Below are 56,516 nucleotides of genomic sequence, written 5' to 3' on the forward strand. Positions count from 1 at the left end.
ATCTCATCAATGCGCGCATTGAGCACGAACTCGCGCTGCCACTGGACGGCACAGATGCCGCAGAGACCAAGGACGATGAAGGCGAGCAGGGTAAACAGAAAGGCCTTCATTGTTTATTGCTGGGGGGCGGGAGAGGGAGCAGGTGCGGGTGCTGGCGCAGAGGAGGCGGCCGGAGCCGGGGCGGGGCCTGCACCCCCGGCGGTGGGCTTGACGTTGAAGGCGACTTTATTGAAGCCCATGCGGCGGACGGCATCCAGGGCCTTGACCATTTCCGAAAACGGGGTGGCGGAATCGCCGCTGATGTAAACAGGGGTGTCCGGGTCTTTTTTGAAGCGCTCGCTGAGCCGGGCCTCCAGGTCTGGCAGGGAGACGGGCGCGGTGTCCAGGAAGACGTCACCGGCAGCATTGACGCCTATGTTGACCATGTCCGGCTTGAAGTCGGGCTGGCTGGCGGCAGCGACGGGCAAGTTGACCTTGATGGTCTGCTGCTTGGTCATGGTGAGGCTGACCATCATGAAGGAGGCCAGCAGGAAGAACATGACGTCAATGAGCGGGATGATCTCCAGCCGGGTCTTCTTGTGGGCGATGGGGGAATGGATTTTCACAGGCCGTGAGGAGGTGGTCTAACCATCAATGCTTTTTGGCGCTCACCTGGTCAAAGCCGTGCTGGGCGGCCAGGATGAGGACGTTGTTCGCAGCGGCTTCGAGGTCGAACTGGAGCTTGGCCAGACGGCTGTGGAAGTAGTTCATGGGCACCAGGGTGGCGATGGCGATGAGCAGGCCGGCAGCGGTGGCGATGAGCGCCTCGCCGATGCCGCCGGTGACCTTTTCCACGGCGAGCTCGGAATCCCCGATGGAGGAGAAGGAGCCCATGATGCCGGTGACGGTGCCGAGAAGGCCGAGGAGCGGGCCGAGGGTGACGATGGTATCCATGGCCCCGAGGAAGCGGCCTGCATTCTGCAGCTCATGCCCGGCGGCCACCTCCAGCGCGCCCTGCATGGAGCTGTGCTGGTGCTTGAGGCCGTGATGGATCATGCGCACGACAGGATCGGTGGTTTTTTCAGAGAGGGAGATGGCCTTGGCCTGGTCCCCGGCCTCCAGCGCGGCATACACCTGCTCTCGCTGGCGGGCGCTGCAACGGGCGCTGAAACGCAGCCACCAGAACACACGCTCCACCAGGACGCAGACGGCAAAGGCTGCCACCACCAGGATGGGATACATGATGGGGCCGCCATCGTGGATGAGTTTGATGACGGCGTTGGCGAGGGGGAGCGGGGGCATGGGGGAGGAGTTATCAGTATCCGGTAATCAGTTTTCAGTCGTCAGTATTCGGTATTCAGTCTGGCTGGCCGGCTTGGGGCGGCAACTGAATGAGAACCGGGTCAGCGCAGTTTAAAGGCAATGGGCAGGCGGAAGCTGCGGACGGTGCCGGTGGGGAAGCGCCAGTTGTTGCGCACCCAGGAGGCGGCGTAGTTGTCCAGCTCCGAAAAGCCGGTGCCGCTGGAGACGCTGACGCTGTCCACCGATCCGGAGGGGCTGACGCGGATGGTGAGGGTGACTGAGCCTTTGATACCGCGCGAGCGGGCGAAGGAAGGATAGGGAGGTGCGGGGAATTTGCCTTTGCCACCGGAGCCCACGGCTCCATTGCCACCGCCGCCGCCACCGCTGCCCTGGGTGCCACCTGGGGCTGCGACCGTGCTGGTGGCCCTGCGGGGAGCGGCCTTGGCCACGGTGGGCTGGGGTTTAGGCTTGGGCTTCGCAGGATCCACCACCTTCAGCACCGTCTCGATAACTGGCGCGGCCTGGACGGTGAAAAGGTCCTCGGTGATGAGGGCTTCCGTCAGCTCCGGCAGGTCCAGCATCTCGGGCGTGACCTCGACGATCTCCGGCACCTCGAGGATCTCCGGGGTCTCCATTTCATTGCTGACCACTTCCGGTGCTTCTTCCATGGCCTGCAGCTCTGCCATCGTCGTGTCCTGGCTGGCCACCTCGCTGGCACCCATGCCGGCGGCACCGGAAAGGGTGATGACCATGGGCACTTCAAACCGCAGCATGCCAATGAGACCGATGAGCAAAAACGAACCCGCAATGGCAACGAGCCAGGCGACGCCGCAGAGGCTGTCTTCCCTGGGGCAGAATCTCCAGGTGGTGCTGGCACGGGCGGACACGGCACTGGTTTCCTGGCGGGGAAGGCTCAGAGCTGGAGATCCGATGAGGGCCATTTGTGACATAACGCTGGGGGGGAGATTGAGATACGTTTGCGATAATGACGATTGATCAGACAACGTCAAGGAGCTATTGCGACGCGATCTCACAGAATTTGCGTTATTTTAGGCCTTCCATGCTTTCTCCCTCCCCACCATCCCCTGATGAAATCAATGCTCAGGCCAAAAAATGGATGCAGCACGGCATTCAATTGCTGGAAAAGGGTGACCGCGATTCACTGCTGGAGGCGCAGGTGAGTTTTGAGGAGGCGATCGCTTTGCGGGAAACCCTGCCGCTGAATGAGGACCCCGTTTTCCGCTGGGGCCTGACTGCAGGCTGGATGAACCGGGGAGATGCGCTGACGAGGCTGGGCGGCCCGGAGCGGCTGGAGGAGGCACTGCGGTGCTATGACATCGCCATCGCCCATGTGCACCGGCTGCCACTGGACGGGCATCCGATGATCCGCTGGCGGCTGACGGTGGCGTGGATCAACCGGGGCATCACGGAGCAGGCGAAGGAGGATGAGACGGCGGCGGAAAAAGCGCTGCGCTGCTTTGACACCGCGCTGCAAGTCATGAAAGGGCAGGCGGAGAATCCGCGCCAGGACTATCAGCAGGTGCAGGCGGCAGCCTGGATGAACCGGGCGAACGCGCTGCTGCGCCTCTCCCCTGCCCCGTGGCGGGAGGCGGCGGAGGCGGCACGCCAAGCAGTCAAACACAGCCGCAGCGAGGAGGCAGCGGGCGGCATCGCGGCAGAGACAGGGATCAAGGCCCGTTATGTGCTGTGCCAGGCCCTGGCCCACCTGCTGGAGACACCGCCGGTGAATGCGGACGAGGCGGAGGCCTGGATCCTGGAGGCGACGGATGCGGTGGAGGAGGTGATGAGCCTAACCGGGAATGCTGAAAAGCACCGGGCGCTGCGGGAAGCGGTTTTTCACTTTGGCTGCCGCATTTACCGGGCCTTCCAGCCGCATTTCCTGGCGGAGTTTATGCATGACAGTGCGGCAGAGGGAGAAATGTCTGACCGCATGCGGCAGGCGGCCCAGGAAGCACTGGCCCAGGCTGCCGCGCAGATCCGGCAGGAAAATCTGGCAGGTTACACACCAGGCCGCCTGGACCGGCTCATCCAGACACTACAATCCCTGAGTGAGGCAGGGAAAAAGATCAGCGGTCCGGCCGTGGGTTGAACCTGCTACCCACCGGATGAAACCACCTTTGGCTGACGCACCCGCTGAATGATGACGGGGGCCGTGCTGCCGTGAACGATGATGGAGACGAGCACGATGAAAGCGGTGAGCGCCCAGAGTTGCGGCGCGTTTTCAAACTCGGCTTCTTTGAGGCCAAAGGAAAGGTAGAAGAATGAGCCGACCCCGCGGATGCCGAAAAAACTGACGGCGAATTTGTGTGGGAGATTCATGCCTGTGCCGATAAGCGAAATGAAGCCGGAGAGCGGGCGCAAGACAAACACAAAACCCAGGCCAAGCAGCGCCATTTCCCAGGTCAGCGGAGCCAGGATGCCGGTGGCGAGGCTGCCACCGAAAAGGACAAGGATGACCGAGAGCAGGATTCTTTCGACCTGATCAATGAAGGTGTGCAGGGTCGAGTGATATTGATGTTTCAGCTCGTGATTACGAATGGTGATCGCGGCAATAAATACGGCGATGAATCCATAACCCTGAGCCAGTTCGGTGAGGCCATACACCAGCAAAGTGGCGGATACGGCGACCATGCCTTCCCGCACTTTCAAAAGCTTGTGATGCGCCGGCAAATGGAAGAACAGATAAATCACCGCCTTGCCCGTCCCATAGCCCATCGCGACTCCTGCCGCGACACGGTATAACAAATCATACACCAACCATTTGCCAAACCATGGATCACCGGTCTGTGCGGCGGCAGCCATGGCCACCGCCATCCAGACGAAAGGGAATGCCATGCCATCATTGAGCCCGGCCTCTGCTGTTAAGGAAAAACGCGTTGGGTCTTCCGTTCCTTTGTTCGGCTCATCCACTTGTACATCGGCGGCAAGGACGGGATCTGTAGGAGCCAGTGAGGCTGCAAGCAGGAGGGCCGAAGCCAAAGGCAGGCCAGCCCACCAGTAACCCAAAAAGGCAAGGCTGCCGATGCTCAGCAGCATGGCAACGGAGATGAGCCGGAAGGGCACATTCCAGTTACGAAAGTTAAACCCCCGGTCAATTTTCAAACCCGTGCCCATCAGGGCGATAATGACGATCAGCTCGGAGAGATGAACCGTGAAGCTTTCATTACGAAGCGGGCTGGGCCACGGAAAGATGTCCGTCAGGCTGTAAACCACGACGCCGAAAAGCAAAAAAACGATAGAATAGGATATCTTCAAAAACTGCGCCAGCGTCGGCACCCATGACACGGCCAGGCCGATGAACCCGATGATGGCAAGGCTTAAGATGTAAGTATCCATTGACTCCAAGATACATCAAGATCGTCCGAAGAGGGATGATCGTGTGTGTCTAATTAATCTCAAGCCACTCCCGAGGAGCCATGCCATCCTTTGGCATGGTTTTATAATATGAGCCTGATCCTACATCTGGTACTCGAAGAGGCGGCAGAAGGCGCCCTGGAACCAGCGGCCTAACGACAAGTTCAGATCCGGCCGGTGCAGGCGTTTGCTCTGTTCGCGGTCACGTCGGATCATATCGAGCTGGCGGGCGCTGAAGGCATCGTCCAGGACATTGAGGTTGTTCTCGTCATTGATGAAAAAGGAGCGCTGGTCCAGGTTGGTGGACCCGGCGATGCTGAGGTGGCCGTCCACCACGACGAGCTTGCCATGGGTCATGGTGGGCTGGAATTCATACAGCTCCGCACCGGCCGCCACCAGGGTGCGCAGGTAGCGGGTATTGACGGAGCGTGAGGCGGGAAAATCAATGTGCTTCCCTGGAATGATGATCTGCACTTTGACGCCGCGTTTCATGGCCTCCAGCAGCGCCACCCGCAGCGGGCGGTTGGGGATGAAGTAGGCATGAGCGATGATGATGGAATCCTGCGCGGCGCGGAAGGCCAGGAGGTAGCTGCTGCCGAGGGTATCGCCCAGTTTTTCAGGGGAACCCATGGCCATCTGGGCTTTCAGTTTTCCGGCGGTGGGGAGCGGCGGATAATAGTCCGGGCCGGTCAGCCTGTGGCCGGTGAGCTCCTGCCAGTTGTCATTAAAATGATCCTGAAGCTGGGCCACGACGGGGCCGCGCAGCTCATACTGGGTATCCCGCCAGCGGTGGACGTTTTCGGCATGGCCATCCCAGCAATAGGCCCAGCCCGCGCCGCCCATGAAACCAATTTTTCCATCGGCCACCAGCACACGGCGATGCGTGCGATGGAGGAAGCGCCAGGGCATGAAGAGGTTCATGGGCCGGTAAAGATGAAGCTGCACGCCGGCATCGCGCATGGCCTGCAGATGCGCATCGCCATACTTGGAGCAGCCAAAGGCATCCAGGATGACATGCACCTGCACACCGGCACGGGCACGCTCCACAAACATCTGGGTGAACTTCTGCGTAGGCTCGCTGTCCACGCAGACATAGGATTCAAAAGTGATGGTCTTCTGCGCCTGGCCCATGGCCCGGAGCATGGCGGGAAAGTAGTTACCACCATTTTCCAATGTGCGGATGGCATTGCCGTCCGTCCACGGAGTTTTGACCACCTGGGCGAGCTCCGCCGCAAAGGCAGGCGTGCGCACCGGCGGCGGTGATTTGGAGACGCTCTGAAAACCGACCGCCACACAGGAACTGAGCAGCGGCAGGCAGAAGAGGGTTAAAAGGAACAGTCTGGGCACGATGGGGGCCGACTATGCACTGCCCGGGGACTGAGACGAATTGATTTAGCTGACCGTGCACATTTCAATGCCAGGGCACGCGGGCACTGCGACGGCGCAACCCCAGCCCCATGAAGCCTGCCAGCAGGAGGACGGCACGCCCTGGTTCTGGAATGACCGCCGCGCCGAGCACCAGGAATCCATCCCGTTGAAACACATACATGCCTGGCAGGTCTGAGACGACCTCAAAGAGGCTGGCGACGTCCCCGGTGATGTCGCCACCGACTTCCAAAAAGGCCCAGTCGTAAAGCTCAGGGTCGGTGATGGCCGCAGCATTGCCGACATGGATGGTGATTTTCTCTGTCTCTCCGGCCACCAATGAGAGGTTGTTTTCAAGGGTAAACACCAGGTCTGAGGAGCCGCCGGAGGGATGGGCATCAAAGGCCAGGGCGCTGCCGGCTTCCAGCGTGAGGCCTTGCAGGGTGATGGGGGCCAGTGAACCGGCCACTTCAAGGACGCCGTTGTTTTTCACCACCACAGGGCCGCTGCCCAAAGCGCCCTCGTGATTGATGATGAGACGTGCTTCGGTACCGGTATAACCGCCAATGCTGCTGCCCCCGGTGAAGGTATTGCCAGCGACAAGGGTGGTGGTTCCGGCCAGGGCATTCAATGCCAAGCCACCGGCCAAAGCCACGTGGGCACCGGCGGCGGCCCCGGTTTTAGTCAGGTAATAACCGCCACTGACATCCGAGTGAAAAAGTGTGAGCGCACGGCCGGCAGCGGTGCTGGTGAGGGTGGCCGCAGAGATGATGCCGGGTGCGGCAGGCACGGCATCTGCCAGCAGTGGATCCGCACCGATGTTCACCGCGCCGCCAGCGCCCAGGGTGATGGTGCCTGCTCCGGCAGCCCCCACCTGCATGAGACCGGCGGTGGCCACGTTCAACGTGCCGGTGCTGCCACCCGTGCCGATGGACAGAGCTCCGGTGCTGCGCCATGCGCCGCCCGTCTCAATGGTGGCCGTACCGGTGCCATAAATCGGCGCGGGGGATGCCCCCTCAGCGCCGTTATAAAAACCGATGTATGCCGTGCTGCTGTTTTCCACCACGCCGGAATCGTTGACGACCAGGCTGCCCACGCCGGAATGACCGACATAAAAGCTCGTCGCCGTCCACTTGCTGCCCGTGCCGGTGACGGTGACATTGGCAGTGCCTGCGTTGCGATTAAGATCCTGGCCGTAACCGGCGACGTAGGCGCCCGCAGTCTTCACGAGACCGCCGTTTTCCACCAGTACCGTCGCGGCCCCCTGATAGCCCATGAGCAGGGTCCCGACGGCCATCTCGCCGCCGCTTTTCACATTGAGCAGGCCGTTTGAGCCGGCATACCGGCCGACGTGGGTGGTGATGGTGGTGGTGAATTTGCCCCCGTTGCTGACGGTCAGGCTGCCATTCCCCCGGGCAGCGATCATGGTCTGGCCGCTGGTGGTTTTATTGATCACGCTGCCAGCGCCGTCCAGCAGGACGGAGCCGGTTGAGCCTGCAGCGTCAGCGATGTAAAAGGTGCCGGTAACTGTGAGCATACCGCCGGAGGAGGCTTTGGTGACTTCCAGCGTACCACTGTTGATGCTGAAGGCAGCGGCAGACTGGGAGGTGTCCTGCACCGTGATGGTACCGCCGTTATTCAATAATACCGGTGTCGTTGTCGTGGGGAGGGATGGGTAAGGGGTCGCCCCGCTCCAGGTCCAGTTGGTGGGCTCCTGCCAGGCCCCGGTGCCGGTGTTATTCCAGGTGGCAGTCTGGCATTGAGCCACTTGTCCCAGACCTGTGGCGATAAGGAGACCCAAGAGGCATTTGAGGGAAAAGGGAATCAACTTCATGAGCAATGTTTCCCCCCCTTTGGTATTGCAACACCATGCAGGAGCCCAACCAGCAGGCGGGACTTCGTGATAACATTGTCGGGGGGGGCAAGATTGGATAAGCACCGGCCATGCCATTTGTTTCCCTGTGAACCCCACCATATCACAGAAGTACCGACATTCCTCTTCTCCGTGTGCAGTGGTGTGTGCGATGGCCTCTGCATCCGCCTGCGGCCTAACCATCATCGGCGGCGACGAGACCCCAAACCCATCAGGCCGCCAAGCAAGAGGACGGCACGCCCTGGTTCTGGTATGACAGCCATGCCGAGAACCAGAAACCCGTCGCGCTCAAAGACATAGAAATCAGGCACGTCGGAGATCACTTCGAAGAGGTCCGGGTCATAACCGGTGATGCCACCGGTGGTCTTGAGGAAGGCCCAGTCATACAATTCCGGGTCAGTGATAGCAGCGGCATTGTTTAGGTAAATGGTGATCTTTTCCTCAGGATTGGTGACAAGGGACAGCATGGTGCTGATCTCAAATTTTGGCGCGTCCGTTCCACCGACAGGATGGGCATCAAAAGCCAGGGCGCTGCCGCCTTGCAGGGTGAGGCTGCTGAGGGTGGTGGTGGCCACGCCCGCAGCGACCTCCAGCGTGCCATTGTTCTGGACAAGCACAGGCCCGCTGCCGAGCGCGGTGGCATGACTGAGAATGAGGCGGGCCTCAGTGCCGGTATAACCGCCGATGCTGCTGCCACCGGTCAAGGTATTTGCCCCAATGAGAGTCGTCGTGCCGGCCAGGGCATTCAATTTCATGCTGCCAGCCAAAGTAACGTGAGCCCCGGCAGCGGCACCCGTTTTAGTGAGGTGGTAGGCACCGGTCATGTCCGTGTGAAACAGCGTCACCGCACGGTCCGTGGCCCCGGTGATGGTGGCGGCATTCACTATTCCCGGCGCGGCAGGAAAGGCTTCGGGCAGAAGCGGATCCGCGCCGATGTTGAGGCTGCCTTGGTCCCCCAGGGTGATGGTGCCATTGCCGGAATTGACCAGGACACTGCCCGCGCTGGCAAGGTTCATCGTACCTGTGCCGCCGTTGCCGCCGATGGTGATGCTGGCCGTGCTCTGCCACAGACCGCCGGTGCGAATATTCACCGTTCCCGTGCCATAGATGGGCGGTGTGGGAACAGTGCCCACTGGAGCGGAAGAGGAGACTCCGCCATTAAAATGGCCGATGGCTGCCGTGCTGGTGCTGGCCACAACGCCAGAGTTCTCAATGTTCATGGTGCCGGTGCCGGAATGGCCCACATAGAGAACGGTCGCCTCCCACCGGCTGCCCTCTCCCGTCACATTCACTGTTCCCGTCCCGCCACGCCGGTTGGCATCCTGGCCGAAGCCACCAATGTAGCTGCTCCCGGTCTTGACATACCCTGCGGATTCCACATTCAGCGTGCCATTGCCGCGATAACCCAAGATGAAAGTGCTGGAGGAGACGTAGCGACCGGCCGTATTGACGGTCAGGGTGCCCACGCCTGTGGCACCGCTGCTGGAGCCCAGCCCCACATGCGTGGTGCCGACGACATTGACCCGGCCCTCATTGCTGACGACCATGCTGCCCGTGCCTGCGCTGCCAATGTGCATCTGGGCATTGCCTGTCTTGTTGAGGATGCTGCCCAGGCCATCCACCAGGACGGACCCGGTGCGCGCTGCCAGGCTGCCAATGTGAAACGTGCCCGATACTCCAAGCACACCGCCCGTGCTGCCTTTGGTGATTTCTATCCGGGCGGTGTTCATGGTCAGAACGCCTGCCGACTGGGTAGTGTCCTGCACCACCGCCGTGCCAGCGTTGATGAGCACCGTCGTTGCCGTATCCGGCAGGGAGGTCGGCGGAATGGTGCCCGTCCAGCTCCAGTTAGCCGGTTCCTCCCAGTTTCCAGGAGCCGCGTCCTGCCAGGTGGCCGTCTGGGCTGTCAACAAAGTGCTGCTGGCCAGGATCAGGCAACTGGCGGAATAAAACTGGCGGAGGAAGGGACTTTTCATGCACAAGACTCCCCCCAAGGATTTGGGCGTGGACTCTCAGCGACGGCGCAAGGCTATCCTGATGAAAGGCTTCGGGGGGATGTTTCTTGATCAAGCATCCGACATGCCATCACGCCCGCCTTCAGCGACACTCAGCACAGAAGTATCGGGAAGAAGCCGTTCAGCACGCAGCCGCGCAATCAGGGCCAGACGTGGCAGCGCCGAGTGAAGCGGTCGCAAGGGCTGCTGATCAAAATTTGTCCTGCCGAGACAAAATCTCAAAATCCCATTTGACGATGATGCTCATGAGACTTAATCGCAGACCGCTCTATTGCGACTGATACTCACTTCCGTTTCCACCCGAGAGACGACTCTGACTCCATGAAATTCAACACCTCATCAATCCGATCCCTCCCCAAAGGATTTGCCTGGACATCCACCCTCGGCTTCGTGGGCACCCTGGCTGCCCAGACCGCCGCCCCTGCTCCTGGACCCGCAACACCCGCAGCGAATGCCTCCACAGACGAAGCCACCGAACTGCCTGAAGTGGTCGTCTCCGCCGAAACAGAAAAGGTTTACAAGCCCGAGCGCCTGCAGTCTCCGAAAATCACCGAGCCTCTGCGTGATGTGCCCCAGACCATCACGGTGATCCCGAAAGCGGTGATCGAAGACCGCGGAGCTTTCAGCCTGCGTGATGTGCTGCGCAACACGCCTGGCATCTCCATGCAGGCGGGTGAAGGCGGCGGCGGCCTGCCGGGTGATAACCTGACCATCCGCGGCTTTGGTTCCCGCAATGACATTTATCAGGATGGCGTCCGCGATCTCGGCTCCTACAACCGCGATCCCTTCAACACGGAACAGGTGGAAGTGACCAAAGGCCCGGCCTCCGCCAACAACGGACGCGGCTCCACCGGCGGCTCCATCAACATTGCCACCAAGATGGCCAACCTGGAGCAGGGCGGTGTGGTCTCGCAGTCCTTTGGCTCTGACAATCTCTACCGCAGCACGGCGGACTATAACATGCCCCTGTCTGAGCATTCCGCCCTGCGTGTGAATGCCCTTTACCACTCCGCCGATACTCCCGGCCGTGACATCGCCAACCAGGAGCGCTACGGCATCGCCGCCTCCCTGGCCTTTGGTCTGGGCACCGACACGCGCGTGTTCCTGAACTATCAGCACCTGACGGAAAACAACATCCCGGACTATGGCATTCCCTGGGTGCCTAACAATGGCACTTTTGTCGGCAGCGGAGCCGGTCTCGGCAGGTATGCTGACGGACCGCCACCCGTCAGCTTTGACAGCTTTTACGGCCGCGAGAACACCGACTTCGAAGATGTGCAGAGCGATATCATCACGGGCATCATTGAGCACGACTTTTCAGACAATCTGAAACTGCGCAATGTGCTGCGCTACGGCCGCACCCACCGCGAATCCGTCATCACAGCTCCGCGTTTCTTTGATACGGATGGCGGCACTCCGGGCAACCAGTACACGAGCCGCATCAACCGCCAGATGCAGGCCCGCGAGCAGACCCAGGAGATCTTCTCCAACCAGACCAACCTGAATGCCAACTTCGAAACTGGCATCCTGAAGCACGCCCTGGTGGCCGGGATGGAGATCTCCATGGAACGGCAGGTCAATGCCAATGCTGCCCGTGGCGACGCCGGATCCCGTGGCGACGTGCTGGACCCGAACTTCAATGATGACGCCTACACTGGCCGCCCCACCTTGCCGACGCCTGCGGAATCCCACCTGGACACCATTGCGTTCTATCTCTTCGATACGATCAACATCACCCGTTTTGTGGAATTGAACGGCGGTCTGCGCTTTGATCACATTGAGGCGGATGTGCGGGGCGTGGGTGCAAACCGCGACCAGTCCCGCCGGGATGACATGCTGAGCTGGAAGGCTGGCATCGTGGTGAAGCCCGTGGAATACGGCAGCATCTACTTCGGCTATGGAACATCCTTCAACCCGTCCATTGACACCAACACCGGTCTTGGCCTGAACGCCGCCCAGGTAAGCCTGGAGCCTGAGGAAAACCGCAACATGGAGCTCGGCACCAAGTGGGACTTCCTGGACGAGCGACTGTCCTTCAATGCCGCCATCTTCCGCTCTGAGAAGACCAATGCCCGCACCACGGATGTGGCAGGCAATACCGTCCTGGCAGGCAACCAGGTGGTGGAAGGTGTGGAATTCGGCCTGGCCGGGAACATCACCAAAAACTGGAGCGTCTTCGGCGGCTATGCCTACATGCGCAGCGAGGTGGAAGAGTCCGGCAACGCGGCTGAAATCGGTCAGTCCCTGGGGAACACCCCGGATCATTCCTTTAATATCTGGACCACCTACAACCTGCCTTACAATGTGCAGGTGGGCTTTGGTGCCCAGTATGTGGGTGACCGCCAGAATGGCAATTCCGCCACCTCCCGCACCGCCCCCGGCTACTGGACTTGCGACGCCATGCTCAACTACCAGGTCAATGACAAGTTCAACATCCGGCTGAATGTCTATAACATCGCGGACGAGCGCTACATTGACCGGGTCGGCGGCGGCCACTTTGTCCCCGGTCCGGGCCGCTCGGCCGCGATCACGGCCAGCTATAAGTTCTAAGCCCTTTCTGCCGTGCAAACCTGCCGGGGGCGATGATGTGCCAGTGCGCGCATCGCCTCCGGCGTTTTCCCTTTTTAAATTTCATGCTCATCACCATTCCAAACGTCCTCACCCCTGAACAAGTCGCCCATGGCCGCCGGCTGCTGGATGCGGCCGACTGGGTGGATGGCAAAGTCACCGCCGGCTACCAGTCCGCCAAGGCCAAGGACAACATGCAGCTCCCGGAAAACAGCCCTGCGGCCAGGGAACTGGGGGAAATGATCCTGGGGGCCCTTTCGCAAAACCCCCTCTTCATGGCAGCGGCGCTGCCCCTGCGCATCTTTCCCCCGCTCTTCAATCGCTACGCCGGCGGGCAGTCCTTTGGCACCCATGTGGACAATGCCATCCGCCAGTTTCCCAATGCCCCCGTGCGCATCCGCACCGACCTCAGCGCCACCCTTTTCTTTGCCGCGCCGGAGGAATACGACGGCGGCGAGCTGTGCATCGAGGACACCTATGGTGTGAAAAGCGTGAAGCTGCCGCCCGGCCACATGGTCCTGTATCCGGCCACCAGCCTGCACCACGTCACCCCCGTCACGCGCGGAGCACGCATCTGCTCCTTCTTCTGGCTGCAAAGCATGATCCGCGATGACGGCCAGCGCTCCCTGCTCTTTGACCTGGACCTGGCCATCCAGCGCCTGGGCCATGAACTGGCCGGCAATGAAACGGCAGACAAAACCACCGTCCAGCTCACCGGCGTGTATCACAATCTGCTGCGCCAGTGGGCCGAGATGTGAAACCCGCTTGAATGACGAATGACGAATGACGAATGACGAATGCAGGATGACGAAAATGCCGCCATTGGCCAGACTGTCACCGAGTCTCCTCATCTACGCTCTTATTCATTAGCCCGCGACTCCCCATCCTTCGTTTACCCCGCGCGAAATCATTCGTCATTCGTCATTTTCCTCCCCATGCATCTCACTTTTCACCGCAGCATCTTCTGGGCTCACCTGATAAGCGGCCTCCTCGCGGGTCTCGTCATCCTTTCCATGTCCGTCAGCGGGCTGATGATCGCTTATGAGGTCCAGTTGATGGACTGGATCAACCGCGACCTGCGCGTCACCCCGCCATCCGCGGAGGCAGTGCATCTGGACGTCGAAACCCTGGTGGCCAGGGTGCAGGAAGGCAAGCCCGGGCTGAGCCCGACCGGCTTCACCTGGAAGGCGGATCCCGGAGCACCGGTCACACTTTCGGTTGGGCGTGAAGGGCATTTTTATGCCAACCCCTATACCGGCGAGTTTCTGGGAGAGGGCAACCACACCTGGCACGATTTTTTTCACGATGTCACCTCCTGGCACCGGTTTCTCACCGGCACCGGCCTGTCCAAGGAAGCGGGCAAGCTCATCACCGGCAGCGGCACGCTCATCTTTGGCATCCTTTTGGTTAGCGGAATCTACCTCTGGTGGCCCCGGCACTGGCGCTGGGTGAATGTGCGGGCCGTGCTCCTCTTCAACCGCAAGCTCAAAGGCCGCGCCCGCGACTGGAACTGGCACAACGTCTTCGGGTTCTGGAGCGCCTTCCCCATGCTGTTCATCATCCTGACCGGGCTGATCATGTCTTTCTCCTGGGCCAATACCCTGCTCTTCCGCGCCACAGGCAACGAACCGCCGCCGCCCCGCACCCGTGGTCCTGGAGGGCCGGGCGGACCGCCCCCAGGAGGAAGCATGGCCCAAGCGGGACCTCGCAATGAAAGCGGAGCGCGGACGCCTCCGTCCGCCTCCCTGGCCGGCCTCTCCCCCCTGCTCACCGAAGCCCGTGCCCAAGTCCCCGGCTGGGCCAGCCTGAGCCTGCGCCTGCCCCCAAAACCTGGTGACCCCTTCCCCGTCATGGTGGACCGGGGCGGTCGCGGCCAGGTGCACCTGCGCACCATGCTGCTGCTGGACACGGCCCAACAAAAAGTGCTGCCAAACCCCGACGACCTTAGCCAGCAAAACCTGGGCCGCCGCCTGCGCATGTACTCCCGCTACCTGCATACCGGAGAGCTCTTCGGTTTCCTGGGCCAGACCGTCGCCGCCCTCTGTACCTTCGCCGCCGCCCTCCTCACCTGGACCGGCTTCGCCCTGGCCTGGCGCAGGTTCTTTGGGAAAAAAGGAAAGGTTTCCGCCACCTAAAGTGAGGCGGGCACTCCTGCCAGCCCCTCAATATTTGAGGTGGACACCCTCCTTCGGCCAGGTTGGATGGCAGTATATCCATGATGATCCAAGTCCGTTTCAAACCGCTTCTCTTCGGTTTGCACCGTCACACTTACCCCGCAGCACTTCCTGCGACCAGTTTCCATGGCGGCGGGGGCGGGTTTGCGGGACTGAACAGCGGACGGGTGAGAGGGCGGGGCATTTTGGGAGCCAGTTCTTCCACCGAGCCCTGCGGCAGGGTGAGGGTAAAAGTGGTTCCTTTGCCAAGCTGGCTCTGGCATTCCACATTGCCATTCATGGACTGGGCCATGCGGTGGACGATCCATAAACCGAGACCGTTGGAGCTTTCCCCGCCGGTGGGACGCGGGGTGAGCTTGGAGAATTTTTTGAAGAGGTTGGCCTGATCCGCCTCGCTGAGACCGGGGCCCTGATCGGCGACAGAGATGGCGACGGTGCCGCCATCCAGCGCGAGGCCGCAGTCCACCGTGGTCCCAGGGGGGGAGTATTTGATGGCGTTGGAGATGAGGTTGTCCAGGATCTGCTCCACGGCGTGCTCATCCGCCAGGGCGACGACGCGGGCCGCCCTGACAAGGAGGTTCAGGCGGATGTTTTTGGCCTCGGCACGCAACTGGTAGCTGGAGGTCATTTTGACCATCAGCGGCTCCACCGGGCAGTTGATGATCTTCATCTGGATGGAGCCTTCCTCGATGCGCTGCACGTCCAGGAGGTTGGCGATGATGTCGAGCATCCGTTTGCACTGTTTCTGGATGACGGTGGAGGTCTCGCTGATCTGGGCCGGGGTGGGGCTGGCGTAGAAGCCGAGAAGCTCGGCATAACCGCTGATGCCGCAAAGGGGGTTTTTCAGGTCGTGCGCGGCGATGTTGAGAAACTCATCCTTCTCCTGATGCAGCCGTACCAGGCGCTCATTGGCGCTGGAGAGCTGGGCCAGGGCAGCCTCCATCTGCTGAAAAGCGCGGCGGCGGGTGCGCTCGAAGATGCAGCCCAGGAGGGTCATGAAGCAGATGAGCCCGCAATACCCGGCGAAGCTGATGGTGGCCTCCCACTCGGGACTGTAGGTATGCGGCACATGGACGCCCGCGACTTCCAGCAGGCCAAACACGGTGGCAGAGACAAAACAGAGGGCGGACCAGATGAGGGCGTCCTTGATCTCAAGCAAAAGCAGCACGCACAGCGGGATGGAGGCCAGCCAGGCGATGGCATGGCCGTAAAGGCCGCCTTCAATGGCACACAGGCCGGTGAAACCGCAGAACAGGACCAGCGCGAAGAGATGCCCGGCCAGCCGGAGGTCACGGGTGCGGCGCAGGATGGACGGGATGAGGGCGAAGGCGAGGCTGCAAACCAGAATGATGGCCACTCCCCACCAATGGCTGGCAAAGGCGTAAAACAGGGAATAAGCCAGGCCAAACAGGCCGCCCATCCAGCCGAAGCGGATCTGCAGCCGGCTGCGACGGAGCAACTCCGGCGTCTCGCTCAGCTCCTTCGGTATATAGGAATCCCAACGCCCAAACAGCCTTTCCAAAAGACTGGCAAAGCTGGATGGAGGCGCGGCCGGTGTCATGATCAAAAGGCGATCTTGGTGGTCAGGCCGATCCAGTGGGACTGCAGTTTCACACGGCTGCCCTTATACTCACCGCCACGGATGGAGGTGGCGCTGGAGCGCTGGAAGGCGGGCAGGTCATACTGATAGGCCAGGTCCACGGCATACCGCCCGCTCTTATACCCCAGACCCACTCCGAGGGTATGCTCGGAGATGGCTGCGGTCATGGGTAGCAGGGTTTCTGTCGGGATGGGATTGCTGCCGTAGGCATAGCCCATGCGCAGAAAGAGGGAGTCGGTCAGTTCGTATTCAAAACCCAGCCGGAGGACGATGCTGTCCTTCCATTTGAGCTGGATGTTGTCCTCCAGGGACCTGGAGCCGGTGGTGGCATTCACCGCCGCATTGGAGCCTTTGTCCAGCCGCACCTCCAGCACATCGTAGGCGCTGCTCCAGTCCACCCACTCGGCCTGGGCGCCGACATTGAGTTTCTTCATCGCCTGCCAGGAAAATCCGATGGCGGCTTTTTGGGGCAGGCGGGTGGCCACTTTGGCGTCGTATTCAAATCCGCCCGGCACACCAGTCAGTCCCGCATCCGCCAGCTGGCGGGTCACGTCTCCACGGGCGGTGCCACGGGTGTGGATGTGCGTGGCAGTCCGATAGCTGAAGGCCATGGCAAAAGTCTCCATGGGCTTCCATTGCAGAGACAGATCCCCATTGGCCCCAAAGCCTTCCGTCTCCAGATCCAGCAGTGTTTTAAATCCCGCCAGAGCGGGGTTTGACTGGAAGGTGTATGGGGTGGTCAGCTCATTGCGGTTATAAACCAGGCCCACATTGGCACCCACGGACCAATGATCCGTCAGCCTCCAGCCCAGGCCCAGCGCGGCGCGCATGTTCAGGATGGAGGAGCGGTGGTGACGCATGCCATAGCTGGTGGCCCCGGTGGCGCCGCCGGGCGGATCACGGAAATACCAGTCCGCCAGGCGGGTGGAATCCGTCAGCAGGCTGAGGCTCATGCCCAGCCGGTCCGCCAGTGACTGACGCCAGACCAGCTCCGGCAGCAGCCCCCAGGTATCGGTCAGCCTGCCGTCGTCCCCCCAGGCATTGTCATAACTTCCGTGAGCCCAAGCCCCGGCGATGCCTACCGAAAAATCCGACTCCGTCAAAAACCCAAGCCCGGCCGGATTCATGGCCGCCGTCGTGACGGCATCCGTTTCATCCGCCAGCGTGGCCCCGGCCATGCCCATGCTACGGGCACCGAGCCCATTGCGGTCAATACCGCTGGCCAGAGCAATGGATGGTAAAAGGAAGACAATCCAAGCTCCCAGAAAACAAAAAGGTGAATTGATTCGAAACCACACTCTCAACATATGAAAAATATGGTTTATATAAATTTTCAAGCATCTTATTTTACCAAAAATCATCATAAAAGCCTCATTTTGAGGCGTTTTGCATGATTTACAGGTAATCTGGCGGAGGGTGCATTCGTCGTTTCGCACTGTCTATCCCCGCTGCTTTTTGCAATTCAGTCTGGAAAAAAGATCGGTCATCATCCGAAGAATTGAATGCCCCATGTCAGACATTCGGAAAATCAGACTGTCTTGGCCAGCCTCCTGCCATCGGCTTCAGCCGTTTGTCTCTTCAGCCTGGAGTCCTGAGCCCATGTGATGGAGCATCCTGCTATGGGGCGCTGACTACGTCCGGTAGAAACGAAAAATGCTGCAAGGTCGCTCCTGCCCTCATCGTTTCGGCGAACGTAATCTCTAAAAACCCCCTGCCCTCAATGAATCCTACCTCCACCTCTTTTGGCCGCCGCCAGTTCGTCGCAGGCGCGGCACAGACTTTTCTCGGCGTCTCGGCGCTCAGCCAACTGGGTTCAAAAGCCCTGGGGGCGGGAGCAAATGCCAGCCCGCAGAAGCAGGTGCCGACAGCGCGCAATGTCATCTATTTGTACATGAACGGCGGGATGAGCCATCTGGACACCTTTGATCCCAAGCCGGACAGCGATGTCATGGGCCTGACCAAGACCATCAAGACCAGAGTGGACGGCATCCGCCTGAGCGAGAACGTGCCTCTGCTGGCACGGCACGCGAACAAGCTGGCCATCCTGCGCGGGATGAACTCCACCCAGGGAGCGCATGAGCAGGGCAATTACTTCATGCACACCAGCTACACGCCACGGAGCAGCATCCGCCACCCTTCCATGGGCGCGTGGTTGCAGAAATTCCAGGACCGTGGCAACCCCACGCTGCCAGGCAGTGTGATGATCGGCAATGAAAGCCGCCATCCGGGCGCGGGCTTTTTTGAATCCCGCTTTACCCCGCTGATGATCAATGACCCTGAGAGCGGCATCAACAATGTGCGGCCGCTGGACTGGTTCACGGAGGACCGCTTCGCCAGCCGGCTGAGCCTGGCCAAGAAGCTGGACCAGAAATTTGCCTCCACCTACGATGTCAAAAACGTGCGTGCCTACAGCGACATGTATGATGACGCGGTGAAGATGATGAAGAGCGAGGAGCTGAAAGCCTTTGACCTGGATGCGGAGCCGGATGCCGTGCGTGAGAAGTATGGCCGTGACCGCTTCGGCCAGGGCTGTCTGCTGGCACGCCGCCTTGTCGAGCATGGCGTGCGCCATGTGGAAGTGAGCCTGGGCGGCTGGGACACCCACAATGCCAACTTTACCCGCGTGCCTGAGCTCTGCGACCAGCTGGACTCCGCCATGAGCGCGCTGCTGGGCGACCTGGAGGCGCGGGGCATGCTGAATGAGACGCTGATTGTGCTGGCGACGGAATTCGGCCGCACGCCAGACATTAACAGCAACGACGGCCGCGACCACCACCCGGCAGGCTTCAGCTGCGTGATGGCGGGCGGTGGCATCCGCGGCGGCCAGGTTTACGGCGCTACGGATGAGCGGGGTGACAAGGTCATCGAAGGCTCCACCGGCATCCCGGACCTGAACGCCACCATCGGCTATGCCCTGGGTCTGCCACTGGATGCGGTGCTGTATTCCCCCACGAAGCGCCCCTTTACCATCGCGGACAAAGGCAAGCCGCTCACGCAGCTCTTCGGCTGATATCGTTTTTAACAGGATTCCCCCTCAGCCCCCGCTGCCGCCAGGTGCCGGGGGCTTTTTTTGGGGTCCCTGTTACCGGTCGCCCCAGGAGACGAGGGTGACCTCGCGGCGGTTGGAGGAGAGCTGGCGGACGTAAACGGGGCCGGGGGCCCACTGGCGCACCCTTTGGATGATGGCCGGCATCTCCGCCTCCACTTTGGCGGAATTGATCTTCAAGGTGAGGATCATTCCCAAGGGGGGCAGCCGGGTGGCAAACTTTTCCACATACTGGCAGATGATGCGCGGCTCCAGATTGATGTCGGAAACCAGCACGTCCACCTGGTCGGGCAGCATGTCGGGCTGGAGATCCCCGGCGGAAACACGCAGGTGATGAAACTGCGGATGAGCCAGCACCCGCTCATCCATGGCCACGGTATCCACGCCATAGACCGTGGCTCCATGAGACAGCAGGGAATGAGATGCCCCGCCTGGAGCTGAACCCAGCTCCAGGACGACCAGGCCCTTCAACTCCTTTTCCACGCCCAGCCAGGACAGGGACTGCTCCATCTTCAGCCAGGCGCGGGAGGGGGCTTCCGGCGGCAGGCTGGCGCGGGAGAGACCGCCTGGGGTTTTAAATTCACCCGGCTGATACTGGTGCAGGCCCACGAGCATGGGTTCTCCCTCCGCCCCGATGATGACATCCAGGACGTAATCCGCCGGGCGGAGAGGTTTTTGATCATTCAGCGGCAGCAGTGCCTGGATCTCCGCAGCGGCGGCATCCACACGGGCCCAGGTTTCCTCTGGCACCCCCTCCTCCGGCACCTCACGGGGAAAAATGTGCAGGTGGGCCGCCCCGGTGCCGGCGGCTAGGGCTACGACTTCCGCCACTGTCTCCGCCATTCCCAGCGACCGGCCGGATACCTGGGCGAACAGACCGCCAAACCGGAAATCGGCCGGCAGCTCCCCCTGCACCTTCCAGGTGATGAGCTGCGGACGCATGAATGCCGGGGTCAAAAGCCCGCCATGCCGCATGGCCACCTCCCGTTTTAATGCAGGTTCAGAGCCGAAACGGCAGGTGGCAAAAAGGAAGGAAGGGGGCATCACAACCTCCTCTCTGCCACAGTCTGCCCCCTTGTGCGAGCCGTAACCGCACCCCGGCCACGCCCGCACCACCCCTGCCCCGGCCTAAAATCACCGCACACCCGGTTAGGATTGCGGCTTGCCAGCCAGCCGCTGGCCTGCTAAATCCTCTCACGCTATGGCAAAAATTCAGTACACAACCCCCGAAGGCACCACTGGCGAAGTCGAACTCACCGCAGAGCGCATGTCGCTCGGCCGCAGCGATGACAACATGATTGTCATCGCGCACGACTCCGTGTCCAGCCATCATGGCGAAGTGGCCATCGAGGGAGACGCCTGGGTCTTCACCGACCTCGGCTCCACCAACGGCACGAAAATCGGCGGCGAGCGTGTCGAAAAACTGGAACTGGGCCACGGCGGCACCTTTACCCTGGGTCATGTGGACTGCGTCTTCATTGGTGACTTTGAAGAAGCCCCCGCCTACAGCGCCCCCACCCGCACCATGTCCTCCAGCGGTTATGGTGCCACCCCGGTGGACCGCAGCCGCCGCAGCGGATTCGGAGCCAAGGCCAAAGGCAAAAGCCACGGTTACGCCCCCCTCATCGGCCTGGGCATCCTGGCCCTGCTGGTCTGCGGTTACGCCGTTTTCAGTTTCAGCCAGATGAGTGCATAAAATAACGGGTCTGGCGGTCGCGTCATAGATGAGATCCTCCAGCGGCTCCCCCGCCGCCGGCCAGACCCCTGTCAAAAAAACCAAACAAGGAAGCGGCCTCCATGCGCCGCAAGAAGCTCAAGTAAATGTCCAATACCATTGTTGTCGGTGCCCAGTGGGGCGATGAAGGAAAAGGTAAGATTGTTGATTACCTCACAGAACACACAGACGTCGTCGTGCGTGCCGCAGGCGGCAACAACGCCGGCCACACCGTCATCAACAACGGCACCAAATACATCCTGCATCTCATCCCCAGCGGCATCCTCTGGGAGGACAAGATGTGCGTCATCGGCAATGGCGTGGTCATGGACATCCTGGGATTGCTTGAGGAGATGGCCAAGCTGCGCGGCCAGGGCGTGAAGATCACCCCGGAAAATCTTAAAATCAGCGAGACCGCCCACCTGGTGCTGCCTTATCACAAAGGCCTGGACCAGGCCCGCGAGGCCCGGCTGGGTGACAAGAAGATCGGCACCACCGGCCGTGGCATCGGCCCGGCGTATGCAGACAAAGTGGAGCGCAGCGGTCTGCGCGCCATCCTTTTAACGCGCCCGGAGCAGCTTGAGAAAGAGCTGCGCAGCCGCCTCCTCCAGCACAATGAGACCTTCCGCAGCGTCGGCGTGGCCGAGGTGCCCGTGGAAGAAACCATCGCCCAGGTGCTGGAAGCCGCCAAGGTCCTGGCCCCCCACATCACCAATACCGCCGTCTATTGCCACGAGGCCATCCGCGCCGGCAAAAGCCTTCTCTTTGAAGGAGCCCAGGGCACGTATCTGGACATTGACCACGGCACCTACCCCTTCGTCACCAGCTCCAACACCACCTCCGGCGGCGCTTGCACCGGCTCCGGTGTGCCTCCGCGCATGATCGACAAAGTGGTGGCCGTGGCCAAGGCCTACACCACCCGCGTCGGCTCCGGTCCCTTCATCACGGAGAACGAAGATATCGGCGACATGCTGCACAACATGGGCCGCGAATACGGCGCCACCACCGGCCGCGCCCGCCGCTGCGGCTGGCTGGATGCCGTGCTGGTCCGCTATGCCGTCATGATCAACGGGGCCGATGAACTGGCCATCACCAACCTGGACGGCCTGGACGGACTGGACACCATTCAAATTTGCACCGCCTACACCCTGCGCGGTGAGACCATCCACTATCCGCCGAGCACGATTGAGGACATTGAGCAGTGCGTGCCTGTTTACGAAACCCACCAGGGCTGGAAACAGGACCTCAGCCAGATCAAAAACTTCGCCGACCTGCCGGATCTGGCCAAGGCCTACCTGAAGCGTCTCGAAGAACTGACCGGTGCCCGAATCAGCCTCCTCGGCGTCGGACCTGACCGCAATCAGACCCTCGTGGCCTAACAGCACGTTCTTCATGAACTTCCTGCGCCCCGTCTGCCTCCTGGCATTCGGGGCGCTTTCATGTTCCGCCGTCGCTGAGGAGCGCTTTGACTTCAGCGGCCCAGGCATGGCCACCACTTTCCGCATCTCTTGTTATGCTGATGACAAGGCCCAGGCTGAAAAAGCCGCCGATGCCTGCTTCGCCCGCATTGCCGAACTGAACCAGATCTTTACCGATTACGATCCCACCAGCGAGCTGATGCGCCTGTGCGCACCGGATGCGGTTTATCCCGTCACCGTCAGTGTACCGATGATGGATGTGCTGACCCGGGCCGTGGAGCTGGCGCGGCTGACGGAGGGCGCGTTTGATCCCACCTGCGGCCACCTTTCCCAGCTCTGGCGGCGCACCCGGCGACAAGGAAAGCTGCCTCCGCCAGACCGCCTCCAGTCCGCCATCGCCGCCACCGGCTGGCAGCGCATCACCCTGGAGCCGGCCACGCGTCAGGTCACCCTCCAGCCCGGCACCTTGCTGGATCTCGGCGGCATCGCCAAAGGCTACGCAGCGGATGAATGCCTGCGCCTGCTGCGCCAGCAAGGTCTGCCCCGCGCGGTCGTCCAGGCCGGAGGCGATACGGCGGTGGGCGATCCGCCTCCTGGGCAAAAAGGCTGGGAGATCAAGATTCGCACTTTCACCCGGCAGGGCGATGAAGACGAGCTGACCACCCTTATCCTGGCCAACCGCGCTGTGTCCACCTCCGGGGATCTGTATCAGCACGTGGAAATTGAGGGGAGGCGTTACTCGCACATCCTTTCTTTGAAGACGGGCCTTGGTCTAACCAATAACATTGCTTGCAGCGTCATCGCCCCGGATTGCACTGCCAGCGATGCGCTGGCTACCGCCATGTGCGTGCTGGGACGGAAAACGGGGGCGCGGCTGGCGGCGGCCGTGCCGGAGATTGAGGTGCGGTTTGCGGAAGTGGAGAAGCCTTGATGGCAGGTGGCTTCACCTTAATGCGGAGACCCGAGAACTGCCAGCTTCAGTGAAAAGCGGTGATGCGCTCTGCGCTTTCACCGCACTCCGAGACGCTTCGCGAGCCAAGGCCGACTCCAGCCATCTACGAACTTCTCAGCGCCAGGAACGCACATTGTCTTCCCAGGTCTTGGGATCGCGATCCGGACCGGCGGAGTAGATGATGACTGAGGCGTTAACTGCCGCCGGGATCTTATCGCTCAGATTCCCCGGTTTGGCCTCGGGGTTGGCGATGCGGTTGTCCATGTTCACATCCAGGGCCATGTAGTACATCTCGCCCCAGGGGTCCACCATACGCCATTGGCCATCCTCCTTGATAAAACTCTGCCTGCCATCACGAGCCGGTGAGGGATCCAGAAATCTAATCATGCGGATGTTCACCGTTGAATCCTCCCCAATCAAAGCAGCCAGCAACGGCCCCTCTGACCGCAGTTCGACATCCTTGCCTTTATACGGACCGCTTATCGGAAATGAACCATACTCGATACGGAAGTGGCCCAAAGCCACCTGGACATCCTTCATTGCGACCTTCACTTTAAAAGCAGGGGGATGATGCAGGAAAAGACCGTTGGCAGAAGGCCTGAGAAACAGAGCCAGTAAAATGACGACCCCAATGGCCGCTACCACATAGATTACCCAGCCTTTCTTTCGCGGCCCATCGGCAGGCGAGTTTGATTCTCCCTCCTGCCCCATTCCCATAGCGTCCTGAAATGCACTCATGGACGCGTTATACCAACAGCCTAAGCGAACGTCGAGAAAATCCTGCAAACCTAACTTTATTTGCTCAAAATCCGCCCTTCATGTAGCGGGAGATGGCGATCAGGGCCAGGATGACCAGGGCGGCATACACCAGCCACTTGCCCAGGCGCGCGCAGCCGGCCATGCGGTTGATCTGCATTTCCTGGCTTTCATCCAGGGTTTCTTCGGGCTCGGGTACGGGTTGATTGTCATCCGGGATTTCTTCCTCAGCCATAGGTTGGTTTCGTTAAAGGGTGGTTGTTGCCAAAGTATTCGTTAGACGGCGGTCATCTGCGTGGCAGAAAATGCAGGAGAGCGGCCAAAAAGGATGCAGGAAACCGGGTCCTGGGGACGATTGTTTCATTGCCAAAGAGCCACTTTTCCTGCCACTATCTCTCCTTATCCCCATGCGCAAAAGCCTTCTATTGACCCTTATGCTACTGACCGGCGAAGACTGGGCGGAAGCCCAAAAAAGCAAAGCCAACTACGACGAAACAAAAATTGCGCCCTACACGCTGCCGGAGCTGATGGTCACGGCGGACGGCACGAAGGTGTCCACGGTCGAGGACTGGAAGAGCAAGCGCCGGCCGGAAGTGCTGGAGCTTTTCAAAGACCATGTCTATGGCCGCACCCCGGCGGACTGGGGCCAGGTAAAATTTGAGACCCTGGCGGTCAAAAAAGACGCCCTGGGCGGCAAGGCCACGCGCAAGCTGATCCAGATCACCCTGGCGGACCACCCCGGCTGGAAAGGCATGGAGGTCATGCTGTACGTGCCGAACGGACTTGGCCACCCTGCCCCCTGTTTTGTGGGGCCGAGCTTTGGCGGCAACCATGCGGTGAGCACGGAAAAGGATGTGCCCCTTTCCACCCGCTGGATGCGGCCTAACAAAGAGAAGTTCATCGTGGACAACCGCGCCACCGAAAAGAGCCGGGGTAATGAAAGCAGCCGCTGGCCGCTGGAGATGATCATTGGCCAGGGCTTCGCCGTGGCGACCTATTACTACGGCGACATTGAGCCGGACCAGGCCGAAGGCTGGAAGGACGGGCTGCGCGCAGTGCTGAGCAAGGACGGCGCAAACACCGAATGGAAAGACGGCGACTGGGGCGCGATCGGTGCCTGGGCCTGGGGCCTGAGCCGCATCGCTGACTACCTGGAAACGGAAGGTGACATTGATGCGAAAAAGCTGGCCGTGATCGGCCACTCACGCCTGGGCAAAACGTCCCTTTGGGCAGGCGCGCAGGACATCCGCTTCGGCATCGTCATCTCCAACAACTCTGGCGAGGGCGGAGCGGCCACCATGCGCCGGAACTTTGGTGAAACGACGGCCATCATCACCAAGTCCTTCCCGCACTGGTTCACCAAAACCTACTCCAGTTACAGCGACAACGCTGCCGCCTGCCCGGTGGACCAGCACATGCTCATCGCGCTGGCCGCCCCGCGCCCGGTGTACATCGCCAGTGCGGTGGGGGACGAGTGGGCGGATCCGAAGGGGGAGTTCCTTTCCGGGCTGAATGCGGAGCCTGTGTATGAGCTGTACGGCAAACAAGGTTATGGGGTCAGCGCCCAGCCTGCGATTGACACGCCGGTGGGCGATGCCATCGGCTATCACGTGCGCACGGGCAAGCATGACGTGACGGATTACGACTGGGAGCAGTACCTGAAGTTTGCCAAGCGTCACTTTTCGAAGTGACGACTCCGTGGAAGCCGGGAAGGCCCCGGCTTGGGATCAAGGAATCTTCACCACCCCCACGGTGGTGTTGTCCTGGCGGTCGGAATTGATGCGCCGGATGGCAAAGAGGATCGCATCGGCGATTTTATCCGCCGTGGTGTTCTGGCCGAAGTGAAGCAGTTCCTTCAGGGCCTTGTCCGTGAGGGTGAAGATGCCGTCGCTGGCAGCAATGATGATGTCATCCCGCAGCAGCTTGACGGGATCGGCGGCGAAATCAATCAACGTCATGGGAAGGCCCATGACGGCGCTTTGCAGGGTGTGGCGGCCGGGGTGGTGGGCGGCTTCTTCAGCAGTCATGGTGCCGGCCGCCACCTGGGCGTCCAGCAGCGGGGTGAGGGAGTGGTCCGCATTCAGGCGGGTCAGGTTACCCCGCCGGTAGAGGAAGAGCGGAGAATCGCCGACGCTGATCCACTGCACCTCTTTCTGGCTGACCAGCACGGACAGCATGGTGGTGCCCATGGGCGGAGCCACGGAGGGCATGCGGTCCGTGATGTAGCCGAGGGTTTCATTGGCGGTATCCAGGGCGGTGCGCAGGCGCCAGCTGGCATCTCCGGGCTGCTCATGGAAAGCCCGCACAAAGGCATTCACCGCCAGATAGCTGGCCACGCTGCCGCCGGCATGGGCGCCGAGGCCGTCACCCACCACCAGGAGCAGCCTGCTCAAAGGCTCGTCACTGAGTTCGGAGGCATCCGCAAAGGCGTAATAGTCCTCCTGGTTGTCACGGCGGCCTTTGTACTGGCGGGCGGCGAAGTCCTGCTCCTGCACAAAAGCGAGGGGGGCGGCAGGACGGGACAGGATGGGCAATGGAACAGGGGCGGTCACTCAGCGGAAAACTTGAAGGTCGTGATATGCAGGTAAGGCTCCCCTGGACGCACGACGGCACTGGGAAACTGGGGCTTGTTGGGGCTGTCCGGATACTTTTGGGTCTCCAGGCAGAAGCCATGGCGGGATTCATAAACGTGGCCGGCTTTGCCTTTGACGCCTTTGACGTGGTTGGCCGTGTAGAGCTGCACGCCAGGGTCGGTGGTCAGGACTTCCATGACGCGGCCGCTTTTGGGGTCTTTGACCCGGGCTGCCAGCTTTTCGCCACTGCCGGCCAGCACGTAGTTGTGATCATAACCTTTTCCCTGAAGCAGGGGTTTGAAAGCAGCGGAGATGCGCGCGCCGATGAGCTGTGGGCGGGTGAAGTCCAGGGGCGTGTCCAGCACACTTTCGATCTCGCCCGTGGGGATCAGGGAATCGTCCGTCGGGGTGTAGTTTTCCGCCGGGATGGTCAGCTCATGGCCCAGGATGTCGCCACTGCCCTCCCCCGCCAGATTGAAATAGCTATGATTGGTGAGATTCACGACGGTGGGCTTGTCAGTGGTGGCACGGTATTCGATGCGCAGGGCATTGTCGGCCGTCAGGCTGTAAGTGACGGTGCAATCCAGCTTTCCAGGGAAGCCTTCCTCGCCATCGGCACTGGTGTAGGCCAGCTCCACGGCATTGCGCTCCTCAAGGGTGCGGGCCAGCCAGACTTTTTTATCAAAAGCCTCCCGCCCGCCATGGATGTGATTTTTTCCAGAATTGGCCGTCACTTCATAGGTTGTGCCGTCAATTTCGAAGGAGGCGCCGCCGATGCGGTTGGCATAACGGCCGGTGATGCAGCCGAAGTGCGGATGCTTGCCCAGATAGGGCTCCAGGCTGTCGAAACCGAGCACCACATCTGCCAGGGCTCCTGTTTTGTCAGGCACTTTCAATGAGACAAGAATGCCCCCGTAATTCATGATCCGGGCCTCCATGCCCTTTTCATTGGTCAGGGTGAAAAGCCGGACCTCCTGACCGGCGGCCGTTTTACCCCAGACTTCGGAAGTGACAGAAGCGGCGACGGGCAAAGATGAGTGCATAAATGCGAATGCGACAGCAAGCAGGACGCAGCGTGACATGGTGAAAAAGAGGCGGTTGGGTGGCGGCTTTTCAGTGTGGCGGCTGCCACCGTCCTGCGCAAGGCATGATTCCAATGCTGATTTCGACTGTGAAAAGCTTCTACGCGGATGGGATTTACGATAGTTTAAATGCACAAATTCGGCCTCAAACAGGCGTTATGCCTTTTCACTCCCGCTAATGTCATCTTCAATCCCTCTCAGTCCAGGAGTCTTGGAGTTCATTACCAAGGCTTTACAAGATCATCATCAGCCGTTATTCCCCCGTGCGGCTGGAGTTAACTGCCCTGCCCATACTCCCTGGAGGGCCGGTATCCCCGGCCTCACACGGCGTTTGTTCTTTGCCCCCAACTGCGAGTTTCCTCCTCTGCTTTGATCCCCCCCCCTCTCATCTCAGCCCTCCGGCTCCATTACCCTCCGCACCTGTTCTCAGACCGCGCAGGCATCAGACGGATGCTGCTGCTCATGTTCTTCCTGACTGGCAGCAGCCTGGCTCAGGGCCAGAGCATCGCTGAAAGCCTGGCGGATCTGAGCATTGAGCAGTTGCTCAGTGAACCGGTGAATTCGGTGACCAAAAGGACGACACGGCAGTTTGACTCACCGGCCGCCATCACCGTGCTGACCCACGATGACCTGCAGCGGTCCGGAGCGACGAGCGTGCCCGATGCGCTACGGCTCGTGCCCGGCATGAATGTCGGAGCGGTGAATGCGAGCCAGTACGCCGTCTCGGCCCGCGGATTTAATACGGTCTTTGCCAACAAGATGCTGGTGCTGGTGGACGGGCGCGCGGTTTACAACTCCATGTTTGCCGGGGTGTTTTGGGATCTCCAGCAGCCGGTGATGGAGGACCTGGAGCGCATTGAGGTCATCCGCGGACCAGGTGCGGCCATCTGGGGGGCCAATGCGATGAACGGCGTGATCAACATCGTCAGCCGCAGTGCGCGCGACACGCAGGGCGGTCTGGCCTACCTGGGAGGCGGCAATGTGCAGCGGACGATGGCTGGAGGCCGCTATGGGGGAGTGATCGGCGATGACCTCTACTACCGCATTTTCGCCACGGAACAGAGCCGCGATGACTACCTGCTGGCGGACGGCAAATCCGCCGAGGACGGCTGGCGCTCCTGGCACAGCGGCTTCCGGCTGGACAAATACGCCGATGCGGACACCCACCTGACCTGGCAGGCGGATGCCACGGTGCTGGACCTGGATAACGGCACCTCGGACGGCTACAACGTCAACAGCCTGGCCCGCTGGAACAAGGAGCTATCCTCCCGGTCCCGGCTGGAGCTTCAGGTCTATTATGACCGCATCCACCGCAATGACCCCCTGCGCGCGCTTTACAGCGGAGACACCTTTGACTTTGCCTTCCAGCACATCTTCGGCCTGGGTCTGCATCATGACATCACCTGGGGGGTGGGCTACCGTTTTGTGAGCAATTCTGTGGAGGACATTGCACCGAACGTGGCCATCCGGGAAAGCAGCTTTGACCGGAATCTGTACAGCCTGTTTGTGCAGGATGAGTGGCAGATGCTGCCGGACCGGCTCACCGCCACGATCGGGGCGCGGCTGGAACACAATGATTTCACGGGGCTGGAATTTCAGCCGAACCTGAGGCTGCTCTTCAAACCGACGGAGAAGCAGACGCTGTGGGCGGCCGTTTCCCGTGCCGTGCGCACGCCTTCAGCCCTGGAGGCCATGGATGTCTTTGTGGTGGACTTTGCCCCTCCCTTTGCCGGCCCAGGCGGGCTGTATGTGCCACGGGTGGTGGGCAATGAAGACCCCCGGGCGGAGGTCCTGTGGGCTTATGAGATGGGCTACCGCATCCAGCCCCATGAGCGCCTCATCATTGATGCCTCCGCCTTTTATAATGATTACTCCGAGCTCATCGGCCTTTATGGGGTGAACCGGCTCATTCCCGGCGTGCCTGTGGGCACGGCGGAACTGCCTTTTGACAATGTCATGAGCGCAGAAACCTACGGCGGGGAAATTTCTGTCACCGTCACTCCCACGGATGCCTGGCGCCTGAGCGCCAGTTACTCGCTGCTTTTTGCCAACTTTCATGGGGCGGCCGCTGCCAGGCCGGATGTGCAGGAGAGGTCCGTTCCCACGCAGCAGGCCGTCCTGCGCTCCTCCTATGATTTCTCCCCGCGTCTGAGCCTGGATGTACAGGTGCGGTATGTGGACCAGATTGAAACGGTGCCTGCCTATGCCACTGCAGATCTACGGCTGCTCTACCGGGTGACGGAACGGCTGGATGTCTCCATTGTCGGTCAGAATCTCTTCTCGGATCATCAGGTCGAGCAGCGGCCTCTGCCAGTGACCCTGACCTCCACGGTGCCCCGCGGGATCTATGGAAAGGTGACCTGGCGCTTTTAAGCTGACATGTCTTCCCCCCGCCAGATGCCATCCGTAAATGCTCCCGCCAACAGGCGGCGTGTGCTGGCGTGGCTGGCCCTGCTGGCGGTGCCGGCAGGTGTGGTGCCCGCAGCCGGGGCGGTCACGAAAGAGCATCAGATCAAGGCGGCTTTCCTGTATAACTTCACCAAGTTCATCACCTGGCCCGCCCAGCGTCCAGGCAGGCCGGAGCCGGTCTTTGTCATCGGCATTCTGGGCCGCAATCCCTTTGGCACGGAGCTGGAGAACATCGCACGGGGCCGCAAGGTGAGCGGCCTGCCGCTGCAGATCCGTTACCTGAAATCAGTCAACGAGGCTCCGGGGGTGGACCTGCTGTTTGTCGCCTCCGGGGAGGAGGCGCTCCTGGGGACATCTTTGTCCGCATTGCATGAGGCCTCCGTTCTCACGGTGGGAGAATCCGCCTCCTTTGCCAAACTGGGCGGCATCATCAATTTCCGCATGGTGGAGGACAAGATCCGCTTTGAGATCTACCGCGACGCAGGCGCACGCGCGCGGTTAAAGATCAGCCCGCAATTGCTTAAACTCGCCATCACCGCCCGCAAGGACAAGTCATGAAACCGGCCGTCCTTCCATTTTTGAATGATGTGCCGATCAAGCGGAAGCTGACGATCCTCATCATGGTCATCAGCTCGGCCGCGCTGCTGCTGGCCTGCGCGGCCATTCTGCTGCATGAGCGGCATGCCTTCAGGGAGACCATGGCCCGGGACCTGGAAATCATCGCGGACACCTTTGATGACAACGTCGCCTCCGGCCTGGCCTTCAATGATCCGGAATCCATTGCGCAGACACTGAAAACGCTAAAGGCCAACCCGACCATCATGGCAGCCTGCGTGTACGATGAAAACAGACAGCGCGTCGCCGAATACCTGCGCTCTGACATGCAAGGCCACTTCCCTTTTGATGAAAGCCAGCCCACCGGCCAGCACTTTCACGATGACCGGCTGGACACTCATCAGGACATCACCCTGGACGGGGAGACCATTGGCTCCGTTTACATCGCAGCGGATCTCACCGCCATCACCTACCGGCTGCAACGCTCAGCCACCATCATTTTCATCGTCATCTGCGGGGCACTGCTGCTGGCCTTTTTCCTTTCCACCTCCCTGCAAAAAATCATTTCCGGCCCCATCACGCATCTGGCCGAAGTGGCCAGCACTGTGGCCGCCGAAAAGGACTATTCCGTGCGGGCCGTGAAACAGAGCGAGGATGAACTCGGCAGTCTCATTGATGCCTTCAATGAAATGCTCAGCCAGATCCAGCAGCAGGACTCTGCCCTGCAAATGGCCCGCGACAACCTGGAGACCCGGGTGCAGGAGCGTACCCGCGAACTGGCGCGCTCCCTCTCCCTGCTGAACGCCACCCTGGATTCCACCGCAGACGGCATCATCGCCTTCCAGTTCACCGGTGAGATCGTCTGTTACAACAGCCAGTTTGCCGACATGTGGGAAGTCCCAAAAACGATTTTGGAAAAGCCTGCCATGGAGGAGTTGCAGACCTGTCTGGCGGACAAAACAACCGATCCAGAGGCCTTCATTCAGCGGGCACGCGTGCAGGATGAGAAGCAGGCTTTTGACATCATCCGCCTGAAATCCGGCCAGACCTTTGAGCGCTATGTGAAGCCTCAGCAGGTGGACGGGCGGCAGGTGGGACTGGTGGTCAATTTCCGCGACATCACCGCGCGTGAGCATTCGGAAGCCAGCCTCGCGGAGGCCAATGCGCGTCTCTTCGCCACCTCCCGCCAGGCAGGCATGGCGGAGGTGGCCACCAGCATCCTGCATAATGTCGGCAACGTGCTGAACAGCGTCAGCGTCTCGGCGGAGGTGGTCTCCACCCGGGTGCAGCAGTTCCGCATCGGCAGTCTGCGCAGCCTGGGGGAACTGCTGCGCAAGCATGAAGCGGACCTGCCCGCCTTTCTCACCCAGGACCCGCAGGGGCGTGAGGTGCCTGCCTTTCTGCTGAAGCTGGTGAACCACCTCGAAGAACCGCAGCAGGCCATCCTGGGAGAGCTGGAATCCCTGCGCAAAAACATTGAGCACATCAAGGAGATCGTCTCCATGCAGCAGAGCTACGCGCGTGGCTGCGGCGTGCTGGAGAGCCTCACCATGAGCGAACTCATCGAGGACGCCATCCGCATCAACGCCGCCGGTTTCACCCGCCACGAGCTGACCCTGATCCGCGACATCCAGGATGACAGGCCGGTGCTGACGGACCGCCACAAAGTCCTGCAAATCCTGGTGAACCTGCTGGGCAATGCCAAGTATGCCGTCTCCCATGCGCCCGGTGAGAAGCATGTCATCATCCGCGTGACCCGTGATGAAAAGGATGCCGTCCACATTGCCGTGACAGACAACGGCATCGGCATTGAGCCGGAAAACCTGACGCGCATTTTCCAGCACGGTTTCACCACCAAAAAAGACGGTCACGGCTTCGGCCTGCACAGCGGCGCCCTGGCCGCCCGTGAGCTGGGCGGCAGGCTTACTGCCACCAGCGCAGGCCCAGGTCAGGGTGCCACTTTTGTCCTTGAACTGCCCCCCTCGTCGAAAGACCTCCCTCTCTAACCCACCCCCATGTCCCACCCCCAGCTCGTCCATCACAACCGGCGCATCCTCGTCATTGATGACAACATGGCCATCCATGCCGACTTCCGCAAGATCCTCGGTGCCCCGGCGGCGGCGGATGCGGAGCTGGACGCCTTTGAATCCAGGCTCTTCGGCGCACGGGAAAGTGCCTGGTTTGAGATAGACTGCGCCAGCCAGGGGGATGAGGGGCTGGAAAAAGTGCGGCAGTCCCTGGCCGCCGGCCAGCCTTATGCCCTGGCCTTTGTGGATGTCCGCATGCCGCCCGGATGGGACGGCATTGAAACGACCCGCCGCATCTGGGAGGCCGATCCGCACCTGCAGATCGTCATCTGCACCGCGTACTCGGACTATTCCTGGGATGAGATGAACCAGCTGACCGCCCCCGGAGACCGCCTGCTCATCCTGAAAAAACCCTTCGATGCAATTGAGGTCCTGCAGCTTGCCAATGCCCTGACGGAGAAATGGCGGCTGGGCCAGGAGTCCCGAATGCTGCTGGGAAATCTGGACCGCCTCGTCCAGGAGCGCACGGCGGCCTTGCAGCAGGAAATGGAAGAGCGCCGTCGGCTGGAGGAGAAATTCCGCGACCAGGCCTCCCTGCTGGACAAAGCCCGTGATGCCATCCTGGTCCAGGATCTGGACCACCGCATCACCTACTGGAACCGCAGCGCGCAGCTCCTCTATGGATGGTCATCTGAGGAAGCCCTGGGGAAATCTGCCAGCGAGCTGCTCAAGCCCGCCGCACCTCGTTTTGCAGAAGCCACGGCAGCCGTTTTAAAAAATGGCGAATGGACGGGTGAGCTGGCCCAAAGCGCCCGCGATGGTAGCGACGTGCTGGTGGAAAGCCGGTGGACGCTGGTCCGCGATGCCGAAGGCCAGCCCCGGGCCGTGATGTGCATCAATACGGACATCCTGGAAAAGAAGCGGATGGAAAGCCATTTCCTGCGCTCACAGCGCATCGAAAGCATCGGCACCCTGGCTGGGGGCATTGCTCATGACCTTAACAACGTCCTGCTTCCCATCCTCCTCTCCATTGACCTGCTTCGCAGATCTGTGCAGGACCCCCACCTGCTTGGCATCCTTACCAGCATCGAGGGCAGCGCCAAACGCGGGGCCAGCATGGTGCAGCAGGTGCTCTCCTTTGCCCGCGGCATGGACGGGGAGCGCCACAAGCTGGATGCCCGCACCGTCATCCAGGACATCAGCCACTTCGTCCAGGAAGCTTTCCCCAAAAACATCGCCTTCCGCACGGAGATGGCGGGAGATCTGCCCGGATTCATGGGGGATGCCACCCAGGTGCATCAGGTGCTGCTGAACCTGTGCCTGAACGCGCGGGATGCCATGCCTGAAGGCGGCACACTGACGCTCCAGGCGCACACCGTCAGCCTGGAGGAAACCGCCGCGCTGGCAGGGGCCAGCATCAAGGGCGGCGCCTACCTGGTCTTCCAGATCACCGATACAGGCACGGGCATCTCCGAAGAGGTGAAAGACAAGATCTTCGACCCGTTTTTTACCACCAAGGATTTCGGGAAAGGCACCGGACTGGGCCTGTCCACAGTGATGGCCATTGTGAAAAGCCATGGCGGCTTCATCACCGTGTCCAGCAAACCGGGCGATGGTACTTCGTTTCATGCGCACTTCCCTGCGGAGCCGCTCTCCAAAAGCCAGCCTGCACCAGCCCTCTCCACCGACCGGCCCCGCGGCCAGGGCCAGCTCATTCTTTTGGCGGATGATGAGGACAGCGTGCGCTTCATCACCCAGCAGACCCTTCAGGCCTACGGGTACCGCGTCCTGGCCGCTGCGGACGGCAGCGAGGCGGTGGCCCACTACGCGGAGCACCAGCAGGAGATTGACCTGGTGCTCACCGATATGATGATGCCCGTGATGGACGGCACGGAGACCATCAAGATCCTGAAAAAGATCAATCCGGCGGTGAAAATCATCGCCGCCAGCGGCTTCACCACCGATGCCGCCAAAGTGAGCGCCCTGGGAGCCAATCATTACCTGCACAAGCCTTACAGCACCGCCACGCTGCTCAGTGTGCTTGAGCAGGTGCTCGCCAAACCGACGGCCTCATAGAAGAGCCGGGCACGCAGCCTATTCCGCATCCGCAGTGCCGGCTACGCCACCTGCGGCCTTTTCCAGCGCCTTCACGCGGGCGGAGAGCTGCGGCAGGCGGTTCACACTGGCCCAGCGGCGGCGTTCATCCATGACCGGCATGGCCGGAAAGCCCATGTAGGTGTCCTTCCCTGAAGGGATGTCTTTGGTCACGCCGCTGCGAGCGCCCAGGGTGACGAAGGAGCCGATGCTGACATGACCGGCCACACCGCACTGGGCCGCCATGACCACATAGTCTCCGATCACCGCGCTGCCTGCGATGGCACAGGCCGAGACGATGATGCAATGCTTGCCAATGATGGCGTTGTGGCCGATCTGTACCAGGTTGTCAATTTTTGTACCTTCGCCGATCCAGGTGCGGCCAAAGCGTGCGCGGTCCACCATGGTCCCGGCACCGATCTCCACATCGTTGTCAATCTGGACAATGCCCGCCTGGCGCACCTTGCGATGCCGGCCCTTGTCAAATTCGTAGCCAAATCCGTCGCCGCCGATGACCACGCCGGAATGCAGGATCACCCGCTCGCCCAGCTCACAGGCTTCCTGAACCGTCACATTGGCAAACAGCTTGGACCCGGCACCGATGACGGCCTCCCGGCCCACATAACAACCCGCGCCAATTTCCGCCCCGTCGCCAATTTCAGCGCCAGCTTCGATGACCGCGCAGGCCCCCACGGAGATCTTGGTGAGGTCGGCTTTGACGCTCTCCGCGATGACGGCGGACGGGTGAATACCAGGCTCAAAAGGCAGCGCCTGGTAGCCATACGTATCCACCACCTTTTCAAAAGCATGGGACGGATTTTTCACTGCAATGCAGGCCACCTTATCCGGGCACTTGTCCAGTCCCTCCGGCACCAGCACAGCGGTGGCTTTGGTGGCCATCAGCCTCTCCTTATAACGGGCATCGTAATAAAAGCTGAGGTCGCCTTCCTGAGCTTCGCGCAGGGAGGCAAAACCGGTGATGCGGGTCTCGGGGCTGCCGGACAGAAGCTGGCCTTCCAACAGTGCGGCCAATTCAGAAAGTGCGATGTTCATGAGGCCCGCCACCTGTCACAATTTCCGCTCAAAGGCGAGGGAAGAGTTTCAGGAAACGGGATTTGGATTCTCCTGGAGCGCCCGCGTCTCGCGGGCTGTTTTCTGCGTCCTCGCGGAAAACCGTTGTCCGGTGCACCTGACTCGATTGAATGGACGCAGTGAGAGCAAGCGACGCCTCAAGGAATGAGGCCATCCTGGCCTCAGCTGAGGGCGGGACGCCCTCACACCTTGTTCCGCCACTCACCTATTGAGAATCACACTCCGCACCCCACCTGGCACGCAGGAGCCAGCTCGCGGACTTCATCCGCCTCAGGTGCGCTCATGTCGGGATTGGGCTGCTGGGCGCTGAGGCCGAGTTCGGCGAGCAGGGCCAGGTCTTCATTGGCGCGAGGATTGGCGGCGGTGAGGAGCTTGTCGCCGTAGAAGATGGAATTGGCACCGGCGAAGAAGGCCAGGGCCTGGGCTTCGCGGCTGAGATTCGTGCGGCCGGCGCTAAGGCGCACCTTGGCGCGCGGGATGGCGATGCGGGTCACGGCGATCATGCGCACCAGGGAGAAGCTGTCCACCTGGACGTTTTCGCTCATCGGCGTGCCTTTCATTGGCATGAGGGCATTGATGGGCACGCTCTCCGGATGCGGGTTGAAGTTGCTCAGCACTTCCAGCATTTTCAGGCGGTCCTCGATGGTCTCGCCCAGGCCCAGGATGCCGCCGCAGCAGACGGACATGCCGGCATCCTGCGCGTGGCGGATGGTGCTCAGCCGGTCGTCATAGGTGTGGGTGCTGACGATGTTCGGGTAATGCTCCGGGCTGGTGTCAATGTTATGGTTATAGGCGGTGACGCCAGCTTCCTTTAAAATGGCGGCTTCTTCCGCGCCCAGCTGGCCCAGGGTCACGCAGACCTCCATGCCGAGCGTGGAGACGTCCTTCACGATGTCCACCACCTGGTCGAATTTCTGCGTGCCCACGCGCACGCCCTTCCAGGCGGCCCCCATGCAGAAGCGGGTGGAGCCATTGGCCCGGGCGGCCCGCGCGCGCTCCATGACCAGGTCCTTTTCCATCAGCTTTTCCGCCTGCACACCGGTGCTGTAGCGGGCGCTCTGGGCGCAGTAGCCGCAGTCCTCACTGCAGCCGCCGGTCTTGATGCTCAGCAGCGTGCAGAGCTGCACTTCGTTATTGGTCCAGTGCTCCTCATGGATGGCACGCGCCTGCTTGATGAGGTCAAAAAACGGCTGGTGGTAGATGCGGTGGAGATCGGCGTAGTTCATGCGCAGGTTGCTAAAAGCAGTCTTGCCACGAAACGGGGCAATGGGCAAAACGAATTTGGCTTTTCCCTCTTCACTGCATATCTGCCCGGTCGCTACTGCGTCCATCTCCCGCCCTGGCCCAGGGCCACCTTCCAGCCGCGCAGGTGCATGAAGGAGTAGTCCGTCTTGCCGATGGCGCCGATCATGGGCACACCGGTGGCTTTTTTCCAGGCGCGGCTCATGCTCTCCCCCGTGTGGCAGCCCCAGCTATGGCAGTAGGCCCCGCGGGCAAAGGCGCTGCGGCTCAGCTTGGACAGGTCGTTTTCATGCAGCCAGACGGTGGAGGCCGCATACACCTCGGAGCTGTAATCAAACAGGAAGCAATGCTTGTTCGAGTGCCCGTAAAACTCAAAACCGGAGATCTTGTTGCGCCCGCGCGAGACCTGCCCGCCGCCCCGGTTGATGTAGTTAATCAGCTCATCCTGGCTGCGAAACCAGACGAGGTTGATGCCATAGGTGCGCTGCACGGACTCCACATGGCTGGTCAGCGGATCCCGGTCCTCCCCTGCCCGGCGCAGGTAGCTGTCGCGATACACCAGCCAGGTGATGATCGTCCCCTTAGGCTGCGTGCGCTGCAGCTCCTGCATGCGCACCCGCGCCGGCCGGACGAAGTTTCCCCACCAGCGGTCATGCTGCTGGGAGGGCTGGCGCAGGTCCTCCCACTTCCGCAAGGCCGGGCCGCCGGAGCAGATGATGTACTCATTCTGAGCCTGGGCGGTGGTGGCGCTCAGGGCCAGCATCGTCAGGAGCAGCAGGACAGCTTTGACCAAAAAAGGACGGGGGGACATGGCGGAGAATAAAGGCAGCCAGCCGCGCAGGCAACGCCTACTTCAGCGGCACCAGGTTGAAATCTTTGAACTGGACGATCATCGGCGGGCCCTGGTGGATCTGCAGGCCCAGCAGCCCTTCCTTCGGCGCGTTGGCCACGTCCTCATCCGTCACGTCCACGGTCTGCATGCCATTGATGAAATGCTGCACATGGTTTCCCTTGGCGACGATTTTATACTCATTCCAGTCCTCGCTTTTGATCGCCGCCTGGATGGCATCGCTATCGCCCACCGTGCCTGCCTTTTCCACCACCGGCTTCGGCTTCTTGGCCCCTTCCGGAGCCGGTTTGATGATGGTTTTCTCCCCGCGCAGCGCCAGGATGCCCCGGCCCTTTTCCTCATAAAGAATGCCGCTGTACTTCGTCCCCGCTTCGAAGTCCGCCTGGTAACCGCTCAGCACCGGGCCGAAAGCGCCTGCCTCCAGCTCCTTGCTGCGATACTGCACCCCGGAATTGCCCTTCTCCAGGCGATATTTAAAGGTCAGCTCAAAGTCCCCCACCGTGCCGCCCTTCCACACCAGGAACGTGTTGTGCTTGATGATCCCCTTCGTCGGGTCCGCCGGGTCCGGCGGCGTGATGCCCGTGATGGCCCCATCCTTCACACTCCACAGGTCCATGTTCCCCTCCCAGCCCGTGAGATCTTGGCCATTGAAGACCTGGACAGGCTCAGCAGCAGAAGCAGAAACAGCGAAGGCCAGCGCGGCCAGTGCAGGAATGAGGAAACGTGTTTTCATGGTTGGGTCGGGTCGGTAACGGGCCGTTGTAACGTGTGGGAAGAGGTGTGTCTATCGGATTGAGGAGAGTCGAGGACGGTTGGGGCTGGGAGTCGCGCGGTCACCCACGCTCAGAGAGGTTTAACAAACCGGTTCCACAGTGCACTTGAAATGAAACTCAAATCTTGGTTGTGGATAGCAGCTGCTCATGGCGCTGGAACGGTAATGTCTCGGAGCTGAAGCTCTCCGCTCTGATCGAAACTGTAGTGGAAATGAAGCTCTCCCTCGAAGCCGCTCAAACCATGCTTCGAGTAGTCGAGATTCCAATCGGGGACATAGCCCCAAACGCGTTGCAAAAGGGTACCGTCCTGAGCGAAGGTGATCTCCGAGCCGGGGTTTGCCGATCTCTGAAGAACTTCCAAATTCTTGCCCTTTGGATGGGTTGTCGCGGCTGGCAGGGACAAGGGAGTGGCTCGCCGGTCTCGAATCCGGTAAATCTGTGATGAGCTCATCAGACGACCGGTGCGGAAGTTCACAATGAGTATCGCAGAGTCGGCAGACCAGACACAGTGAACGTTCTCGGTGGTGGTGCCCCACGTGCCTCCTGAAGAAGACACCTCCTCAAGCGGACCAATCCTGCGTCCTGTGGTCTGATCAATCAGGAGAACCGTGTCATCTGCCTCATCAATAAACTCGGTCTTCTGGGGAAACACCGCGACCGCAAGCTTCTTGTCAGGCGATAGACCGCCCTCCGTGACGACCCACTCACCGCCAAAGGCAAGACTGCTGAGCAGAGCTAGCGCTGTGAGGATGATTCGCATGGCTGCTGGTGCTTTTATTCGAACTCGTTTGTGGAATCAAGCCACCGCCTCAGGAGATCGCTCCCCACTCACCCTGAAAAGTTCCCTGCTTGCACTTCGGACACGTACGGGCCTCCAGCTTCTGAGTGTCCAACAGCTCGCTGCGCCGGCAGCCCGTGCACTTCATCGGGTCACGTTCCGGATCCCGCCGCGTCTGCCGTCCACAGTGCAGGCAGATGAGGCTCGACTCACAACCGCCTCGCTCGTTCCAGAAAGCCAGGTAGTCCTTTTCGTTCACCTCAAAACCACTCGTCTCCTGAAGATAAAACTCGCGGGCCGCTCCGTCACCTCCTGGATGATAAAAGAAGTGCCGCTCGCCCGATCCGTCCATCAGGTACGGATTGCCATCGCTCCAGGACTCGACCTTGAAGCCGCAGACGTTGCAGGAGAAGTCAGTGCATTCAGCCATGGAGTGTAAGGTTCGGTGAATGACTGTGTCACGAACAAGATGGACTTTGGTTCAAACATTCAAGTGACATAGTGGTAGAAATTTCCAGCGCGAACTCAATACCCAAACGCCACTTATCAGCCCCCCTCAATTCAAATCCAGGTCATTCACCTTCTTGCTGGTCTTCTTCACCTTGGCGGGGCCGTGGTCGGGGTGGAGGCCGAGGGTGCGGGGGGTGCCGGGGCGGAGGGGGCCGGCGTTGAGGGCGTAGGGGTTCGCGGCGATGACGGCGGTGATCTCCTCCCAGTTGGCTTTGACCTGGCGGGCGATGGCGGGGTCTTTCTTTTTCCAGTAGCCTGCCATGAGGCGGAGGTTTTCTGCCTGGAGGCGGGTGTAGGTGAGGCCGGCCTGGACAAAGGCGACGCGACGGGCGTGAATGGAATCCGCTGGCACGGCGGCGGCGGCGCGGGTGAGGCGGGCCTGGGAGGCGGCGAGCAGTTCCGGCGTGTAGAGGTCCTGGAGCTGGAAGACGGTGGCTTCGCCCTCCTGGGCGGTGAAGGCCATGCGGGCTTTTTCGAGCTCGTCGAAGTATTCGCGGACGGGCGCGGAGGCGGGGCCGAAGGCGCGGGTGTAGTAGTCATCCAGGAGGGCGGCGGCATCGGCCTGGGGATTCCAGACGAGCTGGGCCATGACGTAGAGCTGCGGTCCCTGGGTGGCCCAGTGCTCCCACACGCCGTCAATGAAAATGCCCACGCAGTTGGCGGCGGCCACGTCTTTGATGTCGCGGATGGTCTGCTGGGTGGACAGGTCCGGCAGGCCCTGCTGCCATCCGGCGGGGCTGCCGGTATTGGGCCGCCACATCATGGCGGGCACGATGCCGGCCCAGGCCTCGAACTGCTGGCGGTAGGTATCGCCACGGGTGGAGCCGCGATCCACCAGGCCGGTGCGGCCAAAGAAATTCGCCACGATGGACATGATGACATTGTCCGCCGGGCGGGCCTTGACGGGCGCGGGGCGGGAATGGCCATAGCTGAGCATGAGCACCCGGTAGTCCTTGCCCGGATACTTTTCCTTCAGCAGTGCGCCCAGCTTGTTGGCAAAGGTGACATCGCGGTCGCTGGTGGCGGGGCGCTCCTCGGCGTATTTTTTGAAATGGAACAGGCGCGGCTCGCCATCAGGATGATCCCAGGCGGTGCAGTTTTCACACACGCAGTGGCCGCTGGACCAGCCGTCATTGGGGGAGGCATTGAAGACGGTGAGGTGGGGATCCTGGGCGAGATCCGCCGCGACATCCTGCAGCCAGAGGTCCCACACCTTGGGATTGGTCATGCACAGCTTGGCATTGCGCGGCGTGGGGAAGCCGCTGCGGGTGCCGTCCGGCTGGAGGGCAAATATTTCCGGATGTTTTTCATGGTAGCGGTCCCACCAGTCGCCAAAGCCATGCCCGCCCTCCATGGAAAGGGAGCCGAGTTGCAGCCGCTGGCGCATCGTCCAGTCATGGGCGCGGCCATAGCCTTTGTTCCCCAGCGATGAAAAATTAAACACGCCTTCCCGCGAGCGGATCTGCGGATGGTAACGCTTCTCCATGGGCGCGATGACAATGGTCTCCCGCGCGACCACGTCCTCCCCCAGATCCCCCGGCCAAAACCAGCGCACGCCGAGCTGCTCCTGGAGAAAGGTATAGACCGCATTCAGCGTGCCATACTCCTGCTGCATGCCGGTGATCTTTCCCTCCTTCGTCACCACGTCCATCTTGGCCGGATCCCACCGGTCCCGCCCGGCGATGACCAGGTGGTTTTCATTGGCCGTGATGAGGATTTCCTCCGGATGCTGAAACTCGAAGTCCGTCTGCGGAAACAGCGTCTTCAGCACCGGTTGATAACCCACCCAGATGGCGCGCTCCGGCAAGGGCTGCGGGCTGCCATCCAGCACCGGTGGCAGCACACCGCTGATCTTTTGAACCGCCTCCGCCAGCTCCACCGCTGCCGCCCGCGTGCGTGGCGGCGCGTCCGCAAAAACAATGATCGGCGCCGGTGCGACGGTTTTGGAAACCAGCGTCAGATTTGCTGCCGCTATGCCAGGCACGATGCAGCCCACCGAAAATAGAACACCGAGAGGAAGGAACCGGAGCGCGTGTTTCATGCGCTGATATCAACGGGAGAGGATGGGCGGCCTATCAGAGAATGATGCAAGGAGGTGTGAGGAGGGTTTGCAAGGAGGATCTTCCGATTAAAATTCCGCAGCTGCCTGACCGCCGTTCCCTTGTTCGTGACCTTCACTGGCTGGGAAGATGAAGGTCCCGTACAAGGTGTGAGGCCGTCCCGGCCTCAGGTGGAGGGCAGGATGCCCACACTCCTTGGCGCCGCCAGATTCCCTTGCATGCCGGGCAGCGCAGTTCACAAATGGCGTTGATCTTTCCATGCGCGCGCTGATTCAACGTTCCAGGCAGGCCTCCGTGACCATCGCGGGGGAGGTGGTGGCCACGATTTCACACGGTCTGGTGGTGCTGCTGGGCGTGGAGCAGGAGGACACGGCGGAGGATGCGGAATGGCTGGCGGGAAAGATCGCCCAGATGCGCATCTTTGGCGATGCGGAGGGCAAGATGAACCTCAGTGTGAAGGACGTGGGCGGCGCGGTGCTGGTGGTGAGCCAGTTCACACTTCATTCGAGCACGAAAAAAGGCAACCGGCCCGGCTTTACGAAAGCGGCGCGGCCGGAGGTGGCCATCCCGCTGTATGAGCAGTTCCTTACCCTCATGCGGCAGGAGGTGCCGGTGCAGTGCGGCGTCTTCGGCGCGGACATGCAGGTGGCCCTCATCAATGACGGGCCGGTCACCATCTGGATGGATTCCAGGGCCAAGGAATAACCGAAAGTGAATAATAAAATCAAATTCGTCTTGCGCCGGAGGGGGTTAGGCTGAATTTCATCCCTTCCCCCCAACGATATTTTATCCTTCTCTATGCGACGCCGCTCCAATCCCCTTTCCGAACGCAACATCAAACGCATCGACACCCGTAACGATGCCTCCAAACAGACGCATGGTTTCCAGGTCTGCATCTCCCGCAACGGCTCCCTGCACACGAAGCACTTTTCCGACAGCCTGTATGGCGGCACCAAGGGCGCACTGAAAAAAGCCCGCGAATACCGCGACCAGCTCCTGGGCGAGATGCCGGAGATCGAAGCGAGCCGCATCGCCCACACGACGAATGCCAAAAACAAGAGCGGCCACGTAGGCATCTCCTACCGCAAATACAAGACCGCCAAGAACAAGGTCACGCGCCTCATCGCCGTGTCCGTCCGTGCGGAAAAGGGCAAGACCGTCTCCAAAGTGTATCGTTATACGAAGGAAACCCACGACGAAGTGCTGGCCGAGGCCATCGCCTTCCGTGAGGAGCTGCTGAATCAGCGCCTGTCCCGCGAAGGCGGCATCACCGGCATCATGAAGGCCAAGGCCCCGAAAGCCTCCAAAAAAGCCGCCCCCGTGAAAGCCGCCCCTGCCAAGAAAGCCGCTGCGAAAAAGGCTGCTCCTGCCAAAAAAGCAGCCCCGGCGAAGAAAGCCGCTCCCGCCAAAAAGGCCGCCCCGGTGAAGAAGGTGGCAGCGAAGAAAGCCGCCCCTGCTAAAAAGGCCGCCCCCGTGGCCAAGAAAGCTGCCCCGGCGGCCAAGAAGGCCGCTAAAAAAGCCGCCAAGAAGGCCAAGCGCTAATCCGCCGCAGCCGGTCTTTTGATCCACGAACGGGATGATGCCTCCGGGTGTCATCCCGTTTTTTTGGCGGGTTCAGAATTGTTAATGCTGCAAAACACCCTCTTCAGCAGCCACCTACAGGCGTCAGGAAAGAACTCCAAGCTCCGTCTGCCACAGTCGCTCAATTGGGCTCCAGCTGAGATCCCTGCCCGTCATGGAACTCCGAACTCAGTTCTCTCCTGGAGCCCGCAGGGCTGCCCTTCGGAATAACAGGAAGCTTGACATGAAGGGTGCATTATCCTTCCCACAGGCCTAGCGCCATCAGAGCCATGAGGCGCGCCTCCCGGCTTTCAAATTTAAAATGAGCATCAATCACGTAAGCAGCCTCGTCCGTATCGAAAAGCACATTGCCTTCGTGAATGTCCGTTACAGTCAGGTCGCCCGCTTCGCCACCATCCACCTTGAATTGATTGCTTCCTGAATCCCTGAGTCCCTTATCCTCCAACACCTTTACCAAGGCATCTTTTTGGATATGCCTGCCATCAATGAACGGCTGCGAAATGACAATGAACCAAGTCTCCTCTTCTTCGTAAAAACCTTCGAGATGAACATCGTCTCCAAACACAAAATTGGAGAGAAGATGATCCGTCAGATAGTCAAACAATGAGTCTGTCGGTTTATAAAATATATCCCCTGTGTGCGGATTAAAATCTCGAGGGTCGTAAGACTTCAGGACGAGACCTCGATCAATGAGCACTCCCACCCGATGCTCCATGCCGCTGTCGAGAAAGTTTTTCTCAATAAGGCCCGTCACGCCTTTGGCATCCAGAATTAGCCCTGTGTTCCTGGCGAACTCGCCGATTGCGCGAATTTCTTGCTCTCGCGGATCTCCAGAATCACCTGCATGGTTGGTTTGCGGCGAACCAAGTAATGAAGCCGCCGCGCTTCTGAGAAGCCCTTTCGGACCTCCGAAAGAGGCATGAGCGGCATAGATTCTGTCTTTTCCTGCGGCATAGAGCGGTTCCAGTTCTGGAATAAGAAAGTCGATTTCAGGCGTTGTTTCAAGGGAAAAGGGTGTCCTTGAGATCAGGTGGACCTCAGCTTCAACGGCTTCGATTTGAGAAGTATGTTCGCTCAAGCCAGAACTATCCTTCAAAAAGCGTTCAATGTCCGGGAAACTTGAACTTGAGCGAAAGTTTAATCCACGCCCCCTTGAGCAATGACCGGATAAGCCATGCCGGGGTGCATATGATGGCACCATTGCTGCCGTCACTCTTCCCTTTTGTCCTGCCTGATTTGCGTTAGGATGGACCGGCTTATGAGCCATTCCAGTACCGCTTCTGATCCCGCCACCATCATCGAAGCCCTGGCGGCCACCGGCACCGGCCGTCCTGCCGGGATGGTGGACTGGATGCACTATGGCTTTGCCCTTCGTTATGGGGAGGCCGGGCGGGGCGGTGAAGGGGCGGCGGAGCTCTGGCAGCTCGAAGAAGGTGCCGATGCGCTCACTCCCGCTCATCTGGCTGAAATCCTGCCCCTTTACGAGGCGCGGGCCTGGACCGCCGGGGCGCTGGGTCTGCGCCGCCTGCCGGACCTGCTGGGAGATGCCCTCACACCCGCCGCGCGCGGCTGCTATCTGGCGGGCCTGTCCGGCCGCCTGCAGAGCGGAGAGGGGATGTTCCCGGCGGAGCCTCATCCCTGCCTGCCGGAGGAGATCCTCCCCGCCTTGCAAGCGGCTGACCTGGATGCGCGGTGTGCCGCTGAAATAGGCGCCAATGCCATCCGCACGGACTGCACGGAGCTCCTGCTGGCGGTGCTGGACCATCCGCAGTTTCACGCAGACGGCTCGGTGCTGCGGGTCTGCGGTTTTCCGGACCAGGAGCGCTTCTCCAGGCAGATTTCCCAGCTTGCCACCCGCGTGCTGGATGTGCTGCTGGAGGCGGCCGTGCGCTGCCGCAGGCCTGCGGCAATGCGCGTCCTGCTGGAGCGTGGTGCCTGCCCGGACCTGCCCTGCTGGAACCTGGAGCGGAGCTACAATGAGTGGTTCAGCCTGCTGTCCTTCGCCGTCCATGAGCTGGGACAGGACAGCTCCCGGAGCCAGGGCCGGGAGATGACGGATCTGCTGCTCCAGCACGGTGCCAGCCCGCAGGGACTGGAATGTGAGGGCCTGAACAATCCCCTCATGCACGCCATGCGGTCCGGGCAATGGGAAGTGGCGGACAGGCTGCTGGAACTGGGCGCCCGCTTTGAAGGCGGCAGCTACTCAAAGCCCGATGATTGTAAAATCAACGGGCCGTTGATTCCGGGCGGGCATCCGCTCATCGGCTACCCGAAGAAGGATCTGGACTGGGTGGAGCGGGCCATCCGCCCGTTGCTGCCTTTGGCGGACTTGTGGCAGGTGCCGTTGTACTATAAAGGCAATGGCCAGGGCGGCCAGTCGGCCACCTTTTTACACTATGTGCTGGATGACACCCGGCTGCCGCTTTTGAAAAAGTATGAGGCGCTCGGCCTGTCCACCTGTCTGACTCCGGCCTTGTTCATAGACATCGTCAGGGGCGGACATTACCAGGCCTTGCTTTATCTCCTGCGGGACCATCCCCACCTGCCACGCCTTGTGTTTCGCATCCGCAGACGGCAGCCGGACTTCGGCACTTCCCAGCGCCAGCTTTGGCTGTGCCAGCCGGAGCCAGACGGGAAGAACGACATCCCGGACTTCCAGCCTGGGGACCAGACGCCGCTGCAACTGCCGGATGGCAGCCGCATCTATGCGCATCTGGCCTGCATCGCCCCGCCGCATCATCACCATGGCCCCGTCACAGGAGGCTGCTTTTGGCTGGAAAAAATCCAGGCCGTGCACCGCCGGCGTGGCAACTGCATCCTCACCCGCCAGGTGCGGCGCATGTGGAGGATGGAACCGGTGCCGGCCAATGAATACCAGGTCAAGAATCTGATCCCGCTGGTCAAGGAGGTGGATGGCCGCTTCATCTGGCTGGGGATTGATCTGAACTCCCTGTCCTATGGACTGAAGGTCCCGCCGGAATGGAAGCCTGTCATTCAGGCATGGGCGAATGGCGCGCCCGGCCAGCACCTGGTCCAGGCTTTCATCGAGCGAGGCAGACAGCAGCGGGAGTCAAATATTGAGCTGCCACTGCCCGTCCTCGACGAGGAGGAACTGAGCGCTTATCCCAGCGAGTTCTGGCCCTATCTCTGCCTCATGGATGACGGGACCATCGGGGTCACTGAAAAAAGCAGCCGGCAAAATCCAGACATGCTGGACCTTTACTGCGTGTGGGAATGGCAAAACAAACCGGACAGGGATTTTGTGCCGGATCCGCGTTTGCGGGAGTGGCCCTGGTGGGCGCATGTGCCCGTCAGGCTGCGCCCTTACTTTTACTTTGATGAACTGCTGGGCGTGCCGTCCGTGACCTATCAGGCCCGCAACGCCTATGAAAAGCAGATGATCCACCTGGCCGTGCAGTGGAAGAATGCGCGGATGGTGGAATCCCTCACGCAGGCAGGAATCATCTCCTCCTAAAGACGAAAAAGGCCAGGAGCACCAAGCACCGGAAGCTCACGCGAGCAGCACCTCAGCCAGGGCCGCGCAGGCCTTGCGGCGCAGGGCGGGGTCCAGCATCTTGGTGCGGTCGCCATCGTGGTCAATGAAGCCCAGCTCAATGAGGAAGCAGGGCTGGAAGGCCATGATGGCCAGCGTCCGGTGCTGGCTGGCGGCCTCCGTCTTGATGCCCCGGTCCCGCGTGCCGAGGGCGGCGCGCACGGCCTCATTCAGGCGGGTGGCCATGGGGGCATGTTCCTTGCCGCGAAAGAACGTCTCGGTGCCGTGGGCCTGCCCGGTGGCCGCATTGCAGTGCAGGCTGATCATGATGTCCCCACCATAGCGGCGGGCGATGGCGGCGCGCTGGCCCACCGGGGCCGGGTCCCTGCCATCCACACGGGTGCGGACCACTTTGTGCCCGGCGGCCAGCAGCAGCCCCCGCAGTTCATTGGCCCAGTCCAGGGCGATTCCCGCCTCGGTCTCCCCGGCTGCACAGGCACCCGGGTCATAGACCTTGGCGCGTTTATTGGCCATGCCGTGGCCGGGATCCAGGATAATCGTTTTCATCATTTGAAAAGGCCGTCTTTCCGGCTGTCACCCATTTTGCGGACCGCAGAGTTTGCAGCTATGAAGGCCCGACACTGCCCCCGCAAATTCACGTCAGCGGCCCTGTCCTCAGGCTCAAAAAAAGAATCTTTTTACCCGTCATCTTTTTACCAACCTTTGGTTAATCTGTGCCCTCTGTGTCATCTGTGGTTATCCCACCGAAGCGACACTCCCGTTCTCACATCCCCAGCAAAGACAGCCCCAGGGAAAGCCAGGACGTTTCCTGAGCAGGCGCGGGCTGGATTTCGGCCACGCCCTTGGCCCCGGTCACAGGCACCGGCCGTTTGTACTGGTCCAGATAGGTGGCTCCCGCCTCCACCCCGACTGCGCGCCACTGGCCCGCATCCAGGGCCGCAAAGGTGCGGGTGCCGTCCGGGCGGGTGGCGCAGCTCACACAGCCCAGGCACAGGCCCGCCAGCAGCACCACCGGCAGAGGCTTCGGCAGCTTGAAGCTGCGGTTCACCTGGCCGTCATCCCACCAGTCCAGGAACACGTAGATGGCATTCTTCAGCGCCAGGATGACGATCAGCCCCAACGGCACATACTTCAGCAGGCCCTCCGGCAGCACCGCGATCTCCGGGGTGGAAAGCGCGCCGGCCAGCCCCGTGAGGCACAGCAGGATGAGTGTCAGGATTTCAACGAGTGTAATTTTCATGATTATGTTTTTTGATGTTATTCAGTGTTTTATGATGCGCATGGACGCGAAAGGAATCATCGGGCCGCGCGATGGGCGTCCGCCGCATCGCGCCGCAGTTCGTCAATGGAATGGCCCAGGCGGGAAAGCGTGAGTGTCATCTCCGCATCCACCCGCGCCCTTTGTTCCAGGATGCTCATGAGCTGGCGCGTTTGCGTGGCATGGTCATCATACACCCGCATGAGCGCCCAGGAGCAGGCCGCCGCCAGCAGGATGCCGGAGCCAAAACGCCCCAGCGCCCAGATGACCAGCCCCCGCCACTCCTTCGGCACCTCCACGCTGGCAGGCGTGTCCTGCTGGGCGATGTGATGGATCTGCGCCGTGCTCATGCCTCCGCCCCTCCCAGCAGCACCTCTCTCCAGACAGACGTCTGGTTAGGCCGGAAGTACAGCTTCCCGGTCGTCGTGTTAAACCAGAAGTAAGGCCCCTTGCATGGGCACTCAGGATTCGGAGCCTGGTCAGACTCCCGGCAGCGTGTGTGTGAAATATTCATGGATAGTTATTGAGATAAACGGTTCCATCAACGATGGCCAAGTTGACATAAATGTTGTTTTCCGGGACGAGGTTGATGACAGGAACTGACACGCCTTGACGAAGCGCCACAGTCCCTGACTCAGTTGCATCCGTTCCACCTTGAAGCGTGGACTGAACCTCAAACGGACCAACCAGAAGGCAATATCCCGCCGTTCCATAAAAGCCCTCGCCGTCATCGGAACCTTCGAACAAAATGGTGTGGATGACCAACCCGGTTGACCCATAGATGGTTAGTTCACCACCATTAGGTTGTTCGCTGAAACCAGAGTTTACAACGCTGTCAATACGGACATCCCCGGACACATAGAGTGTGGTGTTGTATCCATAGTTTGCGATGTTGCCCAGCTCTGTTCGATGCCCTTGTATGGAGAGAACGATGTTCGAGTTCAGCCCCGCAAATGTAGCACCGCCAAAGCTTCCTGCCCCAAAGTCAAGGTTTTGAAACCCCTCATCAACCGCCTTCTGAAATGTCAGAAACGGCTTCCCCGGACTCCCATCCCCCGTCGTGTCATTCCCATCCGTGCGGATGTAAGCCACATTCGGGTCTGAAATGGCGCTGCCGCCACTCCCTGCACCACCACCGCCGCCGTTGCCGCCGGCACCAAAAGCATTGTGAAAAAGATTCATAACCCAATGTGTTACCGGACCACCACATGCACCCCTGCCGCACCTGCGGCAGCCTTGATCTGTACCTCGCCGGACGTGGCGCAGAGGTTCAGCCCCACGCTCTGTCCGTCCGCCAGCGTGATCTCACGCCCCGCCGCCGTCTGGGATGCGTAGCGCACCTGCAAGACCGCCCCCGTGCCATTGAGCACCGAGACCTGCTCCCCCCGATGCGCCGCCAGCGCCACCCACCCCGTGGTCACCGCCTGTGTGAAGATTGAAGATTGTTTCATCTCCAATCTAGGCGGATCACTTCCCGCCATGTCAAACGGAGATCACGAAAAATCAGCAGAAAAACTGTTTCCGGATGTTTGCCACCCTGGCCTAACGCTCAGGCCACGGCCCCTGCTCACCCACCTTCAGTGTGATATGATTGAAGATGAAAGACGGTGCCGTAAAGACCGCCTTCTGGGCATCCCAGTCCAGCGCCATGCAGGTGTTCTTCAAGACAGAAAGCCCCACCGTGCTCTGCACTGCGCCAGCGTTCGTGAGCACCGGCGCATTCTCCAGACTCATGTTCCCCACGGTCAGCACCGCCGCCGCGCGCGCCTTTTTCCGGGCAGGTGCGGGGCCCAGAGCGGAGCCGCTTTCCTCATCCACCGCCACCTCTTCTTCCGCCTGCCGGGAAAGCCGCTCCCAGTCCGCCGCACTCAAATGAAAAAAGCCATTCATGCCCGTATCCAGAACCGCCTGGAAAGCGCCTGCATCCGCCACCGTCACCTCCAGTGAAGACAGCCCATCCCCTGGGCGCAGCGGCAGCCGGCGGCAGTTCCATCCGAAAGGCAGGTTTCTCAGCAGCCGCATCTCCTTGGCAAGGAAATCCAGCTCCACAATGCGGCCCTTAAAAAAGGTCAGACCCAGGATGAAATCCGCCCGCAGGCGCTGCTTCATGCCCGGAAGCACCATCGCCTCCTGCTCAGGCACCTGCCAGAGCTTCCCCTCATGCCCCGTCATGGAAAACGCCGGCACACGGGCCACCTCGCACACCTGTTTCTCTCCGTAAAAATCGCGCAGATAAACCGTCTGCCCCGTCCGTGGCAGCCCCAGCTTCTGGGCGTACTCCGCATCCACCACGGCGATCTCCGCGCCCGTATCCAGGAGCACCGGCCCCAGGCTGGACTGCACATAGACATGGTCGCGCTCGATCGTGAGCGGCACGATGACCTGCGGCCGCCCCGTGGCAAAATGCCGCCCGGCAGCCAGACAGCCCAAAGCCGCCACCGCCCCAAGGACCGCCCAACGCTTCCATCCAATTTTCATATTCGACCCCCATCCTCCGCCCCCCTGTCCAAACGTCAAGCCAGGCCCGCCACACCGCCCTTCATTGACGGCAACGGAGAGTCTAACCTACAGTGCCGCAAATCCCGCACGCTGGATCGCCGCCTCTCCATGAGCCTTGAATCTTCACCCTCACTCAGACGGCTCCGCCTTGGCCTTCGGGTTCTTTTTCCGCTTCCGCACCCGGCGTTTCGCGGGAGCCTTCGGCACGCTGGGGGCAGCGGCTGACGTTGGGTTTGAGCCGCCCGCCCGCCTCCCCTTGCCCCCGCTTTCCCGGATGGCCAGCCAGGCGGCCAGGAAGCCCAGGGCCACGCAGCAGCCCATGAAAAGCAAGGCCTCCCCGAGCAAGGTCGGGGGCATCACGTCAAACTTCCTTTGATAGCCGCCACCATACTTCGCCTGGGCAACAAAGAACCCCAGGCGGCTGCCTGCGGTGGATAAAAGATGGGTGGCGAGCGTTTCTATGGGACGTGGTGTGGTGTAGGGTTGGAGGTGGAGACCGAAAACTGAAAACTGCAGACTGAAAACTAGAGCTTCGTCACTCCTGGCATCCTTTGGGTGGCCGGGCGATTACAAAAAAGCCCGATGTTACGCAGCCTGAGAGGTCTTGGAGGACGGGACCTGACAAGTTACGCCCCTTTGCACGTCCATCCTCGCACATTCACTGGAACATGCCGCCCCGCAGGAACGTTCCCCCTGTCATGCACTGCATCCCCCGCCCTGCCCTTCACCGCCTCCGTGTTCTGCTCCTCAGCGCAGCCGCCGCCATCACCGCCCTCATCCAGCCAGTGGCCGCTCAGAACGCGGCACCAGCACCAGCACCAGCACCAGCGGCGGAGGCAGCCGCCGCACCACGGCCTAACTACACGTATTACGCCGAGTTCCTGCGCGTCGTGGATGCCAATACGGTGGCGCTGGACATTGACCTCGGCTTCGGCATCTGGCTGCGCAATCAGAGCCTGGACCTCCAGGGCATCCCGGAGCCCGCCCCCCTGGCTACGGAAACCGCCGAACAAAAAGCATCGCGACTGAAACAGTCCACCCGCCTGCGCGATCTCCTGACCGGCCGCACCGAGCTCATCCTCACCACCACCCGCGATAAAACCACCAGCCCGCCCCGCTACCTGGCCACCCTCCGCGCCGATGGTGTGAATGTGAACGAGGCGGTGGCGAAGGGGGAGTAGGGCGCGGTGCTGTCAAGGCAGGTCAAGGCGTGTCAAGGCAAGGCATCGAAAGAACAAATCGGTCAATTGTCACACCCTGTCCCCGTTTCTCCGAACCGTCAGGAATCGCTGCCTGACCGTGTTTTCTTTTTTGCCCCAGGAGGTGCCTGAAGCTGCCATCATTTACCCCATTTTGAGCCATGCGAACGTGTATGGATCACCCTCCTACTTGTTCAGCGCTTTTTTCAGCAGCTCGGGCCGGCGGGTTTTGATGCCGATGAGGGAGGCGGGCGGCAGTTCCAGATAGTCGGCGGCTTCGGTCAGGGCCACGGTTTCCTGGGGTGTGACGGCCAGCCGGGCGGCGGACCTCAGCAGGGGGGCGGCGGCGGAATCGCCCATGTTCACCATGCCCTCCAGGGCGGCCTGGCGCACCTCCGGATCGGCATGCAGCAGGTAGGGCTGGATCTTGGGCAGCTCCTGAGGATCATAGGTCACGGTGGCGTCCTCGATGGCTTCCAGGATCTGCTCTTTTTCCTCCAGCAGCGGGCCGGAGATGCCCGGTGCGGTGGTGGTGGACGGAGCCGTGGCGGAGGCGGATGAGGCGGAGACAGTGCCTGACGGCAACGAGGAGGCGGCAGCGGAGGCGGGCGTCTTTTCCGGCGCGGGCGCAGGGCCTGCATCCGGGCCGCCGGCCAGGTACACACCGCCGATGATGACCAGGGCGGTGGCGGCCAGGAAGGGCAGGATCAGTTTGGGGGGAAAGTTCATTCGGTTGGATTGTCAGTTCGTCTGTCTGCGGGAGGTGGTGTCGTGGTGGCGGAGGAGGGCGACACCATGCCTCCCCGATGCCCTTCCTCCCCTCACCAAAGAAAAAGGCCACCTGCCAGGATGCGGCAGATGGCCTTTTTTTAAACAGCATTTCTGCCAGGGTCAAGGAGCGGGCTCAATGGCTGGCTGCGGAGGCAGCTTAGGATTCAGTCTCGCCGCCAAAATCGGGCATTGGCGGCAGGTCGCTCATGTCAGCCAGCGGCTTGCCAGCGGCCATGGTGACGGAGCCTTCGATGAGGGAGATGCCCTGCAGGTAAGTCTCCATTTCATCCACTTCGCCGCTCTCCTGGTCCTCGGCGGAGACAAAGATGTCAATGTTCGCACCCAGGCTCACGTCCACCTTGGTGGCGCCTGGCAGGAAGATTGGCTCCTTTTCCGGGCCAAAGGTGCCCACCTTCTCCGTGCCGGTGGCCACACCCACGCCGAGGTAGGCGTCCACATCAATGTCCTGATACTCAACATCCGCTGGGGTGACGCCGACCAAGCCGCCGCCCAGAAGCCCGCCGAACAGGCCGCCCAGGACGTCTGACTGGGTCGCGGAAATCATCAGCAGGCCGATGCGCTTGAACTTCGAAGCATAGCTATAGACAAAAGGCGCGGCCTCGTCGCCCTCGGCCACCGGCGTCACCATCTTCTCAGAGGTGGTGTCCTTCAGCAGGGCCATGGACATGAAGACGAAGTAAGGAGTCACGTTGACGGTCTCCCCGCCCTTTTTGACCAGGTAAAAACCCAGGTCCTCACCCACGACTTTGTTGCCCAGAAACACTTCCTGTTCTTCCTCTTCGACCGGCACGGACATCACCGGCTCTAGCGCCGTGCCGCAGGCGCGCACCAGGGACCAGCCCTTGATGCTGTCAATCACCTCCAGGGCCACCATGTCATCCAGGAAGTTCTTGATCGTGTACTTCCGGGTCACGGTCTTGGACTCAAACTCCGCCACGTCGGCCACCTTGGCGCCGCCCTTGCTGAGCTCATACTCATTGGTGAAGGCCGGGCCTGCACCCTCTGTGCCCTTTTTCAGAGGCTTGCCGTTCACGTCCTTGGCGACGGTGCCCTCAACGACCTTCGTGACCGTGATATTGAAAGAGACCTTGGAAAGTGTGCCCGGAAGCGATGCCGGGACACCCAGGCTCTGGGAGACTGGTGAGAGAAGGGCAGCGGTCAAAAGAGAGCTGACGAGGAGCGTATTTTTCATAGTGAATTCAATGACTCAGACAGCGAATGGCGCTGCCTGCAATTCCGCAGCTACTATAAAAAAACCGCCCACGTCAAAAAAATCATGGTTGCCAAGAAAAAATCTCCCCCCTCCCGAGGAGAGGGAGGCGGAGGGTTCGCCGGTATCCCTCCTGCCCCCAGGGCAAAGGCGGGCAGTGCCTGTTTCCATCCAGCCCGGCAGCAGGCTCAGGAAAGGCAGACGGCAATGCATCCACTGACCCGTTTTTCCGGGAAAAAACGAGAAGATGAGGGTGAGGGTGCATTGCTTTACTTCGAGGTGAATGGTGGCAGCGTTTGAAGCCGCGCGGTCAGTTCGGCGATGGTTCCGCCATGCTGTGCGGAAACATCACGCAGCTCTTCGGGGTCGGCGGCGTGGTCAAAGAGTTCGGTCCGGCCATCGCTCCAGCGCGTGAAGCGCCAGCGGGCGGTGCGGACGCTTTGGGCGTGGAGATTTGGATTGCGGACGAGCAGGGTGAAGGCGGCGTCTTTGATGCTGGCTGCGGGATCGGCCAAAACAGGTCGCAAACTGGCCCCTGCACCGGCATGGGGCATTTTCAGGCCGCAAAAGTCGGCGACCGTGGGATACACATCCACGAACTCGGCGAACGAATGCGTCGTCCGGCCACCCTTCATGCCCGGAGCGGCGATGATGAGTGGCGCACGGCAGCTGCGCTCAAACAGCGTGTTTTTATTCCACCACTGCCGCTCGCCCGTGTGATAGCCGTGATCACCGACGAAGACGATGACCGTCTTGTCCCAGAGCTGCTTTTTATCGAGGGCATCAAGCACGCGGCCGAGCTGAGCATCCATGAAGCTGGTGCATGCGCAGTAGGCGCGGAAGAGCTCACGCCACTCCTGCGCGGTGAATTTTCCAAAGGCCTTGGCGTAGTCGCCAGAGCTCACGTGTTCTTTGCGCACGGGCGTCATGTCTGCGGGATCAGTCCAGGGTTTCAATGAGTCCGGCGGGTACATGTCAAAGTATTTCTTGGGTGCAATGAAGGGATCATGAGGCTTCATAAATCCACAGCCGATAAACCATGGCGTATCGCCAGCCTTCTGGATCATCGCCACCGTGGCCGCAGCAATCTGACCGTCCGGCTGATCGTCATCCGTTCCGTCCGCCGCCCCCCAGTGGCACCATTTCAGCGCACCCGCAGTCACGTCACGGCCTTCAAGCATCTTGCGGCCTGTCTTCGTTGCTTCAAAAGCCTGCGCGGTATGCCATGAGCGGCCTGCGTCCATCCACTGCTGCCTCGCCTCCACATCCCGGCCGCCGCCGAGATGGTAGAGTTTTCCAAATGCATGGGCTTGCCATCCGGCTTCTTTAAAAAGCTGCGGCAGGGTGATGACATCCGGCATCCTCTGCCGCAAAGGAACGTCATTGCCCACGATGCCCGTCTGCTCCGCCCGCAGTCCGGTCATCATGCTGCAGCGGCTCGGATTGCAGACCGGATACTGCACATAAGCCCGCTCAAACGTCGTGCCGCGGGCACGCAACCGGTCGAGGTTCGGCGTCTTCACGACGTCCTTCGTGAACGCCCCGCCAAAGTCCCGAAAATCATCCGCCATGATGAGCAGGACGTTGGGCCTGGCCTGAGCGAGGGCGGCCAGGGGTGCCAAGAGCAGTGCGATCAAAAGAAGGCGCGAGGGTTTCATGAGGGTGGTGTCTTGGGTCTTTGGGCAACTTTGCATTACCTGCCGCCTTTGCCTGCTTCTTCGGGTGTGCCGGGTTTCCAGTTGCGGACGATTTCAATGGGGCAAGCAGGGAAACCTGCACCTCATCAAGGAAGTGCCTGGAGGCTGGGTCATGATTGGGATCTCAAGTGGAAGCATGTCGGGGCAGGCTGCATGAACGTCACAAACACCCGTCACATTCGTCAAAAAGTTGCCACCTGGGGTCCGTGTGCGACTTTTGACAAAATGGCAGACGGCGTGAGAAAGACGAATGCCTCCGTCCCATGGCAAGGCATCGGAAGATTAAATCTGTCCATTGTCGCACCCTGATTACGTTTCCTGTTTGTCTGATTTCCTCCTTGTCTGCGTTCTCTTGGCGCTACGACCCTGTTTCCGTTGATCAAGGCACCTTCACCACACCTCTGCATGAAACGTCCTTTCTCTTTCCTCATCGCCCTTTTTCTTACACCGCTGGCCACTCTGCACGCCGCCGATTCACCCAAACCCAACATCGTGATCCTCTACGCCGACGACCTCGGTTACGGTGATGTGCAGTGCTACACCCCGGAGCGCGGCAAGATCCCCACGCCGCACATCGACAAGCT

Annotated in this window: 52 protein-coding genes (2 of these 52 running past the window's edge); 18 read left to right on the plus strand and 34 right to left on the minus strand. The window is 60.9% G+C overall.

The genetic code is table 11. The features are described from left to right. From WJU23_RS16855 to WJU23_RS16870, 4 genes are all read right to left on the minus strand, one after another. Nucleotides 1-110, minus strand: the 5' portion of a protein-coding gene (locus tag WJU23_RS16855) for a hypothetical protein (RefSeq protein ID WP_346333773.1). 436 nt of this gene lie to the left of the window's left edge; 110 of the gene's 546 nt are visible here — the first part of the coding sequence; its start codon is at nt 108-110; its stop codon lies off the left edge, out of view. Nucleotides 111-113: 3 nt separating this feature from the next. Next, nucleotides 114-605 (minus strand): biopolymer transporter ExbD, encoded by a 492-nt coding sequence (locus WJU23_RS16860; RefSeq protein ID WP_346333774.1) that lies wholly within the window; start codon nt 603-605, stop codon nt 114-116. 25 nt (nt 606-630) lie between these two features. Then, complete coding sequence (locus WJU23_RS16865) at nt 631-1,281, minus strand: MotA/TolQ/ExbB proton channel family protein (protein WP_346333775.1); 651 nt, start codon at nt 1,279-1,281, stop codon at nt 631-633. Nucleotides 1,282-1,382: 101 nt separating this feature from the next. Further along, nucleotides 1,383-2,231: a TonB family protein gene (locus WJU23_RS16870; protein ID WP_346333776.1), complete on the minus strand. Its 849-nt coding sequence runs from the start codon at nt 2,229-2,231 to the stop codon at nt 1,383-1,385. Between the two features lie 110 nt (nt 2,232-2,341). Between WJU23_RS16870 and WJU23_RS16875 the strand changes: the two genes are divergently transcribed. Beyond that, entirely contained in the window at nt 2,342-3,391 is a 1,050-nt protein-coding gene (locus tag WJU23_RS16875; protein ID WP_346333777.1) for a hypothetical protein, read from the plus strand. Nucleotides 3,392-3,396: 5 nt separating this feature from the next. Here the strand turns inward: WJU23_RS16875 and WJU23_RS16880 are convergent, their stop codons facing one another. The 4 genes from WJU23_RS16880 to WJU23_RS16895 form a co-directional block, all read right to left on the minus strand. Further along, the gene (locus tag WJU23_RS16880; protein ID WP_346333778.1) at nt 3,397-4,638 is read right to left on the minus strand and encodes a cation:proton antiporter; all 1,242 of its coding nucleotides are present in this window, start codon (nt 4,636-4,638) and stop codon (nt 3,397-3,399) included. A 120-nt stretch (nt 4,639-4,758) separates the two neighbouring features. Beyond that, on the minus strand, nt 4,759-6,003 hold the full coding sequence (locus WJU23_RS16885) for a phospholipase D-like domain-containing protein (protein ID WP_346333779.1): 1,245 nt from the start codon (nt 6,001-6,003) through the stop codon (nt 4,759-4,761). Between the two features lie 64 nt (nt 6,004-6,067). After that, nucleotides 6,068-7,855, minus strand: a complete 1,788-nt coding sequence (locus tag WJU23_RS16890; protein WP_346333780.1) for a PEP-CTERM sorting domain-containing protein — start codon at nt 7,853-7,855, stop codon at nt 6,068-6,070. 221 nt (nt 7,856-8,076) lie between these two features. Next, nucleotides 8,077-9,870 carry a PEP-CTERM sorting domain-containing protein gene (locus WJU23_RS16895; RefSeq protein ID WP_346333781.1) on the minus strand — a complete coding sequence of 598 codons (1,794 nt, stop codon included), beginning with the start codon at nt 9,868-9,870 and terminating at the stop codon, nt 8,077-8,079. Nucleotides 9,871-10,230: 360 nt separating this feature from the next. On the opposite strand from WJU23_RS16895, the gene WJU23_RS16900 reads away from it, so the two are divergent. The 3 genes from WJU23_RS16900 (at nt 10,231) to WJU23_RS16910 (ending at nt 14,612) form a co-directional block, all read left to right on the plus strand. After that, complete coding sequence (locus WJU23_RS16900) at nt 10,231-12,459, plus strand: TonB-dependent siderophore receptor (protein ID WP_346333782.1); 2,229 nt, start codon at nt 10,231-10,233, stop codon at nt 12,457-12,459. Between the two features lie 83 nt (nt 12,460-12,542). Beyond that, entirely contained in the window at nt 12,543-13,235 is a 693-nt protein-coding gene (locus WJU23_RS16905; RefSeq protein WP_346333783.1) for a Fe2+-dependent dioxygenase, read from the plus strand. 177 nt (nt 13,236-13,412) lie between these two features. After that, a complete protein-coding gene (locus WJU23_RS16910; protein WP_346333784.1) occupies nt 13,413-14,612 on the plus strand; it encodes a PepSY-associated TM helix domain-containing protein in 1,200 nt (399 codons plus the stop codon). Between the two features lie 133 nt (nt 14,613-14,745). Here WJU23_RS16910 and WJU23_RS16915 read toward each other — a convergent pair whose 3' ends face one another. Next, on the minus strand, nt 14,746-16,212 hold the full coding sequence (locus WJU23_RS16915; RefSeq protein ID WP_346333785.1) for a HAMP domain-containing sensor histidine kinase: 1,467 nt from the start codon (nt 16,210-16,212) through the stop codon (nt 14,746-14,748). 2 nt (nt 16,213-16,214) lie between these two features. Beyond that, nucleotides 16,215-17,549 (minus strand): outer membrane protein transport protein, encoded by a 1,335-nt coding sequence (locus tag WJU23_RS16920; protein ID WP_346333786.1) that lies wholly within the window; start codon nt 17,547-17,549, stop codon nt 16,215-16,217. A gap of 422 nt (nt 17,550-17,971) precedes the next feature. Between WJU23_RS16920 and WJU23_RS16925 the strand changes: the two genes are divergently transcribed. Further along, complete coding sequence (locus WJU23_RS16925) at nt 17,972-19,261, plus strand: DUF1501 domain-containing protein (protein WP_346333787.1); 1,290 nt, start codon at nt 17,972-17,974, stop codon at nt 19,259-19,261. Nucleotides 19,262-19,333: 72 nt separating this feature from the next. On the opposite strand, the gene WJU23_RS16930 is transcribed toward WJU23_RS16925, so the two are convergent. Beyond that, complete coding sequence (locus WJU23_RS16930) at nt 19,334-20,341, minus strand: SAM-dependent methyltransferase (protein WP_346333788.1); 1,008 nt, start codon at nt 20,339-20,341, stop codon at nt 19,334-19,336. Between the two features lie 157 nt (nt 20,342-20,498). Here WJU23_RS16930 and WJU23_RS16935 point away from each other — a divergent pair, with 157 nt between their 5' ends. The 3 genes from WJU23_RS16935 to WJU23_RS16945 all read left to right on the plus strand — a co-directional run bounded on the left by WJU23_RS16935 (nt 20,499) and on the right by WJU23_RS16945 (nt 23,360). Next, the gene (locus WJU23_RS16935) at nt 20,499-20,993 is read left to right on the plus strand and encodes an FHA domain-containing protein (RefSeq protein ID WP_346333789.1); all 495 of its coding nucleotides are present in this window, start codon (nt 20,499-20,501) and stop codon (nt 20,991-20,993) included. A 125-nt stretch (nt 20,994-21,118) separates the two neighbouring features. Continuing rightward, complete coding sequence (locus WJU23_RS16940; protein WP_346333790.1) at nt 21,119-22,390, plus strand: adenylosuccinate synthase; 1,272 nt, start codon at nt 21,119-21,121, stop codon at nt 22,388-22,390. A 13-nt stretch (nt 22,391-22,403) separates the two neighbouring features. After that, nucleotides 22,404-23,360, plus strand: a complete 957-nt coding sequence (locus WJU23_RS16945) for an FAD:protein FMN transferase (protein WP_346333791.1) — start codon at nt 22,404-22,406, stop codon at nt 23,358-23,360. A 135-nt stretch (nt 23,361-23,495) separates the two neighbouring features. On the opposite strand, the gene WJU23_RS16950 is transcribed toward WJU23_RS16945, so the two are convergent. Together WJU23_RS16950 and WJU23_RS16955 are read right to left on the minus strand one after the other, a co-directional pair. Further along, nucleotides 23,496-24,119 carry a hypothetical protein gene (locus WJU23_RS16950; RefSeq protein ID WP_346333792.1) on the minus strand — a complete coding sequence of 208 codons (624 nt, stop codon included), beginning with the start codon at nt 24,117-24,119 and terminating at the stop codon, nt 23,496-23,498. Nucleotides 24,120-24,183: 64 nt separating this feature from the next. Beyond that, entirely contained in the window at nt 24,184-24,372 is a 189-nt protein-coding gene (locus WJU23_RS16955) for a hypothetical protein (RefSeq protein WP_346333793.1), read from the minus strand. A 172-nt stretch (nt 24,373-24,544) separates the two neighbouring features. Between WJU23_RS16955 and WJU23_RS16960 the strand changes: the two genes are divergently transcribed. Further along, nucleotides 24,545-25,828 carry an acetylxylan esterase gene (locus WJU23_RS16960; protein WP_346333794.1) on the plus strand — a complete coding sequence of 428 codons (1,284 nt, stop codon included), beginning with the start codon at nt 24,545-24,547 and terminating at the stop codon, nt 25,826-25,828. Between the two features lie 36 nt (nt 25,829-25,864). Here the strand turns inward: WJU23_RS16960 and WJU23_RS16965 are convergent, their stop codons facing one another. Beyond that, nucleotides 25,865-26,689 (minus strand): protein phosphatase 2C domain-containing protein, encoded by an 825-nt coding sequence (locus WJU23_RS16965; protein ID WP_346333795.1) that lies wholly within the window; start codon nt 26,687-26,689, stop codon nt 25,865-25,867. Beyond that, nucleotides 26,686-27,753, minus strand: coding sequence for an aldose epimerase family protein (locus tag WJU23_RS16970; RefSeq protein WP_346333796.1), 1,068 nt, complete (start codon nt 27,751-27,753; stop codon nt 26,686-26,688). Before WJU23_RS16970 ends, WJU23_RS16965 begins: the two co-directional genes overlap by 4 nt. 408 nt (nt 27,754-28,161) lie before the next feature. Between WJU23_RS16970 and WJU23_RS16975 the strand changes: the two genes are divergently transcribed. Genes WJU23_RS16975 through WJU23_RS16990 form a run of 4 tightly spaced genes read left to right on the plus strand, consistent with a single transcriptional unit; the run spans nt 28,162 to nt 34,859 of the window. After that, a complete protein-coding gene (locus WJU23_RS16975; protein WP_346333797.1) occupies nt 28,162-30,165 on the plus strand; it encodes a TonB-dependent receptor in 2,004 nt (667 codons plus the stop codon). 6 nt (nt 30,166-30,171) lie between these two features. After that, complete coding sequence (locus tag WJU23_RS16980; protein WP_346333798.1) at nt 30,172-30,759, plus strand: YfiR family protein; 588 nt, start codon at nt 30,172-30,174, stop codon at nt 30,757-30,759. Continuing rightward, complete coding sequence (locus WJU23_RS16985) at nt 30,756-32,762, plus strand: ATP-binding protein (RefSeq protein ID WP_346333799.1); 2,007 nt, start codon at nt 30,756-30,758, stop codon at nt 32,760-32,762. Before WJU23_RS16980 ends, WJU23_RS16985 begins: the two co-directional genes overlap by 4 nt. A gap of 9 nt (nt 32,763-32,771) precedes the next feature. Further along, entirely contained in the window at nt 32,772-34,859 is a 2,088-nt protein-coding gene (locus WJU23_RS16990; protein WP_346333800.1) for a response regulator, read from the plus strand. An 18-nt stretch (nt 34,860-34,877) separates the two neighbouring features. Here the strand turns inward: WJU23_RS16990 and lpxD are convergent, their stop codons facing one another. The 7 genes from lpxD to WJU23_RS17025 form a co-directional block, all read right to left on the minus strand. Beyond that, nucleotides 34,878-35,930, minus strand: coding sequence for a UDP-3-O-(3-hydroxymyristoyl)glucosamine N-acyltransferase (gene lpxD, locus WJU23_RS16995; protein ID WP_346333801.1), 1,053 nt, complete (start codon nt 35,928-35,930; stop codon nt 34,878-34,880). A 254-nt stretch (nt 35,931-36,184) separates the two neighbouring features. Then, on the minus strand, nt 36,185-37,195 hold the full coding sequence (bioB, locus tag WJU23_RS17000; RefSeq protein ID WP_346333802.1) for a biotin synthase BioB: 1,011 nt from the start codon (nt 37,193-37,195) through the stop codon (nt 36,185-36,187). Nucleotides 37,196-37,287: 92 nt separating this feature from the next. Further along, nucleotides 37,288-38,022, minus strand: coding sequence for a hypothetical protein (locus WJU23_RS17005; RefSeq protein ID WP_346333803.1), 735 nt, complete (start codon nt 38,020-38,022; stop codon nt 37,288-37,290). Nucleotides 38,023-38,059: 37 nt separating this feature from the next. After that, nucleotides 38,060-38,794: a DUF1080 domain-containing protein gene (locus WJU23_RS17010; RefSeq protein ID WP_346333804.1), complete on the minus strand. Its 735-nt coding sequence runs from the start codon at nt 38,792-38,794 to the stop codon at nt 38,060-38,062. A gap of 185 nt (nt 38,795-38,979) precedes the next feature. After that, the gene (locus WJU23_RS17015) at nt 38,980-39,594 is read right to left on the minus strand and encodes a hypothetical protein (protein WP_346333805.1); all 615 of its coding nucleotides are present in this window, start codon (nt 39,592-39,594) and stop codon (nt 38,980-38,982) included. A gap of 49 nt (nt 39,595-39,643) precedes the next feature. Then, on the minus strand, nt 39,644-40,042 hold the full coding sequence (locus tag WJU23_RS17020; protein ID WP_346333806.1) for a hypothetical protein: 399 nt from the start codon (nt 40,040-40,042) through the stop codon (nt 39,644-39,646). A 126-nt stretch (nt 40,043-40,168) separates the two neighbouring features. Beyond that, a complete protein-coding gene (locus tag WJU23_RS17025) occupies nt 40,169-42,163 on the minus strand; it encodes a DUF4838 domain-containing protein (RefSeq protein ID WP_346333807.1) in 1,995 nt (664 codons plus the stop codon). Between the two features lie 277 nt (nt 42,164-42,440). On the opposite strand from WJU23_RS17025, the gene dtd reads away from it, so the two are divergent. Both dtd and WJU23_RS17035 read left to right on the plus strand, forming a co-directional pair. Continuing rightward, nucleotides 42,441-42,887, plus strand: a complete 447-nt coding sequence (dtd, locus tag WJU23_RS17030) for a D-aminoacyl-tRNA deacylase (RefSeq protein WP_346333808.1) — start codon at nt 42,441-42,443, stop codon at nt 42,885-42,887. 93 nt (nt 42,888-42,980) lie between these two features. Further along, a complete protein-coding gene (locus WJU23_RS17035) occupies nt 42,981-43,724 on the plus strand; it encodes a hypothetical protein (protein ID WP_346333809.1) in 744 nt (247 codons plus the stop codon). 274 nt (nt 43,725-43,998) lie between these two features. On the opposite strand, the gene WJU23_RS17040 is transcribed toward WJU23_RS17035, so the two are convergent. Next, nucleotides 43,999-44,841: a hypothetical protein gene (locus tag WJU23_RS17040; protein ID WP_346333810.1), complete on the minus strand. Its 843-nt coding sequence runs from the start codon at nt 44,839-44,841 to the stop codon at nt 43,999-44,001. A 180-nt stretch (nt 44,842-45,021) separates the two neighbouring features. Here WJU23_RS17040 and WJU23_RS17045 point away from each other — a divergent pair, with 180 nt between their 5' ends. Next, the gene (locus WJU23_RS17045) at nt 45,022-47,238 is read left to right on the plus strand and encodes a hypothetical protein (protein ID WP_346333811.1); all 2,217 of its coding nucleotides are present in this window, start codon (nt 45,022-45,024) and stop codon (nt 47,236-47,238) included. Nucleotides 47,239-47,274: 36 nt separating this feature from the next. Here the strand turns inward: WJU23_RS17045 and WJU23_RS17050 are convergent, their stop codons facing one another. The 8 genes from WJU23_RS17050 to WJU23_RS17085 all read right to left on the minus strand — a co-directional run bounded on the left by WJU23_RS17050 (nt 47,275) and on the right by WJU23_RS17085 (nt 51,391). Beyond that, a complete protein-coding gene (locus WJU23_RS17050; protein WP_346333812.1) occupies nt 47,275-47,826 on the minus strand; it encodes an N-acetylmuramoyl-L-alanine amidase in 552 nt (183 codons plus the stop codon). 214 nt (nt 47,827-48,040) lie between these two features. After that, on the minus strand, nt 48,041-48,517 hold the full coding sequence (locus WJU23_RS17055; protein ID WP_346333813.1) for a hypothetical protein: 477 nt from the start codon (nt 48,515-48,517) through the stop codon (nt 48,041-48,043). A gap of 56 nt (nt 48,518-48,573) precedes the next feature. Next, a complete protein-coding gene (locus WJU23_RS17060) occupies nt 48,574-48,885 on the minus strand; it encodes a hypothetical protein (protein ID WP_346333814.1) in 312 nt (103 codons plus the stop codon). Further along, the gene (locus WJU23_RS17065; protein WP_346333815.1) at nt 48,882-49,049 is read right to left on the minus strand and encodes a hypothetical protein; all 168 of its coding nucleotides are present in this window, start codon (nt 49,047-49,049) and stop codon (nt 48,882-48,884) included. The genes WJU23_RS17060 and WJU23_RS17065 overlap by 4 nt, the downstream gene beginning before the upstream one ends. Next, nucleotides 49,046-49,717 carry a hypothetical protein gene (locus WJU23_RS17070; RefSeq protein ID WP_346333816.1) on the minus strand — a complete coding sequence of 224 codons (672 nt, stop codon included), beginning with the start codon at nt 49,715-49,717 and terminating at the stop codon, nt 49,046-49,048. The genes WJU23_RS17065 and WJU23_RS17070 overlap by 4 nt, the downstream gene beginning before the upstream one ends. Before the next feature lie 11 nt (nt 49,718-49,728). Then, nucleotides 49,729-49,986 carry a hypothetical protein gene (locus WJU23_RS17075; RefSeq protein ID WP_346333817.1) on the minus strand — a complete coding sequence of 86 codons (258 nt, stop codon included), beginning with the start codon at nt 49,984-49,986 and terminating at the stop codon, nt 49,729-49,731. A gap of 91 nt (nt 49,987-50,077) precedes the next feature. Continuing rightward, complete coding sequence (locus WJU23_RS17080; protein ID WP_346333818.1) at nt 50,078-51,013, minus strand: aspartyl protease family protein; 936 nt, start codon at nt 51,011-51,013, stop codon at nt 50,078-50,080. Nucleotides 51,014-51,163: 150 nt separating this feature from the next. Next, entirely contained in the window at nt 51,164-51,391 is a 228-nt protein-coding gene (locus WJU23_RS17085) for a hypothetical protein (RefSeq protein WP_346333819.1), read from the minus strand. Between the two features lie 341 nt (nt 51,392-51,732). Here WJU23_RS17085 and WJU23_RS17090 point away from each other — a divergent pair, with 341 nt between their 5' ends. Then, on the plus strand, nt 51,733-52,215 hold the full coding sequence (locus WJU23_RS17090) for a hypothetical protein (RefSeq protein ID WP_346333820.1): 483 nt from the start codon (nt 51,733-51,735) through the stop codon (nt 52,213-52,215). 204 nt (nt 52,216-52,419) lie between these two features. On the opposite strand, the gene WJU23_RS17095 is transcribed toward WJU23_RS17090, so the two are convergent. The 3 genes from WJU23_RS17095 to WJU23_RS17105 form a co-directional block, all read right to left on the minus strand. Continuing rightward, nucleotides 52,420-52,962: a HEAT repeat domain-containing protein gene (locus tag WJU23_RS17095; protein ID WP_346333821.1), complete on the minus strand. Its 543-nt coding sequence runs from the start codon at nt 52,960-52,962 to the stop codon at nt 52,420-52,422. A 199-nt stretch (nt 52,963-53,161) separates the two neighbouring features. After that, nucleotides 53,162-54,217 (minus strand): hypothetical protein, encoded by a 1,056-nt coding sequence (locus WJU23_RS17100; protein WP_346333822.1) that lies wholly within the window; start codon nt 54,215-54,217, stop codon nt 53,162-53,164. 287 nt (nt 54,218-54,504) lie between these two features. After that, nucleotides 54,505-55,893, minus strand: a complete 1,389-nt coding sequence (locus WJU23_RS17105; RefSeq protein WP_346333823.1) for a sulfatase — start codon at nt 55,891-55,893, stop codon at nt 54,505-54,507. A gap of 444 nt (nt 55,894-56,337) precedes the next feature. On the opposite strand from WJU23_RS17105, the gene WJU23_RS17110 reads away from it, so the two are divergent. Beyond that, on the plus strand, nt 56,338-56,516 hold the beginning of the coding sequence (locus WJU23_RS17110; RefSeq protein ID WP_346333824.1) for an arylsulfatase. 1,405 nt of this gene lie beyond the right edge of the window; 179 of the gene's 1,584 nt are visible here — the first part of the coding sequence; the start codon lies at nt 56,338-56,340; the stop codon falls past the right edge of the window.

It is taken from the genome of Prosthecobacter sp. SYSU 5D2 (assembly GCF_039655865.1).
Classification (GTDB): Bacteria; Verrucomicrobiota; Verrucomicrobiia; order Verrucomicrobiales; family Verrucomicrobiaceae; genus Prosthecobacter.

What these genes read in the sequence shown, in the direction of transcription:
- WJU23_RS16950 (WP_346333792.1), bottom strand. Translation starts at nt 24,119, where the DNA reads ATGAGTGCATTTCAGGACGCTATGGGAATGGGGCAGGAGGGAGAATCA.
- WJU23_RS16930 (WP_346333788.1), bottom strand. Translation starts at nt 20,341, where the DNA reads ATGCCCCCTTCCTTCCTTTTTGCCACCTGCCGTTTCGGCTCTGAACCT.
- WJU23_RS17055 (WP_346333813.1), bottom strand. Translation starts at nt 48,517, where the DNA reads ATGAAAATTACACTCGTTGAAATCCTGACACTCATCCTGCTGTGCCTC.
- WJU23_RS17060 (WP_346333814.1), bottom strand. Translation starts at nt 48,885, where the DNA reads ATGAGCACGGCGCAGATCCATCACATCGCCCAGCAGGACACGCCTGCC.
- WJU23_RS17105 (WP_346333823.1), bottom strand. Translation starts at nt 55,893, where the DNA reads ATGAAACCCTCGCGCCTTCTTTTGATCGCACTGCTCTTGGCACCCCTG.
- WJU23_RS16880 (WP_346333778.1), bottom strand. Translation starts at nt 4,638, where the DNA reads ATGGATACTTACATCTTAAGCCTTGCCATCATCGGGTTCATCGGCCTG.
- dtd (WP_346333808.1), top strand. Translation starts at nt 42,441, where the DNA reads ATGCGCGCGCTGATTCAACGTTCCAGGCAGGCCTCCGTGACCATCGCG.
- WJU23_RS16945 (WP_346333791.1), top strand. Translation starts at nt 22,404, where the DNA reads ATGAACTTCCTGCGCCCCGTCTGCCTCCTGGCATTCGGGGCGCTTTCA.
- WJU23_RS16875 (WP_346333777.1), top strand. Translation starts at nt 2,342, where the DNA reads ATGCTTTCTCCCTCCCCACCATCCCCTGATGAAATCAATGCTCAGGCC.
- WJU23_RS16970 (WP_346333796.1), bottom strand. Translation starts at nt 27,753, where the DNA reads ATGCACTCATCTTTGCCCGTCGCCGCTTCTGTCACTTCCGAAGTCTGG.
- WJU23_RS16905 (WP_346333783.1), top strand. Translation starts at nt 12,543, where the DNA reads ATGCTCATCACCATTCCAAACGTCCTCACCCCTGAACAAGTCGCCCAT.
- WJU23_RS17025 (WP_346333807.1), bottom strand. Translation starts at nt 42,163, where the DNA reads ATGAAACACGCGCTCCGGTTCCTTCCTCTCGGTGTTCTATTTTCGGTG.
- WJU23_RS17085 (WP_346333819.1), bottom strand. Translation starts at nt 51,391, where the DNA reads ATGCCCCCGACCTTGCTCGGGGAGGCCTTGCTTTTCATGGGCTGCTGC.
- WJU23_RS17100 (WP_346333822.1), bottom strand. Translation starts at nt 54,217, where the DNA reads ATGAAAAATACGCTCCTCGTCAGCTCTCTTTTGACCGCTGCCCTTCTC.
- WJU23_RS16925 (WP_346333787.1), top strand. Translation starts at nt 17,972, where the DNA reads ATGAATCCTACCTCCACCTCTTTTGGCCGCCGCCAGTTCGTCGCAGGC.
- WJU23_RS17065 (WP_346333815.1), bottom strand. Translation starts at nt 49,049, where the DNA reads ATGAATATTTCACACACACGCTGCCGGGAGTCTGACCAGGCTCCGAAT.
- WJU23_RS17095 (WP_346333821.1), bottom strand. Translation starts at nt 52,962, where the DNA reads ATGAACTTTCCCCCCAAACTGATCCTGCCCTTCCTGGCCGCCACCGCC.
- WJU23_RS16955 (WP_346333793.1), bottom strand. Translation starts at nt 24,372, where the DNA reads ATGGCTGAGGAAGAAATCCCGGATGACAATCAACCCGTACCCGAGCCC.
- WJU23_RS17045 (WP_346333811.1), top strand. Translation starts at nt 45,022, where the DNA reads ATGAGCCATTCCAGTACCGCTTCTGATCCCGCCACCATCATCGAAGCC.
- WJU23_RS17080 (WP_346333818.1), bottom strand. Translation starts at nt 51,013, where the DNA reads ATGAAAATTGGATGGAAGCGTTGGGCGGTCCTTGGGGCGGTGGCGGCT.
- WJU23_RS17035 (WP_346333809.1), top strand. Translation starts at nt 42,981, where the DNA reads ATGCGACGCCGCTCCAATCCCCTTTCCGAACGCAACATCAAACGCATC.
- WJU23_RS16870 (WP_346333776.1), bottom strand. Translation starts at nt 2,231, where the DNA reads ATGTCACAAATGGCCCTCATCGGATCTCCAGCTCTGAGCCTTCCCCGC.
- WJU23_RS16915 (WP_346333785.1), bottom strand. Translation starts at nt 16,212, where the DNA reads ATGACACCGGCCGCGCCTCCATCCAGCTTTGCCAGTCTTTTGGAAAGG.
- WJU23_RS16980 (WP_346333798.1), top strand. Translation starts at nt 30,172, where the DNA reads ATGTCTTCCCCCCGCCAGATGCCATCCGTAAATGCTCCCGCCAACAGG.
- WJU23_RS17020 (WP_346333806.1), bottom strand. Translation starts at nt 40,042, where the DNA reads ATGGCTGAATGCACTGACTTCTCCTGCAACGTCTGCGGCTTCAAGGTC.
- WJU23_RS17090 (WP_346333820.1), top strand. Translation starts at nt 51,733, where the DNA reads ATGCACTGCATCCCCCGCCCTGCCCTTCACCGCCTCCGTGTTCTGCTC.
- WJU23_RS17005 (WP_346333803.1), bottom strand. Translation starts at nt 38,022, where the DNA reads ATGTCCCCCCGTCCTTTTTTGGTCAAAGCTGTCCTGCTGCTCCTGACG.
- WJU23_RS16910 (WP_346333784.1), top strand. Translation starts at nt 13,413, where the DNA reads ATGCATCTCACTTTTCACCGCAGCATCTTCTGGGCTCACCTGATAAGC.
- WJU23_RS16895 (WP_346333781.1), bottom strand. Translation starts at nt 9,870, where the DNA reads ATGAAAAGTCCCTTCCTCCGCCAGTTTTATTCCGCCAGTTGCCTGATC.
- WJU23_RS16985 (WP_346333799.1), top strand. Translation starts at nt 30,756, where the DNA reads ATGAAACCGGCCGTCCTTCCATTTTTGAATGATGTGCCGATCAAGCGG.
- WJU23_RS16900 (WP_346333782.1), top strand. Translation starts at nt 10,231, where the DNA reads ATGAAATTCAACACCTCATCAATCCGATCCCTCCCCAAAGGATTTGCC.
- WJU23_RS17015 (WP_346333805.1), bottom strand. Translation starts at nt 39,594, where the DNA reads ATGCGAATCATCCTCACAGCGCTAGCTCTGCTCAGCAGTCTTGCCTTT.
- WJU23_RS16960 (WP_346333794.1), top strand. Translation starts at nt 24,545, where the DNA reads ATGCGCAAAAGCCTTCTATTGACCCTTATGCTACTGACCGGCGAAGAC.
- WJU23_RS16940 (WP_346333790.1), top strand. Translation starts at nt 21,119, where the DNA reads ATGTCCAATACCATTGTTGTCGGTGCCCAGTGGGGCGATGAAGGAAAA.
- WJU23_RS16935 (WP_346333789.1), top strand. Translation starts at nt 20,499, where the DNA reads ATGGCAAAAATTCAGTACACAACCCCCGAAGGCACCACTGGCGAAGTC.
- WJU23_RS17070 (WP_346333816.1), bottom strand. Translation starts at nt 49,717, where the DNA reads ATGAATCTTTTTCACAATGCTTTTGGTGCCGGCGGCAACGGCGGCGGT.
- WJU23_RS17050 (WP_346333812.1), bottom strand. Translation starts at nt 47,826, where the DNA reads ATGATGAAAACGATTATCCTGGATCCCGGCCACGGCATGGCCAATAAA.
- bioB (WP_346333802.1), bottom strand. Translation starts at nt 37,195, where the DNA reads ATGAACTACGCCGATCTCCACCGCATCTACCACCAGCCGTTTTTTGAC.
- WJU23_RS16865 (WP_346333775.1), bottom strand. Translation starts at nt 1,281, where the DNA reads ATGCCCCCGCTCCCCCTCGCCAACGCCGTCATCAAACTCATCCACGAT.
- lpxD (WP_346333801.1), bottom strand. Translation starts at nt 35,930, where the DNA reads ATGAACATCGCACTTTCTGAATTGGCCGCACTGTTGGAAGGCCAGCTT.
- WJU23_RS16990 (WP_346333800.1), top strand. Translation starts at nt 32,772, where the DNA reads ATGTCCCACCCCCAGCTCGTCCATCACAACCGGCGCATCCTCGTCATT.
- WJU23_RS17010 (WP_346333804.1), bottom strand. Translation starts at nt 38,794, where the DNA reads ATGAAAACACGTTTCCTCATTCCTGCACTGGCCGCGCTGGCCTTCGCT.
- WJU23_RS16890 (WP_346333780.1), bottom strand. Translation starts at nt 7,855, where the DNA reads ATGAAGTTGATTCCCTTTTCCCTCAAATGCCTCTTGGGTCTCCTTATC.
- WJU23_RS17075 (WP_346333817.1), bottom strand. Translation starts at nt 49,986, where the DNA reads ATGAAACAATCTTCAATCTTCACACAGGCGGTGACCACGGGGTGGGTG.